Genomic DNA, 57,671 nt, shown 5'->3' on the forward strand with positions numbered 1-57,671 from the left:
GTCGCGACTACCAGAGCCTGGGTTTCGCCACGGGTGAACAGCGCCGAACCGTGAGTCTTCGGCAGAACGCCGACTTCGATGTTCAGCGGACGTACGGTGCGGGTGTCGCGGCCGTCGATACGTGGCTTGCCGTTAACGATGTTTTCGCGAACGGTGCGGTATTCGATTTCGCCGAAAGCGGCTTTGACGTCAGCAGCCGAAGGTTGGCCTTCTTCGCCGGACAGCTTGGCAACGACCTGGTCTTTCAGCTCGCCCAGACGTGCGTAGCGGTCAGCCTTGACGGTGATGGTGTAAGCCTGGGAGATCGCTTCGCCGAACTCGGCACGGATCGCGCCCAGCAGTTCGGTGGCTTCTGGAGCCGGAGCCCAGGTCCAGGTTGGCTTGGCAGCTTCAGCGGCCAGTTCTTTGACGGCGTTGATCACCACCTGGAACTCGTCGTGAGCAAACAGTACCGCGCCCAGCATCTGGTCTTCGGTCAGCTCTTTGGCTTCCGATTCAACCATCAGTACGGCGTCGGAAGTACCGGCAACCACCATGTCCAGGCTCGAGGCAGCTTGCTGCTCGTAGGTCGGGTTCAGCAGGTAGCCGGTGCTTTCGTGGAAAGCAACGCGAGCGGCGCCGATCGGGCCGTCGAACGGAATGCCCGAGATGGCCAGGGCAGCCGAGGTACCGATCATCGCAGCGATGTCCGGATCGGTCTTCTTGCTGGTGGAAACGACGGTGCAGACAACCTGCACTTCGTTCATGAAGCCTTCCGGGAACAGCGGACGGATCGGACGGTCGATCAGTCGGGAAGTCAGGGTTTCTTTCTCGGAAGGACGGCCTTCACGCTTGAAGAAACCGCCAGGGATCTTACCGGCAGCGTAAGTCTTTTCCTGGTAGTGAACGGACAGAGGGAAGAAGCCCTTGCCTGGATCGGCTTGCTTGGCACCGACTACGGTCACCAATACGCTGACGTCGTCGTCAACGGTGACCAATACTGCGCCGGAGGCCTGACGGGCGATACGGCCGGTCTCGAGGGTAACGGTCGACTGACCGAACTGGAATTTTTTGATTACCGGGTTCACGGTGTCCTACCTTCTTTGTGGCTCTTGGGGGAACTGGTTTCTTGCGAAATTCTTGGGCAATGTCGGGAATCGGCCCGCTGACTGTCCGGGTAAAACGGTAGTGCAGATAAAACTTGAGGCTGGGAGCCTGCCAGCCACCAGCGGAAAACCGCTGATGCCTGACAGACAACCAACCTCATAGCGCAATCGCTGATTAGCGACGCAGACCCAGGCGGCCGATCAGAGCGCTGTAACGGCTCAGATCCTTGCCTTTCAGGTAGTCCAGCAGCTTGCGACGCTGGTTTACCATGCGGATCAGACCACGACGGGAGTGGTGGTCTTTACCGTTGGCCTTGAAGTGACCTTGCAGTTTGTTGATGTTGGCGGTCAGCAGTGCAACTTGCACTTCTGGCGAACCAGTATCACCAACAGCTTGCTGGTAGTCGGCAACGATTTGAGCTTTTTCTTGAACGTCGAGAGCCATGAGGCAATCCTTTTATCAGGAAACTGTTTCAAAAACAGTTTCAACAGGCCAGGGACAAATCCCTGTATCTATAAATGAGTAGTGACCGTGCCTGTTAACAGCCACACTCGTTCGGTCATTCTGACCGAATCAGTCGACGCGGCGCGATGCGCCCGTCTTCGCTCACTTCACCGATACCGATGAAGCGACCATTGTGATCCTGTACCCGTACCATGCCGAACTTCGGAGCATCCGGGGCACGTACCGGCTGGCCGTTGAGCCAGTAGAACGCACTCGCTTCGGAGAAGTGCAGCAGCGGCCAATCCTGCAGGCCGCTGTCCGATGGCATCAGGAAGCGGTCGACCGCTTCGTTGCCGCCTTCGGCATGTACCGCTTCCAGCTCTTCGAGGGTCACGGTCTGCGCCAGGGTGAAAGGCCCGGCCTGGGTACGACGCAGTTCCGCGACGTACGCACCACAACCGAGTTGCTCACCGAGATCCTCCACCAGGGTGCGAATATAGGTGCCCTTGCTGCAATCCACCGCAAGACGCGCAGTATCGCCTTCGAAGGCCAGCAATTCCAAGCGCGCAATAGTAACAGAACGCGGTTCGCGCTCCACTACTTCGCCTGCACGGGCCAGCTTGTACAGCGGCTGCCCGTCACGCTTGAGTGCCGAGTACATCGGCGGTATCTGACTGATTTGCCCACGAAATTTCGGCAGAACCGCTTCGACATCGGCGCGACCAACGGTCACCGGACGCTCCTGCAAAACCTCACCCTCGGCGTCCGCCGTGGTAGTGGTCTTGCCCAGTTGCGCCAGGGTTTCGTAACCCTTGTCGGAATCGAGCAGGTATTGCGAGAACTTCGTTGCCTCGCCAAAGCACAGCGGCAAGACACCGGTGGCCAGCGGGTCGAGACTGCCGGTGTGACCGGCCTTCTCGGCGTTGAGCAACCAGCGAACCTTCTGCAACGCGGCGTTGGAGGTGAACCCCAGCGGCTTGTCGAGCAGGATGATACCGCTGACATTACGACGGATACGTTTGACCTGAGCCACCGAATTACTCCTTGGTGTCTTCAGGTGCAGCGGCCACGTGCTGATTGTCCTCAGCCACGGCGCGCTCGATCAGGGCCGACAGATGCGCGCCACGCACGACGCTTTCGTCGTAGTGGAAGTGCAATTGCGGCACGCTGCGCAGCTTCATTTCACGGGCCAGCTGCATGCGCAGGAAACCTGCGGCAGCGTTGAGCACCTTGATGCTTTGCGCGATGTCTTCGGCGTTGTCCTGCCCCATCACGGTGATGAAGATCTTCGCGTGACCGACGTCACGGCTGACTTCCACAGCGGTAATGGTGACCAGGCCGACGCGCGGGTCTTTGACTTCACGACGGATCAGTTGGGCCAGCTCACGCTGCATCTGATCGCCGATACGTTGGGTACGGCTGTATTCTTTTGCCATGATTTTGTTACCTGTTACTGCCCCGCGGTGAAACCCGCAAGGTCTGAAAGCGGCAAACGCCCGGCCTGACAAAAGCCAGACCGGGCGTTGCGTTTAGAGTCCTGACGCCGTGGCGCGCATCTGCATGCGGCGGCTCGGCGTGGCCCTTGAAGTGCGCGAGTCAGAGGCTGCGAGCAACCTGAACCTTCTCGAAGACTTCGATCTTGTCACCGACTTTGACGTCGTTGTAGCTCTTCACGCCGATACCGCATTCCATGCCGGCACGTACTTCGGAAGCGTCATCCTTGAAGCGGCGCAGGGATTCCAGCTCGCCTTCGAAGATAACGATGTCTTCACGCAGTACACGGATCGGACGGTTACGGTGAACAACACCTTCGATCACCATGCAACCGGCGATCGCGCCAAACTTCGGCGAACGGAACACATCACGCACTTCGGCCACACCTAGGATGTTCTCGCGAACATCGCTGCCGAGCATGCCGGTCAGGGCTTTCTTGACGTCTTCGATGATGTCGTAGATCACGTTGTAGTAACGCATGTCCAGACCTTCCTGCTCGACGATCTTCCGTGCGCCAGCATCGGCACGCACGTTGAAGCCGAACAGTACAGCGTTGGAAGCCAGTGCCAGGTTGGCGTCGGATTCGGTGATACCACCGACACCGCCACCGACTACGCGCACTTGCACTTCGTCGTTGCCCAGGCCGTTCAGAGCGCCCTGCAAAGCTTCCAGCGAACCACGGACGTCGGATTTGAGGACGATGTTGAGCGTCTTCTTCTCTTCCTGGCCCATGTTTTCGAAGATGTTTTCCAGCTTGCCGGCGTGAGCGCGAGCCAGTTTGACTTCGCGGAACTTGCCTTGACGGAACAGAGCCACTTCACGGGCTTTCTTCTCGTCGGCAACCACGCTCATCTCGTCGCCAGCGTCCGGGGTACCGTCAAGACCCAGGATCTCGACCGGAATGGCCGGGCCTGCTTCCTTGATCGGCTTGCCGTTCTCGTCGAGCATGGCGCGCACGCGGCCATAGTTCGAGCCGACCAGCACCATGTCGCCTTGACGCAGCGTACCGTCCTGAACCAGCACGGTGGCCACCGGGCCACGGCCCTTGTCCAGACGCGATTCAACGACAACACCACGGCCAGGAGCCGATGGCGTGGCGGTCAGTTCGAGCACTTCGGCCTGCAGCAGAACGGCTTCGAGCAGTTCGTCAACGCCGGTACCCATTTTCGCCGAGACCGGTACGAATGGAGTGTCGCCACCCCAGTCTTCGGAGGTCACGCCGTGAACCGACAGTTCGCTGCGGATGCGATCGAGGTCGGCACCCGGCTTGTCGATCTTGTTCACCGCAACCACCAGAGGAACGCCAGCCGCCTGAGCGTGCTGAACAGCCTCGATGGTTTGCGGCATCACGCCGTCGTCCGCCGCAACCACCAGGATCACGATGTCGGTCGCCTTGGCACCACGGGCACGCATTGCGGTAAACGCAGCGTGACCCGGGGTGTCGAGGAACGTCACCATGCCACGGTCGGTTTCAACGTGGTACGCACCGATGTGCTGAGTGATACCGCCGGCTTCGCCCGCGGCTACCTTGGCACGACGGATGTAGTCGAGCAGGGAAGTCTTACCGTGGTCAACGTGGCCCATTACGGTCACGACGGGGGCACGGGAAACTGCCTCACCTTCAAACTTCAGGGACTCGGCCAGGGAATCTTCCAGGGCGGTGTCGCTGACCAGGGTCACTTTGTGGCCCAGCTCTTCAGCTACCAGTTGAGCAGTTTCCTGATCGAGTACCTGGTTGATGGTCGCTGGAGTGCCCAGTTTGAACATGAACTTGATGATTTCAGCAGCCTTGACCGACATCTGCTGGGCGAGATCGCCAACAGTGATGGTCTCGCCGATCTTCACTTCACGCACGACAGGACCGGTAGGGTTCTGGAAACCGTGAGCGTTGCGTTTCTTCAGCTTGGCCTTACCGCGACCACCACGACGGAAGCCATCGCTTTCTTCGTCGGTAGTGCGTGGCGCCACACGTGGAGCCGGCGCTTTTTCTTTGACCGATGCGCGATGCGGAGCGTTTTTGCGCTCGCCATCGCCACCACCGCGACGATTGTTATCGTCGGCACGTGGTTTGTCCGGACGGCGCTGTTCGTCACGCTTGCGAGTGTCGGCAGCTGGCGCAGCAGCAACCGGCGCGGCGTCGCGCACAGGTTCCGCAACTGGCGCAGGTGCTGCAACAGCTTCGGCAGGAGCGGACGGCGCAGCAGCAGGCTGGCGACGCGCTTCTTCTTCAGCGCGCTGCTTGGCTTCTTCTTCAGCCTTCTGACGAGCAGCATTTTCTACTGCGCGACGCTCTTCCAGTTCACGCTTGCGCTCGGCTTCGATTTCTTCCGGGCTACGCTGTACGAAAACTTTCTTTTTGCGAACTTCAACGCTGATGCTCTTGCTACCAGCCACACGCAGGGTGCTGGTGGTTTTACGCTGCAGCGTGATCTTGCGTGGTTCTTCCACTTTCGCCTTGTGGCTGCTCTTCAAGTGAGTCAGCAGGGATTGCTTCTCACTGTCAGTCACATTTTCTTCGGCGGCGGTGTGCGGCAGACCTGCCTCACGCATCTGCTGCAACAGGCGCTCTACCGGTGTTTTGACCTCATCGGCCAGTTGTTTCACCGTGACTTGCGTCATGCACTTCTCTCCTCAGGCCGCGCCTAATTACTCGAACCAGTGGGCTCGGGCGGCCATGATCAACTTGCCGGCACGATCATCGTCAATGCCGTCGATGTCGAGCAGGTCGTCAATAGACTGCTCGGCCAGGTCTTCGCGGGTAATTACGCCGCGCACCGCCAGTTCCATCGCCAAATCCTTGTCCATACCCTCAAGCGAGAGCAGGTCTTCGGCCGGATGGGCGTCTGCCAGCTTTTCCTCAGTAGCGATGGCTTTGGTCAACAAACGATCCTTGGCACGAGCGCGAAGCTCGTTGACGATATCTTCGTCAAAGCCGTCGATGTTGAGCATTTCTTCCAACGGTACGTAGGCAATCTCTTCCAGGCTGGTAAAGCCTTCATCTACCAGCACCTGAGCCAGTTCTTCGTCGACTTCCAGCTCGTCGATGAAGTTGCGCAGGATGTCGCCGGTTTCTGCTTGCTGCTTAGCCTGGATGTCCGATTCGGTCATCACGTTCAGGGTCCAGCCAGTCAACTGGCTCGCCAGACGCACGTTCTGACCACCGCGACCGATGGCTTGAGCCAGATTGTCTGCGCCAACGGCGATGTCCATTGCATGGGCATCTTCGTCAACGATAATGGCCGCCACTTCTGCCGGCGACATGGCATTGATCACGAACTGCGCCGGGTTATCGTCCCACAGGACGATATCGACACGCTCGCCACCCAACTCGCCCGACACGGCCTGGACGCGCGAACCGCGCATACCGATGCACGCGCCCTGCGGGTCGATGCGTTTGTCCTTGGAACGGACAGCGATCTTGGCACGCGAACCCGGATCACGGGACGCCGCCATCACTTCGATCAGGCCTTCAGCGATTTCCGGCACTTCGATACGGAACAGCTCGATCAGCATTTCCGGCGCGGTACGCGACAGGATCAACTGCGGACCGCGGTTCTCGGTGCGGATTTCCTTGAGCAGTGCACGCAGGCGCACACCGACACGGAAGGTTTCGCGAGGAATGATGTCTTCACGGGCCAGCAACGCTTCCGCGTTGTTGCCCAGATCGACGATCACGTTGTCGCGAGTGACTTTCTTCACGGTGCCGGAGATGATTTCTCCCAGGCGCTCGCGATAGGCGTCGACCACTTGAGCGCGCTCGGCTTCACGCACTTTCTGCACGATGACCTGTTTGGCGGTCTGTGCAGCAATGCGGCCGAACTCGATGGATTCGATCTTTTCTTCGACGACGTCGCCGACCTTGGCGCCCGGATGCGTTTCGGCAACCTTGCTTGGCCAGGTTTCGATCGCAGGATCGTCGAGATCATTCTCTTCGACGACTGTCCAGCGACGGAAAGTCTCGTAGGAACCGGTGTGGCGGTTGATTTCCACACGCAGGTCAACTTCGTCTTCAAAACGCTTTTTGGTAGCAGTGGCCAGAGCCAGCTCCAGCGCTTCAAAAATCACGCTTGCCGGTACGCCCTTTTCATTGGATACCGACTCAACAACCAGCAGTACTTCTTTGCTCATCGTACGCCTCGCCTTTCGCAAGCCATTGGATCCGCGGGATCCGCGTCTCAGTCAAAACTGGGAATAATGTTGGCCTTGTCGATCATATCGATCGGCAACAGGAATTCATGGTCTTCTACCTGCACCACGACATCCTGTTCTTCTACACCGCGCAGAAGGCCCTGAAAGTTGCGTCGACCTTCAAAAGGCGAGCGCAGCTTGATCTTCACTTGTTCACCGGCAAATTTTGCAAACTGCTCAAGAGTGAACAGTGGGCGTTCCATGCCAGGCGAGGAAACTTCGAGGGTGTATTCAACGGAGATCGGATCTTCAACATCCAGAACACCGCTGATCTGACGGCTGACAATGGCGCAATCGTCCACCAGCACGCCACCCTCTTTATCGATATAAACGCGCAACATCGAGTGACGACCCTGAGCCGAAAACTCGATACCCCAGCATTCATAGCCTAGGGCCACGACCACCGGGGCCAACAAGGCCTGCAACTCTTCTAGCTTGCTCGACACCTGAACCCCCTCGTGCATGTAAATGCATGCGCTGCAAAATAAAAAAATGGGCGAAACGCCCATCCTTGAAACGCCGTCGAACATCGGCGTAGAAAGTGTCCAGCTAACAAAAAGCCCCTGAAAAGGGGCTCCTAAAACTGGTTGCGGGGGCCGGATTTGAACCGACGACCTTCGGGTTATGAGCCCGACGAGCTACCAGACTGCTCCACCCCGCGACAAAGCTGGGGCGGAAGTATACGACCGATCCCTTATAGGGTCAATGTAACCTTCCACCTGCAAGAAAGCCCGCAACAGCGGGCTCTCCTGACTAATTGGTACCGAGAAGGGGACTCGAACCCCTACACCCTATGGGCACAACCACCTCAAGGTTGCGTGTCTACCAATTCCACCACCTCGGCAAAACTACGTTTGAAACCCTTCTTACTTCTGCTCTTGAGCTGGAGGTACGTCAGTCGCTGGAGTAGCCGACTTTTGCTCTTGAAGCACCGGGACATCATCAGAAGCCGGTTGTTGTTGCTTAGGTACTTCCAACACTGCTGGATCTGGCAAACCTGCTTGAGTCAGCTGATGAGCCTTCTCTTTAGCAAAGTAACCTAACCCCAAGCTGGTTATGAAGAAACCGGCGGCAAGTATAGCAGTAAACTTACTAAGAAAGGTAGAGGAACCTTGGCTTCCGAACACAGTATTTGAAGCACCTGCTCCGAAAGACGCGCCAGCGTCCGCACCTTTACCCTGCTGCAGCAAAACCAGAGCAACTACGCCCAATGCACCCAGCAGATGAAAAACGACTACGACTGTTTCCAGCATTTTTTCAGTTTCCCGCGGCGCGACAAATCGCACCGAACTCATCTGCATTCAGGGAAGCTCCACCAATGAGCCCCCCATCGATATCCGGCATGCCGAACAGTTCGACCGCATTGGCCGCCTTCACGCTGCCGCCGTATAGAAGCCGCACACCTCGTGCGACTTCAGAATTCTCTGCCGCCAACTGCTCGCGAATGGCTTTATGCACATCCTGAGCCTGTTGCGGCGTTGCAGTCAGTCCGGTACCAATGGCCCAGACAGGCTCGTAAGCAATGACTGCCTTGGCAAAGGCACCAACACCCAGCTCCTCGATGATGCTGCCCAGCTGACGCCCGACAACTTCAAGAGTTTTTCCGGCTTCGCGCTGCTCGAGGGTTTCCCCTACACACAACACCGGAATCAAGCCGCATGCCTGTGCCGCTGCGAACTTGCGATTCAGCATCCCGTCTCGCTCGCCCATTATCTGGCGGCGTTCGGAGTGCCCGACAAGCACCAGGGAACAACCTGCATCCACCAACTGACTCGGTGCAATCTCACCGGTCAATGCACCTTGCATGGATTCCACCGCAGAATTCTGCGCACCGACCGAAATCGATTTGCCTTTCAAGCCTTCAATCACTTGATTGATATGCAAGCAAGGCGGGAATACCGCGACATCAACACCGCTTGGCAAGGCCAGGTGACGAAGGCCGTTGATCAGCTCAGCGACGCTGGCGCGGGTACCGTGCATCTTCCAGTTACCAGCTACCATAGGGCGACGCATGCTGTACCTCGTCGGTCAAAGTGGGCGCAGATGTTACCCAACACAATCATGGCTGGCAAGCCGAATCAGGCAGAAACTTCACTTACCAGTTTTGCCAGTTCCTCGGCATAGGTACGAACCTGAGTTTCATCCTCGCCTTCGACCATCACACGCACCAAAGGCTCTGTACCGGACTTGCGCAAAAGTACCCGGCCACGCCCGGCCATTGCCTGGGTGACACGCGCACTGGCTTCCTTGACAGCCGGATGCTCAAGCGGACTTTCACCGCCCCCAAAACGCACATTGATCAGCACCTGAGGGCACTTGCGCAAGGCCTGACGCGTTTGCGCCAACCCTTCGTTCCGGCTTTTAAGCGCCATCAGCACCTGCAGCGCTGCAATGATCGCATCACCCGTGGTGGTGTGATTGAAGCAGACGATATGCCCCGAGTTCTCACCACCGACCAGCCAGTTACGCTCGAGCAGCTCGGCAATCACGTAACGGTCGCCTACGTTGGCGCGAATGAACGGGATCGAGAGTTCTGCCAGAGCGAGCTCCAGACCGAGGTTACTCATCAGCGTGCCGACTACGCCGCCCTGCAATTTACCGCGCCCGTGCAGATCCCGGGCAATGATGAACAGCAACTCGTCGCCATCAACGATGGCCCCCGTATGATCAACCATCAGCACCCGATCACCGTCACCGTCAAAGGCGATGCCCAGATCAGCATGCTCGGCGAGAACGGCGGCTTGCAGCTGACCCATATGAGTCGAACCGCAATTATCATTAATGTTCAGCCCATTGGGCTGAGCCGACAGCACAACCACTTCCGCACCCAACTCACGAAAAACACTTGGAGCAACCTTGTAGGTAGCACCGTGCGCACAATCGATCACGATCTTCAAACCGGCAAAACTGGTACCGGTCGGCACGCTGCTTTTACAGAATTCGATGTAGCGACCGGAGGCGTCGTTGATGCGCGACACCTTGCCGATCTTGCTCGACTCGACCACTGTCATCGGGGTATCGAGCAGCTCTTCGATCATCAGCTCCAGCTCATCAGGCAACTTGGTGCCCTTGCCGGAGAAGAACTTGATGCCGTTATCGTCATGCGGGTTGTGCGAGGCACTGATCACGATCCCCGCCTCGGCCTGGAACGTGCGCGCCAGATAGGCGATCGCCGGCGTCGGCATCGGACCGAGCAACATCACATCGGCGCCCGCCGATGTCAGGCCTGCTTCAAGCGCCGATTCGAACATGTAGCCAGAGATGCGCGTGTCCTTGCCGACCAGCACCTTGCAGGCGCCCATCTTGCGAAAGGCCATACCCGCCGCCCAGCCGAGCTTGAGCATGAAGTCAGGAGTGATCGGGTATTCACCGACACGACCACGAATACCGTCAGTACCAAAGTATTTCTTGCTCATAAGTGCTCCATCATTCTTATTCGGCTGATTCCACGGCTGCGAGCATGCGCACCACGTCTACCGTTTCCGCCACATCATGGACACGCAAGATACGTGCGCCTTTAACCGATGCCAATGCCGCCAGTGCGAGACCGCCGTGCAGACGCTCGCCCACTGGGCGATTCAGCGCCTGGCCAATCATGCTTTTGCGTGAGACACCGACCAATAGCGGACGCCCCAACGCGTGCAGGGCATCCATATGCTTGAACAAGCTTAGATTGTGCTGCAGGGTTTTGGCGAAGCCGAAACCGGGATCAAGAATGATCCGCTCGGCAGGAATGCCCGCCGCCGCACATTGAGCCATTCGTTCCGCCAGAAACTCACCCACTTCCCGGGTAACGTCCTGATAATGCGGATTGTCCTGCATGTCACCCGGCTCACCGAGCATGTGCATCAGACAGACCGGCAATCCGGTCGCGGCTGCGGCATCCAAGGCGCCGTCGCGGCGCAGCGAACGCACATCATTGATCAACCCGGCACCCAGGCGCGCCGTTTCACGCATCACCGCAGGTGTCGAAGTATCAACCGAGATGACCACATCCAGCTCGCGATTGATGAGCTCCACGATCGGAGCTACGCGCTCCAACTCCTCCAGCGGTGAGACCGCGCGCGCGCCAGGCCGGGTCGATTCGCCACCGACGTCGATCAACGTCGCGCCCGCAACCACCATGGCTTCGGCGTGACGCAAGGCCACGTCGAGCTGGTTGTACCGGCCGCCGTCGGAAAAGGAATCGGGAGTGACATTGAGAATGCCCATGACATGCGTCCGGGCCAAATCAAGAACCCGGTTGCCGCAAGGCAACCGGGTCAGGGACTGTGCAGAAGTCATTTCAAACCTTAAACGTCAGCAGCCGGACCGCCGATCGGTGTTTCCGGACGCTCATCCTGAATCACTGGAGGCGGAGGCGTACCCGTGCCACCTGTCCAGTCACGCGGTTCGCGAGGCGTACGACCCGCCATGATGTCGTCGATCTGCTCGGCATCAATGGTTTCGTACTTCATCAGCGCATCGGCCATCGCATCCAGCTTGTCACGGTTGTCCGTGAGGATCTGCTTGGCGGTGCCGTAGCACTGATCGATGATGCTGCGCACCTCGGAGTCGATCAGTTTGGCCGTCTCACCGGAGAAGCTTGCAGCCTGACCACCGCCGCCGCGACCGAGGAACACTTCACCCTCTTCTTCGGCGTACATCAGCGGACCAAGTTTTTCCGACAGACCCCACTTGGTCACCATGTTCCGCGCTATCTGACTGGCACGCATGATGTCATTGGAAGCACCGGTGGTCACACCGTCGAAACCAAGGGTCATTTCTTCAGCGATACGGCCACCGTACAGCGAGCAGATCTGACTGATCAACGCACGCTTGGACAGACTGTAGCGATCCTCTTCCGGCAGGAACATGGTCACACCCAGCGCACGACCACGAGGAATGATCGAGACCTTGTAGACCGGATCATGCTCAGGTACGACGCGACCGACGATAGCGTGACCGGCCTCGTGATAAGCGGTGTTCTGCTTCTCTTTCTCGGACATGACCATGGATTTGCGCTCGGCGCCCATCATGATCTTGTCTTTTGCCAGCTCGAATTCTTTCATTTCGACGATGCGCTTGCCGCTGCGTGCAGCGAACAGCGACGCCTCGTTGACCAGGTTGGCCAGATCAGCACCGGAGAAGCCAGGAGTACCACGCGCGATAACGGCAGGAGCCACGTCATCACCCATTGGCACTTTGCGCATGTGGACCTTGAGGATCTGCTCGCGACCACGGATATCCGGCAAACCTACAACAACCTGGCGGTCGAAACGGCCCGGACGCAGAAGCGCAGGGTCGAGTACGTCAGGTCGGTTGGTGGCAGCGATCACGATGATGCCGTCATTCATTTCAAAGCCATCCATCTCTACCAGCAACTGGTTGAGAGTCTGTTCACGCTCGTCGTGACCGCCGCCCATGCCGGCACCACGGTGGCGACCGACGGCGTCGATTTCGTCGATGAAGATGATGCACGGCGCGTGCTTCTTGGCCTGCTCGAACATGTCGCGAACGCGGCTTGCACCAACACCCACGAACATTTCAACGAAGTCGGAACCGGAGATGGTGAAGAACGGCACTTTCGCTTCGCCGGCAATCGCCTTGGCCAGCAAGGTTTTACCGGTACCCGGAGGACCGACCATCAATACGCCGCGAGGAATACGACCACCCAGGCGCTGGAACTTGCCCGGATCACGCAGGAACTCAACCAGCTCACCGACCTCTTCCTTGGCTTCGTCGCAACCGGCAACGTCAGCCAAGGTGGTTTTCACCTGATCTTCGGAAAGCAGGCGTGCCTTGCTCTTGCCGAAGCTCATCGGTCCGCCCTTGCCGCCGGCACCGCCCTGCATCTGGCGCATGAAGAACATGAACACCGCGATGATCACCAGGATCGGGAAGCTGGCCACCAGGAGTTGAGTCCAGATGCTTTGCTGCTCAGGTTGCTTGCCTTCGACCACAACGTGGTTGTCGACCAGATCGCCGATCAGGCCATTGTCCTGGATCGCCGGACGAATGGTCTTGAAGCTGTCGCCATCATTGCGCTTGCCGGTAATTACATAGCCGTCAACGGCTACGCGCTCGACCTTGCCATCCTTGACCTGCTGGATGAAGTCGGAATAGTTGAGGGTCTGCGGCTCGTTAGGGCTGGAGAAGTTGTTCATCACCGTCACGAGGACTGCCGCGATGATCAACCACAGGATCAGATTCTTTGCCATATCGTTCAATTAACTACCCTCTGAAGCAAGCTCCGCTACTGGCGCGCGCTTCGCATGATATTCACCGGCCTAACTTACTACATTACCTACAACTCTGGCAGGCGCCGTCTGTAACCCTTTGTGAAACACTTTCTACACAATATTCGCTTATGCACGCGGGGCAAAATACGAAAAACCTATCACCCCGGCCAAAAAACTCGTTTTACTCGTTGCCGCCGCGGTAGCCCCAAGCCAGCATATATTGCTCGCGAGAGCTGCCACGGGACGAATCCGGCTTGATCATCTGGATCTTGTCGAATTTCTTGCGAGCATCCTTCAGGTAAACATCAAAACCTTCGCCCTGAAAAATCTTGATCACGAAATTACCGCCCGGCTTGAGTATCCGCTCCGCCAGATCAAGCGCCAGCTCACAAAGGAACATGGCTTTGGGCATGTCCACTTCAGGCGTACCACTCATATTGGGGGCCATATCGGAAATCACAAGGTCAACCTGCGAATTACCCACCGCTTCAAGGATCCGCGCGAGCACTTCGTCCTCGGTGAAGTCGCCCTGGATGAAAGTCACGTCCGGGATGCTGTCCATTTCCAGGATGTCCGAGGCGATCAGACGCCCCTGGCCTCCGATCAGCCGACTGGTGACCTGCGACCAGCCGCCGGGCGCCGCGCCCAGATCGACAACACTCATGCCGGAACGGATCAGCTTGTATTTCTCCTGGATCTCCAGAAGCTTGTAACTCGCACGCGAGCGGTAGCCATCCTTCTGCGCCTGCTTCACATAAGGATCGTTGACATGTCGTTTCAGCCAACCAAGGCTTGTCTTGGAACGCGCCATTGGGCACCTCGATGATAAGGGTCGTGATTAATTGGGCGGATCCACGAACCCTCGGGTAAAATGGCCGCCATTTTACAGAATCCAGACGAAAGGGTCAGATTATGCCGCTCACTCCAGAGCAGAAGAAACAGTACAAATCCATTGGCCACCACCTGAAGCCGGTTTTGACGGTGGCGGACAACGGTCTGACTGAAGGTGTATTAGCCGAACTCGAACGCGCACTGGCGGATCACGAGCTGATCAAGATCAAGCTCAATATCCTCGATCGCGAGTCGCGCCTGGCGCACATTGCAGAACTGTGCAAGGTCGGCAAAGCGGACCTGGTGCAGGTCATCGGCAAGATGGCACTGGTTTACCGCAAGAACTTCAGCGTCAACAAGCAGCTGTCGAACGTTCATCGCTTCAAGTGATGACAAGGGTCAAGGGTGTGCTTCGCGCACCCTGCCACTCCATCCCGGCAGCGGTTGCAACACCAGCACCAGCCCGGAGAAGCCCAACACCAGAAAACTGAATTCCTGCCAGCGCTGCGCTTGCGGCCAGCCGACACGCACGGCGACAAACATTGCACACGCATACAACGCCATCAGCAACACCTGCCCGCGAAAATCCCGCCATAGACTGGCAAGGCCATCGGCCTGTACCAGCACCAAAGCCTGAAAAATCACGCATGCGGCGGCGAAACCCACCACCGGCATTTCGAACGCATCGGCAATCTCATCGATCAGCAACGGGGCCAGGCCAATCTTGCCCAACACCGCTCGCAAACCGAGATGAATCAACCAGAAGCCGCCGACCCACAACATCTGGGTCAGCTGCCAAAGCATGGCGCCCGCACGTAGCGGGCGCCTGCCTTCAGATGTGACGGACTTCGACAATCTCGTACTCGATAACGCCACTCGGCGTTTTCACGGCGACCACATCACCCTCTTCCTTGCCGATCAAGGCACGGGCCAAAGGCGAGCCGACCGAAATCTTGCCGAGTTTGAAGTCAGCCTCATCCTCACCCACGATGTGGTAAGTGACGCTTTCATCCGTCTCGACGTTGGCGATTTCGACGGTGGTACCGAAGATCACTTTGCCGGTGTGCGGGATAGTCGTGACGTCGATGATGACCTGATTCTGGATCCGGCCTTCGATGTCACGAATCCGCGCCTCGACCATGCCTTGCTGTTCGCGGGCGGCATGGTACTCGGCGTTTTCCTTCAGGTCACCCAGCTCGCGAGCCGTACCGATGTCCTGGCTGAGCTTCGGACGAACGACCTTGGTCAGGTGAGCGTGTTCTTCTTCCAGGGCTTTCGCGCCCTGGACGGTCATTGGGTATTTGATCATGCCTTCAATCCTGCGTGTAGATCCTGCAAGCGGCGCACGGTCTTCTCGGGACCGAACTTCAGCGCTTCACAGATAGCTTCGCCCGCAGCAATGGTGGTGGTGCAGTAGATCTTGTGCTGCAGGGCATTACGACGAATGGAGTAGGAATCAGCGATCGACTGACGGCCTTCGGTGGTGTTGATGATCAGGGTGACTTCGTCATTCTTGATCATGTCGACCACGTGCGGACGACCCTCGGTCACCTTGTTCACACGGCGCACTTTCAGACCTGCGGCTTCGATCAGCTTGGCAGTGCCGGCAGTGGCGACCACTTCGAAGCCCAAGTTGATCAGATCACGGGCCACACCTGCAACCAGCGGCTTGTCATCGTCACGCACGCTGATGAACGCGGTACCGCCGGTCGGCAGCACTTCGCTCGCGCCCATCTGGGCCTTGGCGAACGCTTCACCGAAGGTGTCGCCGACGCCCATCACTTCACCGGTGGACTTCATCTCTGGGCCGAGAATTGGGTCAACGCCAGGGAATTTGGCGAACGGGAACACCGCCTCTTTCACGCTGTAGAAGTTCGGGATGATTTCCTTGGTGAAGCCGATTTCCTTCAGGGTCTTACCGGCCATGACGCGAGCAGCGATCATTGCCAGGGAAACACCGATGCACTTGGACACGAACGGCACGGTACGCGAAGCGCGCGGGTTGACTTCGATGACGTAGATGTCTTCGCCCTGCAGCGCCAGTTGCACGTTCATCAGGCCGACAACGCCCAGTTCCAGGGCCATTTTCTTGACCTGTTCGCGCATCTCGTCCTGGATGTGTGCCGGCAGCGAGTACGGCGGCAGCGAGCACGCGGAGTCACCGGAGTGAACGCCCGCCTGTTCGATATGTTGCATGATCGCGCCGATCACTACGTCCTTGCCATCGCAGACCGCATCCACGTCCATTTCGATGGCGCAGTTGAGGAAGTGGTCGAGCAGCACCGGGCTGTCGTTGGAGACTTGCACCGCATCACGCAGGTAGCGCTTGAGCTCGTCTTCCTTGTAAACGATTTCCATCGCGCGGCCGCCCAATACGTAGGACGGGCGCACCACCAGCGGATAACCGATTTTCGCGGCAGCGCGAACGGCTTCGTCTTCGCTGCGCACGGTGGCGTTTGGCGGCTGACGCAGGTTCAGGCGCTCAACCATTTGCTGGAAGCGCTCACGGTCTTCGGCACGATCGATGGCATCAGGGCTGGTACCGATGATCGGCACGCCAGCGGCTTCCAGGGCACGCGCCAGTTTCAGCGGCGTCTGGCCGCCGTACTGGACGATCACGCCTTTCGGCTTCTCGACGCGGCAGATTTCCAGCACGTCTTCCAGGGTTACTGGCTCGAAGTACAGACGGTCGGAGGTGTCGTAGTCGGTGGAAACGGTTTCCGGGTTGCAGTTGACCATGATGGTTTCGTAGCCATCTTCGCGCAGTGCGAGGGCGGCGTGTACGCAGCAGTAGTCGAACTCGATGCCCTGGCCGATACGGTTCGGACCGCCACCCAGAATCATGATCTTGTCGCGACCGGACGGCGCGGCTTCGCACTCTTCCTCGTACGTCGAGTAGAGGTAAGCAGTGTCGGTGGCGAACTCGGCAGCGCAGGTGTCAACGCGCTTGTAGACCGGGAACACTTCCAGTTTTTGACGGTGAGTACGCAGATTTTTCTCGGTCACACCCAGCAGTTTGGCCAGACGCTGATCGGAGAAACCTTTGCGCTTGAGCTTGAACATCAGGTCGCGGTCGATGGCGGACAGACCAAGGGTCTTGACCTTCTCTTCGTCCTTGATCAGATCTTCGATCTGCACCAGGAACCACGGGTCGATCATGTTCATGCCGAAGATGTCTTCGACGGTCATGCCGGCGCGGAATGCGTCCGCCACGTACCAGATACGCTCGGCGCCCGGCACGGTCAGCTCGCGCTTGAGGATGCTCATGCTTTCCGGATTGCTCAGGTCGAGCTTCTCGTCCAGACCGCAAACACCGACTTCCAGACCGCGCAGGGCTTTCTGCAGGGATTCCTGGAAGGTGCGACCGATGGCCATGACTTCACCCACCGACTTCATTTGAGTGGTCAGGCGTGCGTCAGCGTTGGCGAACTTCTCGAAAGCGAAACGTGGCAGCTTGGTCACGACGTAGTCGATCGACGGCTCGAAGGACGCCGGGGTCTTGCCGCCGGTGATGTCGTTCGACAGTTCGTCGAGGGTGTAGCCCACAGCCAGCTTGGCCGCGACCTTGGCGATCGGGAAACCGGTGGCTTTCGAAGCCAGTGCCGAGGAACGCGATACACGCGGGTTCATCTCGATCACGACCATGCGGCCGGTGTCCGGGCAGATACCGAACTGCACGTTGGAACCGCCGGTCTCGACGCCGATCTCGCGCAGTACCGCCAGCGAGGCGTTACGCAGGATCTGGTATTCCTTGTCGGTCAGGGTCTGTGCCGGAGCAACGGTGATCGAGTCACCGGTGTGCACGCCCATCGGGTCAAAGTTTTCGATCGAGCAGACGATGATGCAGTTGTCCTTTTTGTCGCGGACAACTTCCATTTCATATTCTTTCCAGCCGATCAGCGATTCGTCGATCAGCAGCTCTTTGGTCGGCGACAGGTCCAGACCGCGGGCGCAGATTTCTTCGAACTCTTCACGGTTGTAAGCGATACCGCCACCGGTGCCGCCCATGGTGAAGGACGGACGGATGATGCACGGGAAGCCGAGACGCTCGAGGACGGCGTTGGCTTCTTCCATGCTGTGGGCGATACCGGAACGCGGGCATTCCAGGCCGATCGACTTCATGGCCTTGTCGAAACGCGAACGGTCTTCAGCCTTGTCGATGGTGTCGGCGTTGGCGCCGATCATTTCCACGCCGAACTTTTCCAGGACACCTTCGCGCTCCAGGTCCAGGGCGCAGTTCAGTGCAGTCTGGCCGCCCATGGTTGGCAGCACCGCATCCGGACGCTCTTTTTCGATGATCTTGGCCACGGTCTGCCACTTGATCGGCTCGATGTACGTGGCGTCAGCCATGTCCGGGTCGGTCATGATGGTGGCCGGGTTGGAGTTCACCAGGATGACGCGGTAACCCTCTTCGCGCAGGGCTTTGCAGGCCTGGGCGCCGGAGTAGTCGAATTCGCAGGCCTGGCCGATAACGATCGGGCCAGCGCCGAGAATCAGGATGCTTTTAATGTCTGTACGTTTTGGCATGGGTTTGTCACTCAAATCCGCAGGTCAGTCGGCAAGCCGTCTTGATCGATTTCTGAAGTCCCGAGGGGGCCGCCGGTTCCAGGGCCGCCCTCGAGGGCTTCTCGCTACAGTCTCAAGGCGAGCGCTTAGCGTCGCTTGGCCATCTCGTTGATGAAGCGGTCAAACAGGGGCGCCACATCGTTCGGGCCCGGGCTCGCTTCAGGGTGGCCCTGGAAGCTGAACGCGCTCTTGTCAGTGCGCTCGATGCCTTGCAGGGTGCCGTCGAACAGCGATTTGTGGATCGCACGCACGTTGGCCGGCAGGGTCGCTTCGTCAACCGCGAAACCGTGGTTCTGACTGGTGATCATCACGACGCCAGTGTCCAGATCCTGTACCGGGTGGTTGGCACCGTGGTGGCCGTGGCCCATTTTCAGGGTCTTGGCGCCGGACGCCAGAGCCAGCAGCTGGTGACCGAGGCAGATGCCGAAGACCGGAATTTCGGTTTCCAGCACTTCCTTGATCGCCTTGATTGCGTAGTCGCAAGGTTCCGGGTCACCAGGGCCGTTGGACAGGAACACGCCGTCCGGCTTGAGCGCCAGCACGTCGGCCGCCGGGGTTTGCGCCGGCACCACGGTGACGCGGCAGCCGCGCTCGACCAGCATGCGCAGGATGTTCAGTTTGACGCCGTAGTCGTAGGCAACCACGTGGTACGGCAACTCGGACGCTTCGATGGTCGAGTGGCTGTCGGTCTTCAAGTCCCAGACAGTCGAGCGCCATTCGTACTTTTCCTTGGTGCTGACGACTTTCGCCAGATCCATGCCCTTCAGGCCCGGGAATCCCTGCGCGGCGGCAATTGCCGCTTCTTCGGAAATGTTGTCGCCCGCCATGATGCAGCCGTTCTGTGCGCCTTTTTCACGCAGGATGCGGGTCAGGCGACGGGTGTCGATACCGGCGATTGCCACAACATTGTTGGCTTTCAGGTAGTCGGACAGGGACATCGTGTTACGCCAGTTGCTCGCTACCAGCGGCAGGTCACGGATGACCAGGCCAGCGGACCATACGCGGTCGGACTCGGCATCTTCCGGCGTGGTGCCGGTGTTGCCGATGTGCGGGTAAGTCAGGGTAACGATCTGTTGGGCGTAGGAAGGATCGGTAAGGATTTCCTGATAGCCGGTCATTGCGGTGTTGAACACCACCTCACCAACGGTTTGACCGTCGGCTCCAATGGCTTCGCCGCGAAAAATGCTGCCATCAGCAAGGGCGAGTATGGCTGGCTTAGTCAAGAAGACCTCCCGTAAATAACGCATGAAAGGGCAATCGCAGGTTGTAAAAAAGCGGAGTGACGTATGGACACGTCACCCCGCTTCTTCACTGAATTATTCTGCGCGCTTTTAGTGGACACACTAAAGCTGTAGCTTACAGAAAAAGGCTTTTTTGGTCCACCGCTAAAGAGCCTAAAAGGCCGGAGAATGCGACAGGGCGTCGCGCGGTGCAGAAAAACCAGCGCAAACCGGGCGTTTGCGCTGGGTAAAACAGTCAATCAATGCAGGTCGAGCACATCCTGCATGTCATACAGACCCGGCTCGCGACCATCCAGCCACAACGCCGCACGCACCGCGCCCTTGGCAAAAGTCATGCGACTGGAAGCTTTATGCGTGATCTCCAGGCGCTCGCCTTCGCAGGCGAACAGCACGGTGTGATCACCAACCACATCACCGCCGCGAACGGTGGCGAAACCGATGGTTTCGCGCTCGCGCGCACCGGTGTGGCCTTCACGACCATAGACCGCGACTTTCTGCAGATCACGATCCAGCGCATCGGCAATCACCTCGCCCATGCGCAGCGCAGTACCCGAAGGCGCATCGATCTTGTGCCGGTGATGCGCTTCGATGATCTCGATGTCGGCATCATCGCCCAGCACCCGGGCGGTCATTTCGAGCAGCTTCAGCGACAGGTTGACCCCGACGCTGAAGTTGGCCGCGAACACGATCGGAATATCCTTGCCCGCCTCGGCCAGCAACTGCTTCTGCGCAGCGTCGAGCCCGGTGGTGCCGATAACCATGGCCTTGCCAGCCTTGCGACAGAACGCGAGGTTTTTCAGCATGACTTCCGGCAGGGTGAAATCGATCAGCACATCGAACTCTTCAGCCACCGACTCAAGATTGCCGGACAACGGCACACCGATGCGGCCCAGCGAAGCCAGCTCACCGGCGTCAACCCCGATCAGCGTACTGCCGGGACGAACGATCGCCGCGGTCAGGCCGGTCAGCGGCGCGCGCTGCTGCACGGCCTCGACCAGAATCTTGCCCATGCGCCCGGCGGCGCCCATCACAGCTATACGTCGCATGCCGACTCCTTACAGATCGCCGAAGAAGCGCTTCACACCATCGAACCAACCGGTGGTTTTTGGCGAGTGGCTGTTGTCATCCGCCAGCGAGCTGCGGAACTCTTCGAGCAATTCGCGCTGACGACGATTCAGATTGACCGGGGTCTCGACCGCTACACGGCACATCAAGTCGCCCGCCCCACCGCCCCGCACTGGCGCCACGCCTTTGCCACGCACGCGGAACTGCTTGCCGGTCTGTGTACCTTCAGGGATTTTCAGTTTGACGCGACCGTCGAGGGTCGGGATTTCCAGCTCGCCGCCGAGCGCCGCATCAACAAAGCTGATCGGCACTTCGCAGAACAGATGTTTGCCATCGCGCTGGAAAATGTCGTGCTCGCGCACGTTGATCACCACGTACAGGTCGCCGGTCGGGCCGCCCTGGGTGCCCGCCTCGCCCTCGCCAGACAGACGAATGCGGTCGCCGGTATCAACGCCAGCCGGCACTTTGACCGACAGTGTTTTGTACTCTTCGACGCGACCGTCGCCGTGGCAGGAATCGCACGGATCGGAAATGATCTTGCCCTGGCCATGGCAACGCGGGCAGGTCTGCTGCACCGAGAAGAAGCCCTGCTGCATGCGCACCTGACCAATGCCGCCGCAGGTCGGGCAGGTCGATGGCGACGAGCCTTTCTTCGCGCCGGAACCATCGCATGGCTTGCAATTGACCAGTGTCGGAACGCGAATATTCACGGTGGTACCGCGTACCGCTTCTTCCAGATTCAGCTCCAGGGTGTAGCGCAGATCGCTGCCACGCTGGGCGCCGCCACGGGAACCGCCGCGACCACCACCGAAGAAGTCACTGAAGACATCGCCAAAGATGTCCGAGAAATTCTGCCCGCCGAAACCGGCGCCACCGCCACCCATGCTTGGGTCGACGCCAGCATGACCGTACTGGTCGTACGCCGCGCGCTTGCTCGAATCGGACAATACTTCGTAGGCCTCGTTGGCCTCTTTGAACAGTTCTTCCGACGCTTTGTCATCGGGATTACGGTCCGGGTGATGCTTCATCGCCAGACGACGATAGGCCTTCTTCAGGTCTGCATCGCTTGAACCACGCTCTACACCCAATACTTCGTAATAGTCACGCTTTGCCATAAGTCTTTTGCACTCTTGAGGACGTTCGGCAAACCCCTCCTGAGGATGGCCAAACTCGTTGAGCCCCAATACAGGCCCGGACCCAACTCACGTCAATTCAACGATCCTGGTCTTTGTTTCATTTGGTACTTGCGGCGCGAAAAGCAGGAGCATTCCCGGCCATACCAGCAGCAGGCGAACCTTGTCGCATGCTGTAAAAATTCGTGTATTCCAGATACGCCAACGCGGGAGCAAGCTCCCGCGCGGCGACATCCTACCAGTCACCGCCGCAAGGCAGTCAACCGGCCGACCAACAACTTACTTGTGGTCTTTGACTTCTTCGAACTCGGCATCGACAACATCGTCAGCCTTTTCAGCTTTCTCGTCGTGCGGTGCCGCGCCTTCAGCAGGCTGAGCCTGTTCGGCGTACATCTTCTGAGCAACCGGAGCCGAGACTTTCGACAGCTCTTCGATCTTCGCTTCGATGGCAGCCTTGTCGTCGCCTTTCACAGCGGCTTCCAGTGCAACCACGGCAGCTTCGATCGCGGTCTTCTCTTCAGCGCTGACCTTGTCGCCCGCTTCGGTGACCATTTTGCGAGTCGAGTGAACCAGTGCGTCACCCTTGTTACGGGATTCAGCCAGCTCAGCGAACTTGCGGTCTTCCTCGGCGTTCAACTCGGCATCGCGAACCATCTTCTGAATTTCTTCATCCGACAGACCGGAGTTGGCCTTGATGGTGATCTTCTGCTCTTTACCGGTCGCCTTGTCTTTCGCACCAACGTGCAGGATGCCGTTAGCGTCGATGTCGAAGGTCACTTCGATCTGCGGCACGCCACGTGGAGCTGGTGGAATGTCGGCCAGGTCGAACTTGCCCAGCGATTTGTTCTGTGCAGCTTGCTTACGCTCACCTTGCAGGACGTGAATGGTCACGGCGCCCTGGTTGTCGTCGGCAGTCGAGAACACTTGCGATTTCTTGGTAGGAATCGTGGTGTTTTTCTCGATCAGCGCGGTCATCACGCCACCCATGGTTTCGATACCCAGGGTCAGCGGGCTGACGTCGAGCAGCAGAACATCTTTCACGTCACCAGCCAGAACGGCGCCCTGAATCGCAGCACCCATAGCAACCGCTTCGTCCGGGTTCACGTCTTTACGTGCTTCTTTACCGAAGAAATCAGTAACCAGCTTCTGTACCAGCGGCATACGAGTCTGACCGCCGACCAGAATCACGTCGTTGATCGCGCCAACGTCGATACCGGCGTCTTTCATGGCGATACGGCAAGGTTCGATGGTGCGCTGAACCAGGTCTTCAACCAGTGCTTCGAGCTTGGCACGCGAAATCTTCACGTTCAGGTGCTTAGGACCGGTAGCGTCTGCAGTGATGTACGGCAGGTTGACGTCGGTCGACTGAGCGGACGACAGCTCGATCTTGGCTTTCTCAGCGGCTTCTTTCAGGCGCTGCATGGCCAGCGGGTCACCTTTGAGGTTCATGCCGCTTTCTTTCTTGAATTCGTCAACGAGGTAGTCGATCAGACGAATGTCGAAGTCTTCACCGCCGAGGAAGGTGTCACCGTTGGTGGCCAACACTTCGAACTGGTGCTCGCCGTCAACTTCAGCGATCTCGATCACGGAAACGTCGAAAGTACCGCCACCCAGGTCATAAACGATCACGGTGTGATCGCCCTTGGCCTTGTCCATACCGTAAGCCAGAGCCGCTGCGGTTGGTTCGTTGATGATACGTTTAACGTCCAGACCGGCGATGCGGCCGGCGTCTTTGGTCGCCTGACGCTGGCTGTCGTTGAAGTAGGCCGGAACGGTGATCACCGCTTCGGTCACAGGCTCGCCGAGGTAGTCTTCGGCGGTCTTCTTCATCTTCTTCAGGATTTCAGCCGAGATTTGTGGCGGCGCCATTTTCTGGCCGTTCACTTCAACCCAAGCGTCGCCGTTGTCAGCCTTGGCGATTTTGTACGGGACCATCTTGATGTCTTTCTGTACGACTTCTTCGTCGAACTTGCGACCGATCAGACGCTTCACCGCGTACAGGGTGTTGTGCGGGTTGGTCACTGCCTGACGCTTGGCCGACTGACCAACGAGGATTTCACCATCGTTGGCGTAAGCGATGATCGACGGCGTGGTACGCGCGCCTTCGGCGTTTTCGATAACTTTGGCTACGCCGTTTTCCAGCACGGAGACGCAGGAGTTGGTAGTCCCCAGGTCGATACCGATAATTTTGCCCATGTTCACTCTCCCGAAACTTTGGATTTTGTTGCCGCAGCAGTGGTGGCTAACTGCGGTAATACTTAAACGCTTGACTTCTAAATGGGGGCCTTGCGGTTAATTTCAAGCCTTCTCGTCAATCGAAGGCGAAATTGGCGCCGGCGCCTTGCTGACCACGACCATGGCCGGACGCAACAGGCGACCGTTGAGCTGGTAGCCCTTCTGGAACACCTTCAGAACACTGTTCGGTTCGACGTCGGCGCTTTCCTGCATGGCCATCGCCTGATGGTGAACGGCGTTGAACGGTTCGCCATGCGGATCGATCGCTTCAAGCTGATAACGCTTGAGGGTGTCGTGGAACATTTTCAGGGTCAGCTCGATGCCTTCGCGCATCGGGCGGATGCTTTCGTCGTCCGGGCTCGACAGCTCGAGGCCGCGCTCCAGGCTGTCGACGATCGGCAGCAGGTCACCGGCGAATTTTTCCAGCGCAAACTTGTGCGCCTTCTCGACATCCTGCTCGGCACGGCGGCGGACGTTCTGCAGATCGGCAGCTACGCGCAGCGACTGATCCTGCGCGGCGGCCAACTGCTCTTCGAGCACTTGTACACGGGTCGCCAGGTCGTCACCCGAAGTCTCGGGCGCCTGATTGGCTTCTGGATTTTGCGTATCTACTGTCTGTTCGTCAGCCATAGAATTCTCCTTTCAATTACGTCCGCGAGCTGTACTCGCGCTTCTGCCCCGATATATGGGGCCGCAAAATCAGGCTTCAAGGGCCTGCAATGATTAACCCTACAAAAAAGTGCTGCATTGTCATTCCCGCTCGGACTAAGCATTTGATCGGATCAAGCAAATCGAGCTAAGCGAGGGCATTGTCAGGCCGAAACAAAACACTGTATAAATAACCAGACCTAAAGCCTGGGAGCGGCCTTTATGCTGGTGCACCTGTCCGTACACAACTACGCCATCGTTGAACATCTCGATCTCGAACTCGATCGCGGGATGAGCGTGATCACAGGGGAAACCGGCGCCGGCAAGTCGATCATGCTCGACGCCCTGGGCCTGACCCTCGGCGATCGCGCCGACAGCGGCGTGGTCCGCCCGGGCGCCGACAAGGCCGACATTCTGGCCACCTTCGACCTGGTCGACATCCCTGAAGCCCATGCCTGGCTGGCCGAGCGCGATCTTGAAAGCGATGGTCCGTGCATCCTGCGCCGGGTCATCACCGCCGAAGGCCGTTCACGCGGCTATATCAATGGCACGCCCTGCCCGCTCGGCGATCTCAAGGCCCTCGGCGAACTGCTGATCGATATCCACAGCCAGCACGAACATCAATCGCTGCTGAAAACCGATACCCATCGCCGCCTGCTCGACGAATACGCCGGCGCTACCGACCTGGCCCGTCAGGTCCAACTCGCCGCGCAGCGCTGGCGTCAAACCCGCCAGGAGCTGGAGCGCCTCTCCAATTCTGGCGACGAACAACGCGCGCGTCATCAATTGCTCAGCTACCAGCTCGAAGAACTGGAAAACCTCGGCCTCGGCGAAAACGAGCTGGAACAGCTGGAGCAGGAACACAAAAACCTGACCAACGCCGAAACCCTGCTCGGCATTTGCCGACAGGTGGTCGAGCAGTGCAGCGAAAGCGATTCCGGCAACGTACTGAACGCACTGACCGCCAGCCTCAATCGCCTGTCGAGCGTGAACAACTCGGTTGGCGCACTGGGCGAAGCCAGCAGCCTGCTGACCAGCGCGCAGATCCAGGTCGAAGAAGCCGTGGGCGAACTCAATCGCTTCCTCGACAACTTCGATGCCGACCCGGCGCGCCTGCAATATCTGGAGGAACGCCTCGACGCGATTTACACCCTGGCCCGCAAACACCGGATCCAGCCAACCGAAGTCGCCGAGATGCAGCAAAAGCTGCTGGATGAAATCGAAACCCTCAACGCCAATGACGAATCCATCGAGCGCCTGGGTGAAGAACTGGCGTCTTATGCGCGCCATTATCAAGAGAAGGCCCGCGAGCTGAGCGACTTGCGGCATCAGGCCGCCGGCAGCCTTGCCAGCGCCGTGGAACAGGAAATCCAGCGCCTGGGCATGCCGGGCGGGCGCTTCACCATCGAATTGCGCGCGAACAGCAGCGACGAGTTATTGCCCAACGGCCTGGAACAGGTCGAATTGCTGGTCAGTGCCAACCCCGGTCAGCCACTGAAGGCATTGGCCAAAGTGGCCTCCGGTGGCGAGCTGTCGCGGATCAGCCTGGCGATTCAGGTGATCACCGCGCAGACCTCACGGGTGCCGACGTTGGTATTCGACGAAGTAGACGTGGGCATCGGCGGGCCGACTGCCGAAATCGTCGGCCAGTTGTTGCGGCGACTTGGCGATCGCGGGCAGGTGCTGACCGTGACGCACTTGCCGCAAGTGGCGGCGCAGGGTCATCAGCATTTGTTCGTGCACAAGGTGCGTGGTGAACAGGCGACTCACACCGCCGTGTCCAAGCTGAGCAAGAACGACCGTATAGAGGAAGTAGCGCGGATGCTGGGCGGCATCGACCTGACCAAAGAGTCTTTGGCCCACGCGAAAAAAATGGTGGTCACCGCAAAAGTTTAAGAGCAGCAGAAAGCACGAAGGCGACCCTTGGGTCGCCTTCGTTCGTTTCGCGAACCTGAAATTCGCGCGACATGCTTACTTTTTCTTGCGTACGTACAGCACCAGATTGTGATCTACCAGATCAACACCGTGCTCCTCGGCAATTGCCTTCTGGAGCTTTTCGATTTCCGGACTGACGAATTCGACGACTTCACCGGTTTCCACGTTGACCATGTGGTCGTGGTGGCCACCGTCGGCCAGTTCGAATACCGCGTGGCCACCGTCGAAGTTGTGACGGACCACGAGGCCAGCGGCTTCGAACTGGGTCAGAACACGGTAAACCGTGGCCAGACCGACGTCCTCGCCCGCTTCCATCAACGCCTTGTAGACGTCTTCGGCACTCATGTGACGCTGCTCGGTAGAGTCGAGCATTTGCAGGATCTTGACCCGTGGCAGGGTCACTTTGAGGCCGGCTTTGCGTAGTTCGCTATTTTCAACCATGGTCAGCTTTCTCGCGATGCTGCTTCGCAGCTTCTCTTAATGCGGGTATGATCGGCGTTTACGTTGTCCCAGCCAAGATAGTGGAAGTCGCCCACCGATGCAAAACACCAAGCTCTTGCTAACCAGTTTCACCTTTGTGGGACTGCTCGCACTCGCCGGTTGTTCATTCCCCGGGGTTTACAAAATCGACATCCAGCAGGGCAATGTCGTCACGCAGGACATGATAGACCAGTTACGCCCGGGAATGACCCGTCGGCAAGTACGGTTTATCATGGGTAACCCTCTGCTGACCGACACGTTCCATGCCGATCGCTGGGATTATCTGTACAGCCTGCAACCTGGTGGCGGTGAACGCCAGCAGGAGCGCGTGAGTGTTAACTTCAACTCCAACGACCAGCTTGTCAGCCTGTCCGGTGACTTCATGCCGGGTGTAAGCCGTGACGAAGCCATTCTGGGCAAGGACAGTGGCACCAGCGTGACCGCCCCTGCTGAAAACGCCGAGAAGCCGAAGCCGGAAGAACCAGCCAAACCAGGCTCCTTGCTGGATTCGATCCAGAAGGACGTGGACGGTGTTGAAACCGTTCCGGTTCCGACGCCTGAGCCGCTGGACACCTCGCCGCAGTAATGTGCGAGGCAATAAAAAACCCGGAATTTCCGGGTTTTTTATTGCCTGCGACTTGCTCAGCCTACTGATTTCGCGCCTTAGCTTCGGCAGCCTTGGCCGCCCGCAAGCGCCGAACCTCTTTCGGATCCGCCAGTAACGGCCGGTAAATCTCGATGCGATCCCCCGCCTGAATCAAGCGAACCTGCGGATCAGCCACCACTTTGCCGAAAATCCCCAGCGGACAATCACTCAGATCCAGCTCAGGAAATTCATCGCTGATACCTGACTTGAGCAGCGCCTCGCGCACTGTCGTCCCTTGAGGGACGCGCAAAGTGCGCAGAACCTGGCGATCCACGGCGGCATACACCACCTCAATCTCGATCACCGGCTCAACCATTCATCTGCTTGGCACGCTGGCAGAACGCATCCACCAACGTATTCGCCGCCTGATTGAACAGCGGGCCGAGTGTCGCACGCACCAGTGGGCCGGCGTAGTCGAACGACAGGTCAAGACTGATCTTGCAGGCCTTTTCGTTCAACGCCTTGAACACCCAGACACCATGCAACTGATTGAACGGACCTTCCTCCAGGTTCATCTCGATCGATTGCCCCGGCACCAGCGTATTGCGCGTGACGAAGTGCTGACTCAGACCGCCCTTGGCCACGCCAACGCTGGCACGCATGTGCTCGGGCGAACTCTCCAGCACCTCGGCGGACGAGCACCATGGCAAGAATTCCGGGTAACGCGCGACGTCGTTGACCAGGTCGTAGAGGAATTGCGCCGGGTATGGCAGCAACGCCGAACGTTGAATATGTGTCGTCATGTAAGCGTTACTTCCAGAGCTGAGCGGCAAACACTACCAGAATGCCGATGGGCGCCACGTAGCGCATCAAGAACAGGGACAGGGCAAACAGCGCCGGGTTACGAATCGACAACTCGTCACGCACCGCCTCACGCCCCATTACCCAACCGGCAAACAGCACGAAGCACAGGCCACCGAGCGGCAACATGATCCGCGAGGTGAAGAAATCGATCACTCCGAAGAAGTCCAGACCGCCCGCCGCACCCCATTGGTAGAGGTGGAACAGGCCGCCATCGTTCACGAAAAATTTGGCTTCCTTCCAGATATTGAACGAGAAAACCGTACCCAGACCAACGAACCAGCATATGAAGGCAAGCCAGAAAGTCACCCAGCCACGGCTGATTTTCGTGCGTTCAACCAGATAAGCAACCATCGGCTCGAGCAGGGAAATCGCCGAGCTCCAGGCGGCAATCGCCACCAGCACAAAGAACACCACGCCCATCAACTGGCCAAAAACCACGTTACCGAAGGCAAATGGCAGACTGACGAACATCAGGCCCGGGCCTTCGCTAGGGTTCAAACCACCGGCGAACACAATCGGAAACAATGCCAGACCGGCTACCAGCGACACGAAGGTGTCGAGCAGTGCCACACCGACCACCGTGCCGGACAACGAGGCTTCCTTGGTCATGTAAGCGCCGTAGATCATGATCGAGCCGACGCCCACGCTCAGGGAAAAGAACGCATGGCCCATGGCGGGCAGCAAGCCGTCGAGGACTTTTTCCGGGTGGAAATCGAACATGAAATGCACGCCTTCCATGAAATGCCCGGTGGTCATGCTGTAACCCAGCAACACCAGCACCATCACGAACAGCAGCGGCATCATGATCCGCAGACTGCGCTCAAGCCCGGCGACCACGCCCTTGGCGATCACCACAGCCGACAACAGCATGAAAACCGTGTGCCAAAGTGTCAGGCGCCAAGGATCGGAGATGACATTGCCGAAATAAGCGCCGACCTGCTCCGCCGTAGCGCCCTGAAAGTCGCCGCGCCCCATGTCGATGATGTAATCCAGCGACCAGCCGCCGACCACACTATAGAAAGACAGGATCAGCAGCGCCGTGATCATCCCGGCAAATGCGCCCCACGACCACTTGCCCGAGTGCCCGGCTTCCAGCGCCAGCACCTTCAGGGCGTTCGCCGGACTCTGCCGTGCGCGGCGGCCGATCAGGGTTTCGGCCAGCATGACCGGGATTCCGATCAGGGCGATACAGGCCAGAAACATCAGCACGAAGGCACCGCCACCGTAGACCCCGACCATATAGGGGAATTTCCAGATGCTGCCCAGTCCCACGGCCGAACCGGTCGCGGCGAATATGAAAACCCAGCGGCTAGCCCAACTGCCGTGGACAGAAACCTTGTCTGTCGACATTGAATATCACGCCCAAGCGTTAGAAAAAGAGGCCGCATTGTCCGGGATTCACTCAACGTGCTCAAGCACGCAGCATCACCGTAGCCGAGGACCGTTTATCTCCATATAATGCCGCCCCTATGGCTAAACAGAAGAAACACCCAACAGGGACCATCGCGCAGAACAAAAAGGCGCGACACGATTACTTCATCGAACATCGGTTCGAGGCTGGTCTGGTCCTGGCCGGCTGGGAAGTAAAAAGTCTGCGGGCAAGCAAGCTGCAACTGGTCGACAGTTACGTGCTGCTCAAGGACGGCGAAGCCTGGCTCCTCGGCAGTCACATCACACCGTTGATGACCGCCAGCACCCACGTCATCGCCGACCCGACCCGCACCCGCAAACTGCTGCTCAACAAGCGCGAGCTGGAAAAACTCGCCGCTGCCGTGCAACAGAAAGGCTACGCCTGCGTGTGCCTGTCCTTCTACTGGAGCAAGCACATGGTCAAGTGCGAGATCGCTCTGGGCAAGGGCAAGAAGGAATACGACAAGCGTGACACCGAGCGCGAACGCGACGCCGGTCGTGAGTTGCAGCGCGCCGTGCGCAACAAGGGCAAGGAAGAGTAATTTCTTCTGCCTGACCCTGTGGCGAGGGAGCTTGCTCCCGCCGGGGCGCGAAGCGGCCCTCGCTTTACAGGTAGTGGCGAGAGCCAAGGCGCCTGCTGCGCATGCGAGCGGGAGCAAGCTCCCTCGCCACAATTAAACTGCCGTCACATTCCTTTACGCCGCTCCGCCCGAGCCATGCGCTGAACCTCCTGCCGCACCTCCTCCAGCACTTCCTGCACATACAGAATGTGCCGACTGGAAACCTCGCGCGCCTGCTCCGCCCGACCTTCGATAATCGCCAGATACAATTCCCGGTGCTGAGAGATCAGCATGTCGCGGGTTTCCGTGCGCTGCTTGTACATGCCGCCAATGTTGGTCACCACGTTGCGCTTGAGCAGATCGAACAGACCGCGAATGGTGTGCAGCAGCACCGCGTTGTGGCTGGCTTCGGCGATTGCCAGATGAAACTTCGCATCCGCCGCGCCCTCTTCCGCCCGGCTCACTTCGTCATGCCGCGTATAGCAATCCTGTAGCTCGTTGAACGCCACAGTGAGCCGCTCGCGATCCACATCGGTGGCGCGCAATGCTGCGTAATAGGCACACGATGCCTCCAAAGTGTGCCGAAACTCCAGCAAATCACGCTGGGCTTCGGGGTTGCTTTCCAGCAGCACTAGCAGCGGATCGCTGAAGGTCGAGCCGAGCGTATCCACCACATAGTTGCCGCCGCCCTGGCGACTGACCAGCAAGCCTTTGGCCGCCAGTTTCTGAATCGCTTCGCGCAACGACGGACGCGATACGCCGAACTGCTCGGCCAAGGCGCGCTCGGCCGGAAGCCGCTCGCCCGACTTCAGCGTGCCCTCGAGGATCATCCCCTCGAGTCGCTCGACAATATCGTCAGACAAACGGCGCTGACGAATCTGATCAAACCCCATAACTCATTTCTCCACGATCCCGACCGCGCGCCGGGCTCTCTATTCTGGCCTATCGGCGCCCCGCCGACACCTGTCAGCACACATTCGCCCGACCGGATCAGATGCGCTCTGCACCGCTTGCTCGACAAAAGTTTCAGGGCGACAAATTGACACACCGTCATCAAGGCTTTTACCCTAGCCAACAGCGATTGTAAATTGGTATTACCAATTATCCAAGAACGCTGACAGTGCCTGACCAACAACAATTAGGGGCCACCCCATATGCAAACCTGGCAACAGCTCTATACCCCGCTCGGCAGTCTCGGCGTCTCCGCACTTGCGGCCGTCATCCCCATCGTTTTCTTCTTCCTCGCGCTGGCGGTGTTCCGCCTCAAGGGGCATGTGGCCGGCAGCATCACGCTCGCGCTGTCGATTGCCGTGGCGATTTTCGCCTTCCACATGCCGGTGGACATGGCCTTCGCCGCCGCCGGATACGGTTTTGCCTATGGTCTGTGGCCGATTGCCTGGATCATTGTCGCGGCGGTGTTCCTCTACAAACTGACGGTCAAGAGCGGTCAGTTCGAGGTCATCCGCAGCTCAGTACTGTCGATCACTGACGACCAGCGCCTGCAGGTGTTGCTGATCGGTTTCTGCTTCGGCGCGTTTCTGGAAGGTGCCGCAGGTTTCGGCGCGCCCGTGGCGATCACCGCTGCGCTGCTGGTCGGTCTCGGCTTCAACCCGCTGTACGCCGCTGGCCTGTGCCTGATTGCCAATACCGCGCCAGTAGCGTTTGGCGCACTGGGCATTCCAATCATTGTTGCCGGGCAAGTGACGGGCATCGACGCGTTCAAGATCGGCGCCATGACCGGTCGCCAACTGCCGCTGCTGTCGCTGTTCGTGCCGTTCTGGCTGGTGTTCATGATGCACGGCCTGCGCGGTGTGCGTGAAACCTGGCCGGCAGCGCTGGTTGCAGGCCTGAGCTTCGCCGTGACCCAGTACTTCACTTCGAACTTCATCGGCCCGGAGCTGCCGGACATCACCTCGGCCCTGGCCAGCCTGATTTCCCTGACCCTGTTCCTCAAAGTCTGGCAGCCAAAACGCGCCGCCGGCCAACACATCGCCGGCGCCGTTTCGGCCTCGGTGGTAACCGCCAGCGCAGGAGGTTTCGGCCAGAAGCGCAGCACCGTGGCATCGCCTTACAGCCTCTGGGAAATTTTCATCGCCTGGTCTCCATTCCTGATCCTCACCGTGCTGGTCACCATCTGGACCCTCAAGCCGTTCAAAGCGATGTTCGCCGCCGGCGGCTCGATGTACGCCTGGGTGTTCAACTTTGCCATCCCGCACCTTGATCAACTGGTGATCAAGACTGCTCCGATCGTCGCCACCCCGACTGCGATTCCGGCAGTGTTCAAACTCGACCCTATTTCGGCGACAGGCACGGCGATTTTCTTCTCGGCGCTGATCTCGATGCTGGTGCTGAAGATCAACTTCAAAACTGGTCTGACCACTTTGAAAGAGACCTTCTACGAACTGCGCTGGCCGATTCTGTCGATCGGCATGGTGTTGGCGTTTGCCTTCGTCACCAACTACTCGGGCATGTCTTCGACCATGGCCCTGGTCTTGGCCGCGACCGGCGCAGCCTTCCCGTTCTTCTCGCCGTTCCTCGGCTGGCTGGGCGTGTTCCTCACTGGCTCGGATACCTCGTCCAACGCGCTGTTCAGTTCGCTGCAGGCGACTACCGCACACCAGATCGGCGTCAACGACACCTTGCTGGTGGCAGCCAACACCAGCGGCGGCGTGACCGGCAAAATGATTTCGCCACAATCGATTGCCGTGGCCTGCGCTGCGACCGGGTTGGTGGGCAAGGAATCGGATCTGTTCCGCTTCACCCTCAAGCACAGCCTATTCTTTGCCACGATTGTCGGCCTGATCACTCTGGCCCAGGCCTACTGGTTCACCGGCATGCTGGTGCACTAAACCAAGAAGAAGACTACAAGCGACATTGAAATAACCGACGCCGGTTCGTGATTCCGGCGTCAGCAATTCACACCCCGGTCTGTAAGGCTGCTGAAAGCAAGGCTCTTTATATTCAGCAGCCGCAACAGACGGATAACCGGGCCCACCCGGAGACACGCCTGATGAGCGAGCTTTTTTACAACGCTGTGCCCAACGCCACCCGCGTCGCACCGCCACTGCCCGAACCTCGGCAGTACCCCAGCGAGAAACCGTCGCGGGTCTACCTGTTCGGTACCTGCGTGGTCGATCTGTTCTACCCCGAAGCCGGAATGGACGCGATCCACTTGCTGGAGCGCGAAGGGATAACGGTCGAGTACCCGCAAGGGCAGAGCTGCTGCGGGCAACCGGCCTACACCTCGGGTTACACCGAGCAGGCGCGGACGGTCGCGCGCTCGCAACTGGCGTTGTTTGCCGGGGATTATCCAGTGGTGGTGCCGTCGGGTTCCTGCGCGGGCATGCTGCGCGAGCATTACGCCGACTTGTTCAAGGACGAGCCGGCGACGTTGAAACAGGTGCAGGCCCTCGCGGCCCGCACCTATGAACTGGCCGAGTTTCTGCTGTTTGTCTGCAAGATGCAGCTCAAGGACAGCGGCGAACCGGTCAAAGTGGCGCTGCACACTTCGTGTTCGGCACGCCGCGAAATGAATACCCACCTGCACGGCCGCGAGCTGTTGGCGCAGTTGAGCAACGTGGAGCGGGTCAACCACGATCACGAAAGCGAATGCTGTGGCTTCGGTGGGACATTCAGCGTCCGTATGCCAGACATTTCCGGCGCGATGGTGGCTGACAAGACCCGGGCGTTGAAGGATTCCGGCGCGCACAAGGTGTTGAGCGCCGACTGTGGTTGTTTGATGAACATCAACGGCGCATTGGAGAAACAAAAAGAAGCGCTGCGCGGGCAACATCTCGCCAGTTTTCTGTGGCAACGAACCGGAGGTGCGCAATGAGCACCTCGACGATTATTCCTACGGTTGCCGTAGAAGAAGATTTCCGCACCCGGGCACATAACGCCCTGGGCGATGCGCAGTTACGGAACAACTTCCGCACTGCCATGGATTCACTGATGACCAAGCGGGCAGCGGCTTTCAGCGATGCCCACGAAAGAGAACACTTGCGCGCCCTGGGCAACTCGATCAGGGCGCGTGCGCTCTCCAAGTTGCCCGACCTGCTCGAGCAACTGGAAAAAAACCTGACCCGCAACGGTGTGACAGTGCACTGGGCGGAAACGGTGGACGAGGCCAATGGCATCGTCCTTTCGATCATCCGCGCTCACGAGGCGCGGCAAGTGATCAAGGGCAAATCGATGGTCAGCGAAGAGATGGAGATGAACCATTTCCTCGAGGCTCAGGGTGTTGAATGCCTGGAGTCCGACATGGGGGAATACATCGTCCAGCTCGACCACGAGAAGCCTTCACACATAATCATGCCGGCGATCCACAAGAATGCCGGTCAGGTCGCGTCCTTGTTCCACGACAAACTTGGCGTGGAGTACACCAAGGACGTTGACCAACTCATTCAGATCGGTCGCAGAGTCCTGCGGCAGAAATTCTTCGAAGCGGACATCGGCGTTTCCGGCGTCAACTTCGCCGTCGCCGAAACCGGCACCTTGCTGCTGGTGGAAAACGAAGGCAACGGGCGCATGACCACCACCGTACCGCCGGTGCACATCGCCGTCACCGGTATCGAAAAGGTTGTGGAAAACCTGCGCGACGTGGTGCCGCTGTTGTCGCTGCTGACCCGCTCGGCGCTGGGTATTCCGATCACCACTTACGTCAACATGATCTCCGGCCCGCGCAAGGAACACGAACTCGACGGCCCACAGGAAGTACACCTGGTCCTGCTCGACAACGGTCGCAGCCAGGCCTTTGCCGACAGCGAACTGCGCCAGACCCTGAACTGCATCCGCTGTGGCGCCTGCATGAACCATTGCCCGGTCTACACCCGCGTCGGTGGTCACACCTATGGCGAGGTGTATCCGGGACCGATCGGCAAAATCATCACGCCGCACATGGTCGGTCTGGCGAAAGTCCCGGATCACCCGAGCGCTTCGTCGCTGTGCGGCGCCTGCGGTGAAGTATGCCCGGTGAAAATTCCGATCCCTGCCCTGCTGCGACGACTGCGCGAAGAAAACGTCAAAGCCCCGGACGCTCCACACCAAGTGATGCGCGGCCAGGGCAGCAAGTATTCGCGCAAAGAACGTTTTATCTGGAACGCCTGGGCGAAACTCAACAGCTCGCCGACGCTGTATCGGTTGTTCGGTTTCTTCGCCACGCGCCTGCGTGCTTTAACGCCGAGCAACGTCGGCCCGTGGACGCAAAACCACAGCGCACCAAAACCCGCCGCCCGCTCACTGCACGACATGGCCCGCGAGCATCTGGGCAAACAGGGAGACCGCTGATGAGCGCCAAGCAAAATATCCTCGCCAAGCTACGGAAAAGTCTGACTGGTGCCACACCGATTGCCGACGACTTCGATGTCGATCTGGTGACGCAGCCTTACACCTACAGCGCCGAGCAACGCATCCCGCAGCTGCGCAAACTGATGGAAGCCGTGCACACCGAGATCCATCTGACGACCGGCGCAGACTGGCCGGCGCTGCTCGCCCAATTGCTGCGCGATCGCCAACTGCCAAGTCTGTTGATCGCACCGACGACGCCTCATGGGCAGCGCATCTCACAACACTGGGCGAACAATCCTGATCTGCCGGCACTGAAGTCCTACGACCGGCCGATGGAAGAATGGAAAGCCGAGCTGTTCAACGACACCCCGGCCAGCGTTACCGGCACCCTTGGCGCCATCGCCGCGACCGGCAGCCTGATCCTCTGGCCAACTCGCGAAGAACCAAGGCTGATGAGTCTGGTGCCGCCGGTACATTTCGCGCTGCTCAAGGCCAGCGAAATCCGCGACAACTTCTATCAGGTGCAACAGGAATTCGAGTGGGCCCAAGGCATGCCGACCAATGCGCTGCTGGTGTCCGGCCCGTCGAAAACCGCCGACATCGAACAAGTGCTGGCCTATGGCGCCCACGGCCCGAAAGATCTGGTGGTACTGATCCTGGAGGACCAATGACGCTTCCGGTGAATTTCCTGCGTGATGCGCAGCAACTGATTCCAGCAGATCGCCGTTTCGACGATCCGCTGTCGACCTTGGCCTTCGGCACCGACGCCAGTTTTTATCGGCTGACTCCCAAACTGGTGATCCGCGTCGAGTCCGAAGACGAAGTGGTGGCGCTGTTGAAACTGGCGCAGCGCGATCAAGTCCCGGTGACCTTCCGCGCCGCCGGCACCAGTTTGTCCGGGCAGGCGATCAGCGATTCGGTGCTGATTGTGCTGGGGGATAACTGGAACGCTCGCGAGATTCGCGGCCAGGGCATGCAGATTCGCCTGCAACCGGGCGTGATCGGCGCGCAAGCCAACGCGTGGCTGGCACCGTTCGGGCGCAAGATCGGCCCGGACCCGGCGTCGATCAACGCCTGCAAGATCGGCGGCATCGTCGCCAACAACGCCAGCGGCATGTGCTGCGGCACCGCGCAAAACACCTATCACACCCTGGCCGGGATTCGTCTGGTTCTTGCCGACGGCACGCGCCTCGATACCGAAGACGCCGCCAGTGTCGCCGCGTTTCGCGCCAGCCACGGCGATCTGCTGGAACGTCTGGCGACATTGGGCCGCGAAACACGCGCCAATGCCGAACTGGCGGCGAGAATTCGCCACAAATACCGTCTGAAAAATACCACCGGCCTGTCACTCAACGCGTTGGTGGATTTCGATGAGCCTGTGGATATCTTGAGCCACTTGTTGGTCGGCTCCGAAGGCACCCTCGGCTTCATCAGCGCGGTGACGTATGACACGGTGATCGACCACCCGAACAAGGCCTCGGCGCTGATCGTTTTCCCCGATGTGGAAACTTGCTGCAACGCGGTCACCGTGCTGAAAAGCCAACCAGTGTCGGCGGTGGAATTGCTAGATCGACGCAGTCTGCGCTCGGTGCAGGACAAACCGGGCATGCCGGATTTCGTACAGCACCTGTCGAACAATGCCTGCGCGCTGCTGATCGAATCCCGCGCCGCCTCTTCCAATCTGCTGCAAGAACAACTGGCGCAGATCATGGCTTCGCTGGGCAGTTTCCCGGTGGAAAAACAGGTCGACTTCAGCGAAGACCCGGCCGAGAACGCCAAGCTCTGGGCGATCCGCAAGGACACCTTCCCCGCCGTCGGCGCTGTGCGCAAAACCGGCACCACGGTGATCATCGAAGACGTGACCTTCCCCGTCGAACAACTGGCTATCGGCGTCAATCGCCTGATCGAGCTGTTCGACAAACATGCCTACGACGAAGCGATCCTTTTCGGACACGCACTGGAAGGCAATCTGCACTTCGTCTTCACCCAAGGCTTCAACAGTCCGGAAGAAGTCGCACGCTATCAGGCGTTCATGGACGACGTCGCGCAACTGGTGGCGGTGGAGTTCGGCGGCTCGCTCAAGGCTGAACACGGCACCGGGCGCAACATGGCGCCGTTCGTTGAGCTGGAATGGGGTAGCGATGCCTATCAGTTGATGTGGCAGCTCAAACGTCTGCTCGATCCCAACGGCATCCTCAACCCGGACGTGGTGCTCAGCGAAGACCCGCAGATCCACCTCAAACACCTGAAGCCGCTGCCGGCAGCTGATGAGATCGTCGATAAATGCATCGAATGCGGCTTCTGCGAACCGGTCTGTCCGTCGAAAGGCCTGACCCTCAGCCCGCGCCAGCGCATCGTGATCTGGCGTGATATTCAGGCGAAAAAACGCGCCGGCTTTGACACCACCGAGCTGGAACAAGCCTACGACTACCAAGGCATCGAAACCTGCGCCGCGACCGGTTTGTGCGCTCAGCGTTGCCCTGTGGGCATCAATACCGGCGAACTGGTGAAAAAGCTCCGCGCCCGCAACGCCACGCATCAGAAAACCGCTGACTGGATCGAAGGAAATTTCGCCAAGACCCTGCAAGGCGCACGCTTCACCTTGCACGTGGCCAACGGCGCAGGGATGCTGCTTGGCGCACCACGCCTGGCGAAGCTGTCGGCGACGCTGACGCGTTTGTCCAAAGGCCAGGTGCCGCTGTGGACCAACGCGATGCCGCAGCCGGAAAAAGCCATTCGCTTCAGCCCGAGCGTGTCGGATCAACGCCCGCGCGTGGTGTATCTGGCGGCATGCGTCTCACGGGTGATGGGCCCGTCAGCCGGTGACAAGGAGCAGATGTCGCTGTACGACAAAACCCGAGGCTTACTGGAAAAGGCCGGTTACCAAGTGGTGTTCCCGGACAATCAGGACAACCTCTGCTGCGGTCAGCCCTTCGCTTCCAAAGGCTATGCCGAACAGGCTGAGCACAAGCGTCAGGAGTTGATCAGCGCGCTTCTGCACGCCAGTCGCGGTGGACTCGATCCGATCTATTGCGACACCAGCCCCTGCACCTTGCGCCTGGTGCAGGACGTGGGAAATGTTCGCCTGGATCTATACGACCCGGTGCGTTTCATCCGTACGCATCTTCTCGATCGACTGGAGTTCACCCCGCAAGAGTCACCGATTGCGGTGCACGTGACCTGCAGCACCCAGCATCTTGGCGAAAGCCAGGCGCTGATCGATCTGGCGCGCAAATGCAGCAAGACCGTGGTGATTCCGGAAGGCATTCATTGCTGCGGGTTTGCCGGCGACAAGGGCTTCACTACCCCGGAGCTGAACGGCCATTCGCTGCGCACCCTCAAGGATGCGGTGCAGCATTGCAGCGAAGGCATTTCCACCAGCCGCACCTGTGAGATCGGCCTGACGCAACACGGCGGCATCGACTATCACGGACTGGTCTATCTGGTGGATCGGGTGACCCGGGCCAAGGCCGGCTGAAGAAAAATAGAACCCTTGCGTGCGACCGTAGTCCACAGAACAGACCCCGAAAATCGGGGTTTTTCTTCCACTCGGTTGCCCGTCCTGACGGCCAGCGCAGTCTGGATCCCTCAGTTCAAGGAGATACACATGAAACGTTCTGTACTGTTAGGTCTGTTCGTTACTGCCTCGATGATGGCCTCCACCTCGTTCGCCGCCGACAAGCCTGCCGACCTGTGCGATGCCAATATCCAGACCATCAACAATGCCAAGGGGCAGTTGTCAGCGAACCCGGAACTCAGCCAGCGCGCTGAAGCCAGTGTCAGCAAGGCACAGGCGCTGAAAGCCCAGGGCAAGATTGATGACTGCGTAGCGGAAACCTCGCAAACCATCATAGAACTGCGTAAATCCACCGGCACCAACAACTGATTCAGGCCCCGGCCAACCTTCGGGTTGGCCTCGGGGGCCGTTTGGCGTACACTGCGCAGGCTTGTTGCCTCACCTGATGTAAGAGGCAATGAGTTCGGGGCCGATTAGGATTCGACGCCGGTGACGAAACTTTAGGTGCATGCCGACTTGGTAACAGAAGTCGTAAATCCACTGTTGCAACTTCTTATAGTTGCCAATGACGACCAATACGGTGCTGCTCTCGCTGCTTAATTGCAGCTGACATGCACTCCTGGTGCCTTCGGGCCCAGCAATCATCAGGGGATGTCTGTAAACCCGAAATGATTGTCATATAGAACAGAATCGCCGTGCAGTACGTTGTGGACGAAGCGGCTAAAACTTACACAACTCGCCCAAAGCACCCTGCCCGTCGGGTCGCTGAGGGTTAACTTAATAGACACGGCTACGCATGTAGTACCGACAGCGGAGCACTGGCGGACGGGGGTTCAAATCCCCCCGGCTCCACCAACTCTCAACGACAAGGCCCGCCAAGTGCGGGCCTTGTTGTATCTGGGGATTTGTATCCGGAAAGCTCATGCGCCAGGCACTGCTGATCATCGACGTACAACCCTGCTTTTCCCCGCCGCCTTGGCTTGTCGAAGGCTTCCGGTCGCTCATCGGCACGCTGCCCCAGCGTCGCCACGGTTGAACGTCATGACAAAAGCCGCACGCCTTTCCAGCGTCAGCTCGGCAGGCACCCAGCGCCGGACGATGACAGCCTCGTCGCTGCAGATCGCATTTTCATCAAATACGGTTATACGCCGTCGCCGAACACTATCGATTATCTGAAAAGCCTGAACCTGGATCACGTGCTGGTTTGTGGCCTGCAGACCGAGACTTGCTGCCTTGCCGACGGGTTTGCGTTGTTTGATGCCGGTTACAGCCGACTTCGCTCACGAATTTGATGGGAGGTTCGTAGCTGGATCGTTCGGGCAGGCTGGGTGTGCGGTTATGGGAGCATCACTTCAAGCGCGGCGCTGACGTCGAGTGAGCTTAGCTCCTGCCTGCAGGCGTCCCAGGAAACTTCCCGCAGCACGCATCGACTTTCATGATCTGGTTCAAGATGCATCCGAGCGCTAGTCTTCGCGCTCCAGCGACATCAAAGTTCGAACAGCATTCCGGCCCTTTTCAGAAAATCGATTCCGACGAGCATCGGCTTATATGCGAACCCTTTGAAATCATCTGCTGGTCCCGCCAATACTCCTCCATGCCCCTTTTCGAGCTTCTGAACCACTGCAATGGTCGTCACGAGCGAAACATCAATAACTTCCATGCTTGGTAATGTAAGCCACGCATGCAAGTTGGTTTCCCCCCCTAAAGCCACACTCGGCTTCTGCAGCCGATCTTGAATGAAATCCTCATCGAAGCGGAACATCCCTTTTTCCGACCCATCATCAACCCAACCGATGGTAAAAAAGACTGGGCACTCAAGTAGATCCTCGATTACGGGGAGAAGACGGTAGTGAATTGACATGCACTGAGCTACCACGTCTTCGTAGCCAAGATCGCCAAATGCGTCGCTGACCACATATGGAAAGCGATCGTATACCTCTTTTGTCAAATATCGCTGCTGCGTCACATCTGCTTGCATCGGAACGGCTAAACCGTAGCGCTCGGACCTCTCAACAGCTGCTTTCCACTCTTCGTTATATCCCATGCATATTCCCAAATTCACAGATTAGAAAGTTATGTCGCCCAACTTCAGCACTCAAGGTAGACGAGCAATTCGTTGCCATAAATATAAGCATCGCCGAGCTACAACCTCCCTGACGTAGCAGTACCTCGGCGGACCTCAAAGCTTGAAGTACTTATGCGCCTCACCTATTTGCTTATGCATATGCTCGGGGGCTCCCCCTCAGAATGCGCGAATAGGTATGGGAGAAAAACAAAACATCTGCCCAAACAGAGAAAACCCTTACAATCCAAAGCCGGATTTCCTACACATTTTTGCCTTCCCACTGATACCCAAGAGATAGCCCCGTGAGTGATTCAGACACCTCATCCGCGCCACTGGTTGACGTAGTGAAGCTTGCCGCCTCCCTTCAGCGTTTCGCAGATGATCGCGACTGGCAGCAGTTCCACTCCCCAAAAAATCTCATCTTGGCGCTCACTGGCGAGGTAGGAGAGTTGTGCGAGATTTTCCAATGGATGAACGATGCCGATTCGCTCTCCGTAGCTAATGATCCCGAAATTGGTCTAGCCGTAAAAGACGAATTGGCGGACGTACTGATGTATCTGGTTCGCCTGAGCAGCGTGCTCGGCATCGACCTCAACGAGGCGGTGACACGGAAACTCGCCTCGAACGGCCAGAAATACCCCGTGGATAAAGCCAAAAGCAGCAGCAAAAAGTACGACCGACTCTGAATAATTCCAATCTAAGGACAGCCCGTGATCGTCTACGCTGCGACCAAACAGCAATTTCTTAAAGACAACGATAACGATGACATTGAGGAAGTGATCCTCAGGCATTACAAGGAAGCTACCGGCAAGAACGTTGGCACCTCGGAAATCAGGTCGTGGCAAGGATCCCTAACGTATATGGCCAAGGTTCTTAGAGATGAGGGCCTGCCGAGCGACGCAGGCCTGGCCATTGAATTGCACATTCCGCAGTCGTCGAAGCGAATCGACTTTCTACTCACCGGTCGCGACGAAAACCAGGCAAAAAAGGCCGTACTGATAGAGCTGAAGCAATGGAGTAAGGCCAACGCCACAACCAAGGATGCCATCGTCAAAACGGCGTTGGGTGGCGGCCTCATCGAGACCATTCACCCGTCCTATCAGGTATGGTCCTATGCAGCGCTGCTGGAAGGCTTCAACGAGGCGGTGTATGACAAAAGCATCGAAATCCGTCCGTGTGCCTACCTCCATAACTACGTCAGCGACGGCGTCATAGATTCAGCTCACTATGAGCCCCACATCAGCAAGGCTCCGCTGTTTCTGAAAGGCCCGGAAGAGCTCAGTAAACTCAGAAGCTTTCTGAAAAAGCATATAAGTCATGGCGACAACAAAGAGGTTCTTTACGAGCTGTCTGAAGGAAAAATTCGCCCGTCCAAGGCGCTAGCCGAAGCGCTCGGTGGATTGATGAAAGGCAAACCCGAGTTCGTATTGATTGACGATCAGAAAGCAATTTTTGAGTCGGCGCTGGCGGCGGCAGGCGAGGCCTCGGACCAAGCCCCAAAGGTGATTATCATTGAAGGTGGACCGGGTACCGGGAAGACCGTTCTGGCTATCAATCTGCTGGTGAGGCTCACCGAATTGAAGCTGATGAGCAAATACGTCTCCAAGAACGCAGCCCCGCGCAAGGTCTACGAGAGCAAACTGGTTGGCACCATCAAGCGCAGCCATTTCTCGAATTTCTTTTCAGGCTCTGGGGCATTCATCGACACTGAGCCCAACACATTCGATGCGCTTATCGTGGACGAAGCTCACCGGCTGAATGAGAAAAGCGGGCTTTATGGAAACCTTGGGGAAAACCAGATCAAGGAGCTGATTGATTCAGCGAAATGCTCAATTTTCTTCATTGATGAAGACCAGCGTGTAACCTTGAGCGATATCGGCAGCAAGCAGGCGATACGCGCCTTTGCAAAAGCCAAGGGTGCTGTGGTTGAAGAATACGTGCTCTCTTCGCAGTTTCGCTGCAGTGGTTCTGACGGTTACCTGGCATGGCTGGATGACATGCTAGGCATTCGCTCGACGGCAAATCCGACGCTTGAGACTCAAGAGTACGAGTTTAAGGTGTTCGACTCACCTCAGGCGATGCATGAAGCAATCAACGAGAAAAACCACGGAAACAAAGCTCGTGTGGTCGCAGGCTATTGTTGGCCCTGGCTGAGCAAGAAAGACTCCACCGCTGCTGATATCGTCATTGGAGACTACAAACGCCAATGGAACCTGGATCAGGATGGCAGCCTATGGATCATCGCTGAGAACTCCATTGAGCAAGTTGGCTGCATTCATACCTGCCAAGGTCTGGAAGTCGACTACATCGGGGTGATCATCGGGCCAGACCTAGTCGTACGTGACGGTAAGGTATTGACATCCCCGGACGAGCGCGACAAGCACGATAAATCGATTCGTGGCTGGAAAAAAATGATGAAAGAGCAACCTACCCTCGCGAAAAAAGAAACAGACCTGATCATCAAAAATACATACCGAACTCTGATGACACGCGGGATGAAGGGCTGCTACCTGTACTGCACCGACAAAGAGACTGCGCAGTACTTCGAGAGTCGGCTCAGCCAACACGGCAATCATTGACGGTATCGTTTGCTAGGAACCCCTGTACCTGCGAGTGGGGACACCGTACGCGCAGGGGCAACAATCAACAGCGCGATGATTTGCTTGATAGACTCAATCCCGATTCGCTTTTTGGGCGGAGCTCAAAAAGCACCGTCCATCGAAATCCAGACTACGCAGCGTTCCAACTGGTATTCCACGCAAGTTGACCGATAAATTATTAATTAAAAAAAGTTAGATACCGACTTGTTTCAAATTACCCCAGCCCATCAACTCTCCACGATAAAGCCCGCCTTGTGCGGGCCTTATCGCATCTGACGTTCCCCCAACCGGAGCAACACCTTTAGCAAAGGCCGCACTCCAGCAAAATCCGACTGTCACAGTGACTGGAAGCTCCAAGCTACGGCTTGAACATCACGGAGATTACCCACCATGAACACCTGGATCGCCGCCGCCCTCGCCTCGTTGATGTCACTCCCCGCCATCGCCGCAGACGCCCCTCCCCCACGTGTGCAACAGGTCACGTTCAAAAGCGCAGTCGGCAGCGTGCAGTTCAAACAGAAGATCAAAGGCTATCAAACTGCCGAATACAAACTCGTCGCCAAGGCCGGTCAGACACTGACTGTCGATCTCAAATCATCCAACACGTCCGCCTATTTCAATATCACCGCGCAGGGTGCTGACGAAGCACTGTTCAATGGTTCGATCATGGGCGATCACTTTGCCGACGCCGTGCCTGCTGATGGCGAGTACACGGTTCAGGTGTATCTGATGCGCAACGCGGCGCGGCGGCAGGCGGTGGCCAGTTATTCGTTGTCGTTGTGGCTTTCCGACAACGCCCCGACGGACGCGAAAAAACCGGCAACAAAAAGTCCCTGACAGACATCAACGCCTTGCCAGATAAACCCCTAAATCCCCTTCTACACTCACAGCGCCCCTTCCCAGAGCGAGCGCTGATGACCACCCTCCAAACCCGCATGAAGCAAGGCAAGGACGCCCGCAAGCATTGCTCCCGCAGCGCCCACTCCACCACCGGCAAAATGAACCGCGATCCAATCCCGCTGATAAAGGCCTCCAGTCAGGGCCGCGTTGCCTCGCTGGTGGAACTGCGTTACGGACGCATGCTGGTGTCGCCCTTCACGTTCTTCCGTGGCAATGCATTGCTGCAGGCGCATGATCTGTCGAGCACCGAGAACATGGGGCTGGTCGGGCCGACCTGTGGGGATGCGCATTTGATGAATTTCGGCGGGTTTGCCACGCCGGAGCGCAATCTGCTGTTCAGCGTGAATGATTTCGACGAGGCGCATCCCGGTCCCTGGGAATGGGATGTGAAGCGGCTGGCGGCGAGTTTTGTGGTGGCGGCGCGGGATTTGCGCCATGGCGAGTCGGTTGAGGAAGATGTGTGTCGGCAAATGGTCGGCGCCTATCAGGCGACGATGCTGGAGTGCGCCGAACAGAGCGCGCTGGAAACCTGGTATGAATCGATCAAGTACGAAGACTTGCTCGATCAGGCGCGCAAGAGTGCGCTGGAGCATGTGCAGCGCGCCGTCGATAAGGCCGAACGGCGCACCCACGCCGAGTTGCTGCCGAAAATCAGTGAGCGCGATGCGAATGGGCGACTGATCATTCGTGACGATTTGCCGGAGATTTTCCACCTGCACAAGAACACCACGCTGCTCGACGCCGATGATGACTGGTTGCGGCTGGCGGATTGGCGGCCGTTGTTCGATACGTTCATGCGTGACTATCGCACCACGCTGCAGGCTGACCGGCGGGAGTTGCTCTCGCGGTTTCACGTGCAGGATCTTGCATTCAAAGTGGTCGGCGTGGGCAGTGTCGGCACCCGGTGTCTGGTGGCGCTGCTGACCGACGATCAGGAGTTTCCGTTGTTCCTGCAGTTCAAAGAGGCGCGGCGCTCGGTACTCGCCGACTATGTGAAGGCCAAGTCCCGCACGCGTCATGAGGGCCAACGGGTGGTCGAAGGGCAGCGCTTGATGCAGTCGGCCAGCGATCTGTTTCTCGGCTGGACCACTGGTCCCAACGGTCGGCATTTCTATGTGCGGCAGTTGCGCGACATGAAGATCTCGGCCGAGCTGGAAAACTTCGACGCCGAAACATTCGCCGCCTATGCCCGGGTCTGCGGCCGCGCACTGGCCCGCGCCCACGCCAAAGCCTCGGGCAATGCGGCGGTCATCAGCGGCTACATCGGCAAGGGCGATGCCTTGGCTGACGCTTTGTTCAAATACGCCCGCAGTTACACCGCGCAGAACGAGCGCGACTTCGAACGCTTTCAGCAGGCCTGTCGCAAGGGTCGGCTGCGGGCACGTTCGGAAGCCGATTTCGCTGCGGATCACTTGCCATGACGCGTTGCAGAACGGTCGCTATCGAGATGAATTTTTCTTCACTGCCCCCGTTCGATCAACACGGTACAGTCCGCTCGCTCATTCAAGAAACTACGGTTCGCCCGCGCTCTCCCGCGGGCTTTTTTTTGCCTGTCGTTTGCTGCCGAAGCGATACACCCGGTTTGTTTTTTTCCATTTCGTGGGCAATCCTGTCCCTCGACCCTGCCAACCGGAGCCGCCGATGTCACTGCTGAGCCTGCCCTGCCAACGCCTGACGCTCGCCATCCTCGCCCCGGAACAGGCCGGACTGGAAAGTGATTTCTATGCACGCAACCAGCGCCACCTCGCCCCGTGGTCGCCGATCCGCACCACGGAATATTTCTCCAGCGAACAGATTCGTCGACGCCTTGAGATTCAGGCCAGTGCCTACGAGGCCGGGCTGGCGATGCATTTCGCCCTGTTGACGCCGGACAGCCAGCAGATGATCGGTGCGTGCAATTTCAGCGGGATCATTCGCGGGGCGTTTCAGGCCTGTTATCTGGGTTATCACATCGACCACGCGCATCAGGGTCAGGGTTTGATGCAGGAGGGCCTGGAGGCTGGCATCGGCTACATGTTCGACACGCAGAACCTGCACCGAATCATGGCCAATTACATGCCCGGTAACGAGCGTAGTGCGCGGTTGCTGGAGCGTCTGGGTTTCGAGCGCGAAGGCTACGCCAAGGCTTATCTGAACATCGCCGGGCGCTGGCAGGACCATGTGCTGACGGCGCTGGTCAATTCGTTGTTCGAGACGCAGGAGAAGCGCTGGTCGCGACAACTGGCGTGAGTTTCACAATTTGTTAAGCATTGGCGAAGTATGCTCAAGGCTCCTGCCCTTTCCGGTTGCCTGAAATCCATGCCGCGTGCCGCCACTTCGCTGTTTCTACTCGCCGCCCTGCTGTTTTTTTTCGCTTTGGGTAACCACCAGTTGCAAGGCTCCACCGAGGCCCGCGTCGCCGGGATCGCCATGGAGATGCATCTGGACGATGACTGGGTGACGCCGCGCCTGTTCGGTGAACCGTTTCTGGAAAAACCGCCGCTGAGCCTGTGGCTGGACGCCGGCGCCATGCGCGTGTTCGGTGTTTCGCCGTGGGCGGTGCGGCTGGCGTCGGCGGTGGCCGGGTTGCTCAGTGTAATGGTGCTGTATGGCATGCTGCGCCGCTTCGGTCGGCCGAAAGCCGTCGCCTGGACGGCGGGGATTCTGCTGGCGACCATGGCCAGTTACTGGAGCAACGTGCGCGGGGTCGGCGAAGATGCGCTGCTGGCGCTTGGCGTAACCATGGCGCTGCTGGCGTTCTTTCAGGCGCAACGTGGACCGAACGCGGCTAACTCGCTGCTGTTTATCGTCGGCATCGCCATCGCCACGTTGAGCAAGGGCGTGCTGGGATTGGCGATGCCGGGGGTGGTGATTTTCGCTTATCTGCTGGCCGACAACCTGATCGACAAACGCCTGAAGATCGGCGCCTGGCTGCGTCCCGGTTTGCTCACGGTAGTGGGCCTGATTCCGTTGCTGATCTGGCTCGCCGTGCTCTATCAGCGCGGTGGTTCGCACGCCGTCGCTGAAGTGCTGCTGACCAACAGCGTCGGGCGCTTCAGCGGCTCGTTCGTCGAGGCCGGGCATTATGAGCCGTTCTATTACTATCTGGCCAAACTGCCGGAAGCGTTTCTGCCTTGGAACATTCTGGTGTACCTGGGCCTATGGCATTTCCGCAAGGAACTGAAGGCCAACCGTTATCTGCTGTTTTTCAGCCTGTGGATCGTTGCGCAGTTCATCATGCTGACCCTGGCCTCGAGCAAACGCACGGTGTACCTGATGTCGATGACCCCGGCTGCGGCGGTGATTGCTGCTGAGTACGCGCGCGTGTTGTTCGAGCGCTTGCAGGCGCGTGAAACCGCCGATCGGTTTATCGGAAAAGTCGCGCGCCATCGTCAGGCACTTGCCGCTGGCCTGCTCACGGTGGTGATCGCCAGCTACCTCGGCGCGGCCCAGTGGGCACTGCCCAACGCCGACAAGGAGTTGTCGTTCCTGCCTTTGACCGAACACATTCAGAGCTTGCAGGCCAATGGTCAGCAGGTCGCACTGTTCCAGGCCAATGAACGGGTCGGCGGCGCCAGCGTGTTCTACACGCAAAGTGTGCTCAAGGGTCTGGACACCGACGCGCAATTGCACGACTTCCTCAGTGCCTCGCCCTCCAATGTCGCGGTGATCTCGGCGGACAGCGAACCCGTCGCACCGCTCAAAGTGCTGAAGACCATGATGGTCGGGCGCCAGGCGTACTACTTCGTCGGCTACTGACAACCCTCACGCCAGACAATAAAAAACCCGCCGTCACCGGCGGGTTTTGTTTGCGCTGACGCTTGGCAAACGTCAGTTCATCGAGTGCTCACTGAGTGCCAGTCGGAGGCTTCGATGAAGCCAAGCACGCGCGGGTCCGCTTTGTTTGCGGCAGACACAAACAGTGAGGAACCGTAGCCAGGATCAGAAATCGGTGAATTCAAGTCCTTCTCCAGCTCCGCCATGCATTCGCTGTGGGTCACCAGAATCAGATTGCGCCCCGGAAGCTTGTGCGCCAGCGCTTCCTGCAGGATGTGGCCCTTGCAACTGATCAGCCAATCTTCACCCGTGGCCGCGCGGTTGAACATGTAACCGGCGGTCTGCACCGTGCGCAGCATCGGGCTGTTGTAGATGTCGGCGTTATTCAGGCCCAGATGCTCGAACTGTGCGCCGACACCAACCGCAACACTGCGCGAGCGGTCGGTGATGCCATCATCGCCACTCAGGCACGGCGCCGGCGAGTGATCGCAGCGCTCGACGTGACGCACCAGCACAATCATCTCGCCCTTGGCCCACCCGGCCGCCAGCGCCTTGGCACCGGACACATTGCCATGGGCCAGGTCCGGCACCGCCGCCGGGGCGAGCAGCCACAGGGTCAACGGGATCACCAGCAGCGATGCGCCAAGCACGGCCCAGGTATTGCGATAGCGGGCCAATCCGCTCAGGGATATCGAGCGTTTGACGCCGAACAGACTCAGTCTCAATTCCACATCGGGCCGCCTCGTCGGCATCCATCACAGTCAATTCGATGCGGCGAGGTTAGTGAAGCCGGCGTAAGCGGTCGGTGAAACGTATGTGAAAAAAGTCTTGAAGTGCCCTTGTTACAAATTCCGTCGGACAAAATCCTTTCAGCTCTCGTGTTTGCGGCCGATACAGACCTGCTAACACCCTTGCTGGCTCAAAAAAACAACAATCTTCCAGCCTGACCGACGATCAAGTAGCTCTACGTTCCTGGAGGAATTGTGATGAATAGCTGGTTCGGCAACATCAGCGTGAACATGAAATTGGGCCTGGGCTTCGGCCTGGTCCTGGCCCTGACCTGCGTACTGGCCCTGACGGGCTGGACCAGCCTCGGCGGCCTGATTGACCGCAGCAACTGGATGAGCGACATCACCCAGCTCAATGCCGGTCTGACCAAGCTGCGCGTGGTGCGCCTGCAATACATGCTGACAAACGGCGACGAAACCGCCGCGCAGAATGTACAGACCACCCTCGAAAGCTTCGCCGCGCAGCAACAGGCGCTGATCAACAAGTTCAAGAGCCCGGAAAACGTCAAACTGCTGAAAGAGCAGGCGGCAACAATCGCTGAATACCAGACTTCGCTGAACAAGATGCGCAACGCCTACCGCACCGGCAACAGTGCCCGCGACGTGATGGGCACTAACGCAGACACCGCTTACAACCTGATCGAAGCGATCAGCAAGCGCGTGCAGCAAATGGACATGAGCGAGCAGCGCTTCGAACAGTTCCAGGCGATCACCGAAGCCAAGGAAGCGTTCATCCTCGCGCGCTATGAAGTGCGCGGCTACACCGCCACCACCAATAACGAAACCGAGCAGAAAGCCGTCGGCCAACTGAACGTGGCCATCGACAGCCTCAAGCAGTTGAACACGCACTTCTCGGCGACTCAGCAAGACACGCTTCGTCAGCTGGAAACCGCCCTGAGCAACTACCGCAGTGCGTTGCAGGCGTATAAGAACGCCAACAGCGAAGCGGTGCAGGCGCGTAAAGAGATGACCGATCAGGGCGCTGCCATCGTCACCACCAGCGAGCAGCTGTATCAGATCCAGCTCGACCGCCGTGACATCGAAAGCGCCCAGGCCCGTACTTTCCAGCTGATCAGCACCCTGCTGGCGCTGCTGGTCGGTGTGATTGCCGCGGTGATCATCACCCGTCAGATCACCCGTCCGCTGCAAGACACCCTGGCCGTGGTCGAGCGCATTGCCAGCGGCGACCTGACCCAGAACGTCACCGTTACCCGCCGCGACGAACTCGGCGTGCTGCAACAAGGCATCGCGCGCATGGGCGTGACCCTGCGCGACCTGATCAGCGGTATCCGCGACGGCGTCACCCAGATCGCCAGCGCCGCCGAAGAACTCTCCGCCGTGACCGAGCAGACCAGCGCTGGTGTGAACAGCCAGAAGGTCGAGACCGATCAGGTCGCCACCGCCATGCACGAGATGACCGCCACCGTGCAGGAAGTCGCGCGCAACGCCGAAGAAGCCTCGCAAGCCGCTGCCGCCGCTGATGGCGAAGCCCGTGAAGGCGACAAGGTGGTCAACGAAGCCATCGCGCAGATCGAGCGTCTGGCCAGCGAAGTGGTGCGTTCCACCGAAGCCATGAGCGTGCTGCAGCAGGAAAGCGACAAGATCGGCAGCGTCATGGACGTGATCAAGGCCGTGGCCGAACAGACCAATCTGCTCGCGCTCAACGCCGCGATCGAAGCGGCGCGTGCCGGTGAAGCCGGGCGTGGGTTTGCCGTGGTCGCCGACGAAGTTCGTGGCCTGGCCCAGCGCACGCAGAAATCCACCGAAGAAATCGAAGGCCTGGTCGCCGGTCTGCAGAACGGCACCCAGCAAGTGGCCGCCGTGATGAACAACAGCCGCGCCCTGACCGACAGCAGCGTGGCCCTGACCCGCAAGGCTGGCGACTCCCTGGAAAACATCACCCGCACGGTGTCGAACATCCAGTCGATGAACCAGCAGATCGCCGCCGCAGCCGAACAGCAAAGCGCCGTGGCCGAAGAGATCAGCCGCAGCATCATCAACGTGCGTGACGTGTCGGAACAGACCGCCGCAGCCAGTGATGAAACTGCAGCGTCCAGCGTTGAACTGGCGCGCCTGGGCGGTCAGTTGCAGCAGATGGTCAGCCACTTCCGCGTCTGATCTTCAGTCAGCGCCAAAGCGTAAATCGAATCGCGGGCAAGCCCGCTCCCACAGGAAACGAGTCGAACACGGAATATGTGAACGACCGAAAAACCTGTGGGAGCGGGCTTGCCCGCGATTGCGTCAGACCAGTCAACCCAATGTCCCAGACAACCCGCCTTGTGTAGCAGCTGCCGCAGGCTGCGATCTTTTGATCTTGTTTTTAAAATCAAAGTCAAAAGATCGCAGCCTTCGGCAGCTCCTACAGGGGTTGCGTTCGATCAGCAGTCCGGTGCCCCTTAGCGCGTCCCGCGCTGGCGCAACGCCGACGGCATGAAATACGCGTCTTCCGGCACCGGTTGCGAGAAGTCGACGGTGGAAGCTTCTTCGTTGTCGAGGTTCTGCACGTAGTAACGCCGGGCCTGCAGGTCGTGGAACACGTCCAGTGCGCTCCAGGTGGTTGGCAGGTCGTAGAAGTTTTTCAGGTAGGCCATCGACACTCGCCACAACTCCCCTCGCCCATCGTATTGATCGACCAGCGCCGCGCCCCAGCTGTCCTCGTCGAGGAACAGCACGCGTTTGGAATAGACATGCCGTGCACCCGGTTTAAGGTTGCCCTCGACCACCCACACACGGTGCAGCTCGTAGCGGGTGAATTGCGGGTTGAGGTGGCCGGGGGTCAGCAGTTGAGCGTACTTCACGTCGGGGCTGCCGACCTTGTAGTTATTGTAGGGAATGTAGATTTCCTGCTTGCCCTTGAGCTTCCAGTCGTAGCGGTCCGGCGCGCCGTTGAACAGGTCGGTGTCGTCTGCCGTGCGCAGGCCATCGGATGAGGCAATCGGCGTGTCGTACGCCAGGTTCGGCGCACGGCGCACGCGGCGTTGGCCGGCGTCGTAGACCCAGGCCTGGCGCGGGTCCTTGAGTTGATCGAGCATCTCGTGGACCAGCGCCGCGCCACCGGCCAAGCGCGCCGGACTTTTCACGAAGGCGAGGTAATAGAACAGGATGTTTTTCAGGTCGGCGTACTGCCCGCCCGGGCGGTAGAAGTTGAACAGCGCTTCCTGCTGCGAAGTCACCAGCGCAAAGCTGCCGTTGCGCTGCACCGGAGCTTCGGACGCGCGGCGCACCACATAGATTCCGCGATAACGGGTGATGTGGTTCCACAGCACTTCGATACCGTCCTTGGGCACCGGGAACGGTACACCGCCGTAGGCATCGGCGAATCCGCTGCCGCCCTCCAGCAGCTTGGCCGAGGTCGCATTCTTCAGGGTGTTGTCATACAGCCATTGCGGCGCCGAACCGGAACGACGCGACGGATAGACCGGCATCTGGAACGTGTCGGGGTAGCTGTTGAACAGCGCGATCTGACCGGGGCTGAGGTGGGCCTTGTACTGGTCGAGATTAGCCTTGGTGATGGTGAACAGCGGCTTGTCCGCGGCGTATGGATCCGGGTGATGCTGGCCCGGTTTGTAGCCGGCGGGCGCCTGGGTGATGCCGCCGGTCCAGGCCGGAATGGTGCCGGCGGCGTTGCCGGCGCGCTCGGCGCCCATGGGTGTGAGGGTGATTTTCAGTTGTTCGGCTTGCTGAGGCGAGATGGCGGCCAGCGTGCTGCCGGTGACAAGGCCGAGAACGAGTGCCAGCGAGATCTTGGTCAGTCTTGAAGTGTGGAACATGATCTTCTCCGAAGTACAAAAACCTGTGGGAGCGAGCTTGCTCGCGAAAGCGGTTTGTCAGGCGACATCTGTGTTGAATATGCCGGCCTCTTCGCGAGCAAGCTCGCTCCCACAGGGGATGAGCTGCCGCAAAAATTGTGTTTGGTACTCACAAGAAATACTTGAGATTGAACCCGACGTTGTCGCGGTCGCGAATCCCGTTGTTCTGCCCGCCGCCCCAGAAATTGGTGTACTGCACCTCGGCTTCGAGCTTGTTCTGGTAGTTGGCTTTGATCCCCAATGTGTAGGCCTTGCGCCCGTCGATGGTGTTGCCGGCCTGATAGCTGTTGCCCTTGAAGTCGTCCTTGTAGACGACGTAGGGCGAGACGTTGACCCCGGCGTACACGTCGTTCCAGGTGCCGTTGAACATCACCGTGTAGCTGTAGGAATTGCGGTTGACCTGATCGTCACGATCACCGCCGGACACATAAGAGGTGTTGCCGGTACCGGCGTAATAGCGCGTGCTGCCGTCGTAGGCGGTGTATTGCAGACTGCTGCCGCGCAGGTGTTCGGAGGCCAGTTCGAAGATGCCGAACATCGAGTCGAACGACAGCGTCGGGCCGAAGTTGTAGATGCTGCCCAGTGAGGTGTTGAACGCCTCGACGCGTTCGGCGTTGTTGATCTCGCTGTCGAGGGTGACCATCTGCCCGCCGACGTTGACGGGCTTGCCGGTCACCGCCACAGCGGCGCCGTTGGCCAGGTCGCCGATCAGGTCGTTGGTGGCAGCGATGCCGATCGGCAGGTTCGGTCGATAGGCGATCTCGCCGAACACCGAGGCCTGACCCAAAGTCGTGTTGAAGCTGAACCCGTACATGCGAATGTCTTCGGCGTAACGCCGATGCGCCTGAATGTTGCCCATCACATCGGCCGTCGCCAGACCGCTGGCCAGCGCCCCGGCCTGACTGCCGGCGACACCGGCGAGCATGTTGGTCAGGGCATTCATGTCGATGCCTTTGTAGCCACCGAGGTCAGCGGCGATGGTCGGTTCCTTGGCGTGATAATTGACCAGGTACAGGCCGAACTCGGTGCTGTTCAGCTCCTCGGCGATGTAGCGAAACGCAAAGCCAAACTGACCATCGTTGCGCGCGTTGTAGTCCTTGCCGATCGATGCCACTTTCAGCGTATTGCCGTAGGCCGGGGTCACACCGTTGGCGTACAGGCCGGTGCTTTTCAGCGCCGGGCCGAGCAATGGGTTGTTGCCCAGTGCGCTGTACAGCCCAATGACGTTGCCAAACCCCGGCACCGGGGTATCAAGCGCGGTGCCGCTGAAGTTGTTGTAACCGGTGTTGCCGCCATCGGCGAACAGGTCGGTCTGCGAGTAGAACGTGCCGACCGGGTCGATGCGGGTTTCCTTCCAGTTGGTCTGGTAGAAGCTCTCCAGGGTCAGCGAATCGCTGAGACCGATGTTGAAGCTCACCGCCTCCACCGGCATCAGCACTTCCTTGACCTCGGCCCCCGGCAAACGGTATTTGGCCGCGTCCACCGGGTTGGTGGTGTTGACGCCGCCGCGATAGAAAATCCCCTCGCCCCAGTTGAACACCTGACGTCCGACCCGCGCGGTCACCGGCATCTGCGCCACGTCCCAGTTGCCGTAGACATAGGCGTCGAGCATCTCGATCCGGCTGCCGGCGATGTCGCGGGTCTGGCTGGTGAAACGGTCGTCCTGCGGGTAACTCTGGCTCGGCTGCGACGGGTTGTTGTTGCGGTAGTAATCGTTGCGCTTGTCCATCAACTGGGTGTCGTAGAACGCCGTGCCGCGCAGGAACATCCCGTAGTTCTGGTAGTTGGCCTCCAGCTCCGAAGTGATCTTGTACACCTCGGAAACCAATCCGGTGTCGAAGTTGCGATTGCCGTCGTTGGTGTTGACGTCATCGTTGTTCTTGTCGCGGCCCTGCACCCGCCACAAACGGCCATAGGACAGGGTCGTGTCGATCGAGCCGGTGACCTGATTGTCCAGCACGCTGAACTCGGCCGCCTGCAGCGCATCCACCGCGCAGAGTTGCAGCAGCCCTGCCAGGCCGACACCGGGAAGTGCCACGCCGGTGAGGCGCAATCGAGTGTTGATCATGGATTCCTCCTTGTTCTTATTGTTTTTTGCGTGGCCGCGATGGCTACGGTGCCAGCCCCGCACGGACATAAATCCGGCTGTGCGCGCCGAAATGCCCGAGCAGTTTGAACAGCTGCTGATTGAGTGCCGGATGCTCGAATGTCTCGCGCTGCAACTGATTGCCGCTGCTGAAATCACTGGTCACCGGCGCCGTTTCCAACCACTGGCCGATGGCTTCATCGAACGCTGCCGAGTCCTCGACCGACTCGGCGCTGACCACCTCGCGCAAGTAGTCCACCGAGTACGGCGGATACTGTTTGTCCTCGGCCACATCGGCATAGGCCGCGAGCATCGGATGCGCCTGACCGGCACGCAGCACGCGGCGCAGCCAGGTCGACTGGTACTTCTCGATTTCCATGTGGCGGGTGGCGACGCGCTCGATCGAGGCTTTTTTATCATCGGCAAAACCGGCCAGCGCCTTGCCTTCCAGCAGCAACAGGCTGGGCAGCTCGACCCCGGGCAGTGGCTTGGCGTGATACGGCTGGGTCAGGTCCTGCACGTGGTGCACGCCCCAACCGAGAAACCGATAGCCCCAGTAAGGATGACCAGAGGCGAATGCCAAACGCGCCAGCCCCAGGTACTGATAGGCGCGCCAGTCCGGCCAACTGCGCTGAAGAAATCCGGCAGCGGCATACACCACCGCGCTTTCATGGAAGAAGCCCATGTGAAACGGCGCCTGCGAGCTGTACTGAAAACGCGCATCGCCAAACGGCTGCGGGCCGAAGCCATACAACGCGCCAACCTCGCCGGGGTTGTCGCTGAACAGGTTGATGTCGTGACCGTAATCCGGCTCGTCGGCGGCGCTTGCCAGTACCGCCAACGGTGCAACTTTCTCGCCGTCGGCCACGCGAATGAAACGTTGACGATTCCACGGTGACAACGTCTGCTCGACCATCACCTGATCGGCGCTGAGATGTTCGCGTTCGGGCAGGTCTTTTCCCGGCAGCGGCTGAATGACCATCGCCAGATGAATGCGCGGATTGAGCCGCAGCGCGGTGAGAAAATCGTGGCGCAGATTGTCGCTCGGTACGGCGGGCAGCTTCAGGTTGTCGGAGCACGGCGGGTACTGGGTGAAGTGTTCACGGGCGAAGCGTTCCTGTTGTTCCAGCAGCGCGACCACCGCCGGATACTGCTCGGCGAGAAAACGCTCCAGCGGCTCGACCTCGACCGGCGGCGCATCGCGCAGCGTCGGCAATTCCTGCAACGCCAGATAGCTGCCCACCGTGTGGTTCGACCAGCCCCACGCCGTCGGGGCCGTTGCACAAAGCAGCAACAGGAGAAATGTCAGCTTCATTGCTTTTAATTCTTATTGGAGGTGCTGTGGGGGTTGAGCCTAACAACCGCCCCCGGCGCTGACACTGTCCGATCTCACCAGAAAAGTTCTCCGATAGCGCCACATAAGAGGATCCGACTCCACCGCATAACCTTGTGGGAGCGAGCTTGCTCGCGAAAGCGGTGGGTCAGACAAGACAATAGTGACTGACACTCCGCATTCGCGAGCAAGCTCGCTCCCACAGGGGACGGTGGTGGTCAGCTAGGCGGGGTAACCGGTGATTTTGCGGATGCTCTGATAGAGCGGTTTGAGCTGGCGATACATGCGCAGGTACACCTCGTTGTACAAACGCTCATAGACCTGCTGCGCCTCGGGTTGCGGGGTGAATACCGTCCCGACTCGCGTCATCGCAGCGATTGCCGTGGGGAAATCCGCATACAAGCCCAGCCCCACCGCACAACAGATCGCCGCGCCCAGCCCGGACGCTTCGTACACATGCGGGCGCTCCGCCGGCAGACCAAAAATATTCGCCGTGAGCTGCATCGCCGCATCACTCTGCGAACCGCCACCGGCCACCCGCAGA

49 protein-coding genes, 2 tRNA genes, 1 other RNA gene and 2 pseudogenes (2 of these 54 only partly in view) are annotated in these 57,671 nt (G+C 58.9%); 20 read left to right on the top strand and 34 right to left on the bottom strand.

Translation table 11 applies throughout. The features are described from left to right. From pnp to rlmE, 15 genes are all read right to left on the bottom strand, one after another. A protein-coding gene (gene pnp, locus PMI25_RS21305; protein ID WP_007961443.1) for a polyribonucleotide nucleotidyltransferase crosses the window boundary here: on the bottom strand, positions 1 to 1,067 show its 5' portion. Its footprint begins 1,039 nt before the window's first position; only the first 1,067 of its 2,106 coding nucleotides appear in the window; the start codon lies at positions 1,065 to 1,067; the stop codon falls past the left edge of the window. Between the two features lie 193 nt (positions 1,068 to 1,260). Next, entirely contained in the window at positions 1,261 to 1,530 is a 270-nt protein-coding gene (gene rpsO, locus PMI25_RS21310) for a 30S ribosomal protein S15 (protein WP_003221553.1), read from the bottom strand. Positions 1,531 to 1,645: 115 nt separating this feature from the next. Next, positions 1,646 to 2,563, bottom strand: coding sequence for a tRNA pseudouridine(55) synthase TruB (gene truB, locus PMI25_RS21315; RefSeq protein WP_007961441.1), 918 nt, complete (start codon positions 2,561 to 2,563; stop codon positions 1,646 to 1,648). A gap of 4 nt (positions 2,564 to 2,567) precedes the next feature. Continuing rightward, positions 2,568 to 2,966 carry a 30S ribosome-binding factor RbfA gene (rbfA, locus tag PMI25_RS21320; protein WP_007961438.1) on the bottom strand — a complete coding sequence of 133 codons (399 nt, stop codon included), beginning with the start codon at positions 2,964 to 2,966 and terminating at the stop codon, positions 2,568 to 2,570. Positions 2,967 to 3,126: 160 nt separating this feature from the next. Then, positions 3,127 to 5,643 (bottom strand): translation initiation factor IF-2, encoded by a 2,517-nt coding sequence (gene infB / locus PMI25_RS21325; protein WP_007961437.1) that lies wholly within the window; start codon positions 5,641 to 5,643, stop codon positions 3,127 to 3,129. A 27-nt stretch (positions 5,644 to 5,670) separates the two neighbouring features. Next, a complete protein-coding gene (nusA, locus tag PMI25_RS21330; RefSeq protein WP_007961436.1) occupies positions 5,671 to 7,152 on the bottom strand; it encodes a transcription termination factor NusA in 1,482 nt (493 codons plus the stop codon). Between the two features lie 47 nt (positions 7,153 to 7,199). Beyond that, positions 7,200 to 7,658 carry a ribosome maturation factor RimP gene (gene rimP, locus PMI25_RS21335; protein WP_007973115.1) on the bottom strand — a complete coding sequence of 153 codons (459 nt, stop codon included), beginning with the start codon at positions 7,656 to 7,658 and terminating at the stop codon, positions 7,200 to 7,202. A 138-nt stretch (positions 7,659 to 7,796) separates the two neighbouring features. Beyond that, positions 7,797 to 7,873 (bottom strand) — tRNA-Met (locus PMI25_RS21340). A 97-nt stretch (positions 7,874 to 7,970) separates the two neighbouring features. Next, positions 7,971 to 8,056: transfer RNA gene (locus PMI25_RS21345), tRNA-Leu, on the bottom strand. Between the two features lie 22 nt (positions 8,057 to 8,078). Next, complete coding sequence (gene secG / locus PMI25_RS21350; protein ID WP_027610782.1) at positions 8,079 to 8,465, bottom strand: preprotein translocase subunit SecG; 387 nt, start codon at positions 8,463 to 8,465, stop codon at positions 8,079 to 8,081. A gap of 4 nt (positions 8,466 to 8,469) precedes the next feature. Next, a complete protein-coding gene (gene tpiA, locus PMI25_RS21355) occupies positions 8,470 to 9,225 on the bottom strand; it encodes a triose-phosphate isomerase (protein ID WP_007961435.1) in 756 nt (251 codons plus the stop codon). Between the two features lie 65 nt (positions 9,226 to 9,290). Further along, positions 9,291 to 10,628: a phosphoglucosamine mutase gene (gene glmM / locus PMI25_RS21360; RefSeq protein ID WP_007961434.1), complete on the bottom strand. Its 1,338-nt coding sequence runs from the start codon at positions 10,626 to 10,628 to the stop codon at positions 9,291 to 9,293. Between the two features lie 16 nt (positions 10,629 to 10,644). After that, complete coding sequence (folP, locus tag PMI25_RS21365; protein ID WP_045122148.1) at positions 10,645 to 11,496, bottom strand: dihydropteroate synthase; 852 nt, start codon at positions 11,494 to 11,496, stop codon at positions 10,645 to 10,647. Positions 11,497 to 11,504: 8 nt separating this feature from the next. Beyond that, positions 11,505 to 13,412 (bottom strand): ATP-dependent zinc metalloprotease FtsH, encoded by a 1,908-nt coding sequence (gene ftsH / locus PMI25_RS21370; RefSeq protein ID WP_045122149.1) that lies wholly within the window; start codon positions 13,410 to 13,412, stop codon positions 11,505 to 11,507. A 202-nt stretch (positions 13,413 to 13,614) separates the two neighbouring features. Further along, positions 13,615 to 14,244, bottom strand: a complete 630-nt coding sequence (rlmE, locus tag PMI25_RS21375; protein ID WP_003221536.1) for a 23S rRNA (uridine(2552)-2'-O)-methyltransferase RlmE — start codon at positions 14,242 to 14,244, stop codon at positions 13,615 to 13,617. Positions 14,245 to 14,345: 101 nt separating this feature from the next. Here rlmE and PMI25_RS21380 point away from each other — a divergent pair, with 101 nt between their 5' ends. Then, the gene (locus tag PMI25_RS21380) at positions 14,346 to 14,654 is read left to right on the top strand and encodes a YhbY family RNA-binding protein (protein WP_003221534.1); all 309 of its coding nucleotides are present in this window, start codon (positions 14,346 to 14,348) and stop codon (positions 14,652 to 14,654) included. 9 nt (positions 14,655 to 14,663) lie between these two features. On the opposite strand, the gene PMI25_RS21385 is transcribed toward PMI25_RS21380, so the two are convergent. From PMI25_RS21385 to grpE, 8 genes are all read right to left on the bottom strand, one after another. Beyond that, positions 14,664 to 15,068 (bottom strand): hypothetical protein, encoded by a 405-nt coding sequence (locus tag PMI25_RS21385; protein WP_007961431.1) that lies wholly within the window; start codon positions 15,066 to 15,068, stop codon positions 14,664 to 14,666. 28 nt (positions 15,069 to 15,096) lie between these two features. Beyond that, the gene (gene greA, locus PMI25_RS21390) at positions 15,097 to 15,573 is read right to left on the bottom strand and encodes a transcription elongation factor GreA (protein ID WP_003221530.1); all 477 of its coding nucleotides are present in this window, start codon (positions 15,571 to 15,573) and stop codon (positions 15,097 to 15,099) included. Then, positions 15,570 to 18,791, bottom strand: a complete 3,222-nt coding sequence (gene carB / locus PMI25_RS21395; protein WP_007961429.1) for a carbamoyl-phosphate synthase large subunit — start codon at positions 18,789 to 18,791, stop codon at positions 15,570 to 15,572. Before carB ends, greA begins: the two co-directional genes overlap by 4 nt. Positions 18,792 to 18,916: 125 nt before the next feature. Next, on the bottom strand, positions 18,917 to 20,053 hold the full coding sequence (carA, locus tag PMI25_RS21400; RefSeq protein WP_007961427.1) for a glutamine-hydrolyzing carbamoyl-phosphate synthase small subunit: 1,137 nt from the start codon (positions 20,051 to 20,053) through the stop codon (positions 18,917 to 18,919). A gap of 257 nt (positions 20,054 to 20,310) precedes the next feature. Then, positions 20,311 to 21,117, bottom strand: coding sequence for a 4-hydroxy-tetrahydrodipicolinate reductase (gene dapB / locus PMI25_RS21405; protein WP_003221523.1), 807 nt, complete (start codon positions 21,115 to 21,117; stop codon positions 20,311 to 20,313). Between the two features lie 9 nt (positions 21,118 to 21,126). Then, positions 21,127 to 22,251: a molecular chaperone DnaJ gene (gene dnaJ, locus PMI25_RS21410; RefSeq protein WP_003221522.1), complete on the bottom strand. Its 1,125-nt coding sequence runs from the start codon at positions 22,249 to 22,251 to the stop codon at positions 21,127 to 21,129. Between the two features lie 297 nt (positions 22,252 to 22,548). Then, positions 22,549 to 24,465, bottom strand: coding sequence for a molecular chaperone DnaK (dnaK, locus tag PMI25_RS21415; protein WP_003221521.1), 1,917 nt, complete (start codon positions 24,463 to 24,465; stop codon positions 22,549 to 22,551). A 102-nt stretch (positions 24,466 to 24,567) separates the two neighbouring features. Then, a complete protein-coding gene (gene grpE, locus PMI25_RS21420) occupies positions 24,568 to 25,134 on the bottom strand; it encodes a nucleotide exchange factor GrpE (protein WP_007961425.1) in 567 nt (188 codons plus the stop codon). 240 nt (positions 25,135 to 25,374) lie between these two features. On the opposite strand from grpE, the gene recN reads away from it, so the two are divergent. Beyond that, positions 25,375 to 27,048: a DNA repair protein RecN gene (gene recN / locus PMI25_RS21425; RefSeq protein ID WP_007961422.1), complete on the top strand. Its 1,674-nt coding sequence runs from the start codon at positions 25,375 to 25,377 to the stop codon at positions 27,046 to 27,048. A 75-nt stretch (positions 27,049 to 27,123) separates the two neighbouring features. Here the strand turns inward: recN and fur are convergent, their stop codons facing one another. Then, on the bottom strand, positions 27,124 to 27,528 hold the full coding sequence (fur, locus tag PMI25_RS21430) for a ferric iron uptake transcriptional regulator (RefSeq protein ID WP_003221515.1): 405 nt from the start codon (positions 27,526 to 27,528) through the stop codon (positions 27,124 to 27,126). A gap of 97 nt (positions 27,529 to 27,625) precedes the next feature. Here fur and PMI25_RS21435 point away from each other — a divergent pair, with 97 nt between their 5' ends. Continuing rightward, a complete protein-coding gene (locus PMI25_RS21435) occupies positions 27,626 to 28,153 on the top strand; it encodes an outer membrane protein assembly factor BamE (protein ID WP_007961419.1) in 528 nt (175 codons plus the stop codon). A gap of 61 nt (positions 28,154 to 28,214) precedes the next feature. Here PMI25_RS21435 and PMI25_RS21440 read toward each other — a convergent pair whose 3' ends face one another. The 3 genes from PMI25_RS21440 to PMI25_RS21450 are packed head-to-tail and all read right to left on the bottom strand — an operon-like array spanning position 28,215 to position 30,367. Next, positions 28,215 to 28,529: an RnfH family protein gene (locus tag PMI25_RS21440; RefSeq protein WP_007961416.1), complete on the bottom strand. Its 315-nt coding sequence runs from the start codon at positions 28,527 to 28,529 to the stop codon at positions 28,215 to 28,217. Then, positions 28,522 to 28,956 (bottom strand): type II toxin-antitoxin system RatA family toxin, encoded by a 435-nt coding sequence (locus PMI25_RS21445; protein ID WP_007961414.1) that lies wholly within the window; start codon positions 28,954 to 28,956, stop codon positions 28,522 to 28,524. Before PMI25_RS21445 ends, PMI25_RS21440 begins: the two co-directional genes overlap by 8 nt. Before the next feature lie 7 nt (positions 28,957 to 28,963). Then, on the bottom strand, positions 28,964 to 30,367 hold the full coding sequence (locus PMI25_RS21450; RefSeq protein WP_007961408.1) for a sodium-dependent transporter: 1,404 nt from the start codon (positions 30,365 to 30,367) through the stop codon (positions 28,964 to 28,966). Between the two features lie 119 nt (positions 30,368 to 30,486). On the opposite strand from PMI25_RS21450, the gene smpB reads away from it, so the two are divergent. Further along, the gene (gene smpB / locus PMI25_RS21455) at positions 30,487 to 30,969 is read left to right on the top strand and encodes an SsrA-binding protein SmpB (RefSeq protein WP_003221505.1); all 483 of its coding nucleotides are present in this window, start codon (positions 30,487 to 30,489) and stop codon (positions 30,967 to 30,969) included. Between the two features lie 143 nt (positions 30,970 to 31,112). Here smpB and PMI25_RS21460 read toward each other — a convergent pair whose 3' ends face one another. Then, positions 31,113 to 31,880, bottom strand: a complete 768-nt coding sequence (locus PMI25_RS21460; protein WP_007961405.1) for a GntR family transcriptional regulator — start codon at positions 31,878 to 31,880, stop codon at positions 31,113 to 31,115. Between the two features lie 261 nt (positions 31,881 to 32,141). Here PMI25_RS21460 and PMI25_RS21465 point away from each other — a divergent pair, with 261 nt between their 5' ends. The 8 genes and pseudogenes from PMI25_RS21465 to PMI25_RS21500 form a co-directional block, all read left to right on the top strand. Continuing rightward, positions 32,142 to 33,836 carry a lactate permease LctP family transporter gene (locus tag PMI25_RS21465; protein ID WP_007961403.1) on the top strand — a complete coding sequence of 565 codons (1,695 nt, stop codon included), beginning with the start codon at positions 32,142 to 32,144 and terminating at the stop codon, positions 33,834 to 33,836. Positions 33,837 to 33,997: 161 nt separating this feature from the next. Further along, a complete protein-coding gene (locus PMI25_RS21470) occupies positions 33,998 to 34,822 on the top strand; it encodes a (Fe-S)-binding protein (protein ID WP_007961401.1) in 825 nt (274 codons plus the stop codon). Beyond that, positions 34,819 to 36,273: a LutB/LldF family L-lactate oxidation iron-sulfur protein gene (locus PMI25_RS21475; protein ID WP_007961399.1), complete on the top strand. Its 1,455-nt coding sequence runs from the start codon at positions 34,819 to 34,821 to the stop codon at positions 36,271 to 36,273. The genes PMI25_RS21470 and PMI25_RS21475 overlap by 4 nt, the downstream gene beginning before the upstream one ends. Beyond that, the gene (locus tag PMI25_RS21480; protein ID WP_007961397.1) at positions 36,273 to 36,944 is read left to right on the top strand and encodes a LutC/YkgG family protein; all 672 of its coding nucleotides are present in this window, start codon (positions 36,273 to 36,275) and stop codon (positions 36,942 to 36,944) included. The genes PMI25_RS21475 and PMI25_RS21480 overlap by 1 nt, the downstream gene beginning before the upstream one ends. Then, the gene (locus PMI25_RS21485; protein ID WP_007961395.1) at positions 36,941 to 39,751 is read left to right on the top strand and encodes an FAD-binding and (Fe-S)-binding domain-containing protein; all 2,811 of its coding nucleotides are present in this window, start codon (positions 36,941 to 36,943) and stop codon (positions 39,749 to 39,751) included. Before PMI25_RS21480 ends, PMI25_RS21485 begins: the two co-directional genes overlap by 4 nt. 129 nt (positions 39,752 to 39,880) lie before the next feature. Then, positions 39,881 to 40,159 carry a hypothetical protein gene (locus PMI25_RS21490; protein ID WP_007961392.1) on the top strand — a complete coding sequence of 93 codons (279 nt, stop codon included), beginning with the start codon at positions 39,881 to 39,883 and terminating at the stop codon, positions 40,157 to 40,159. 96 nt (positions 40,160 to 40,255) lie between these two features. After that, positions 40,256 to 40,645: a transfer-messenger RNA gene (gene ssrA, locus PMI25_RS28255) on the top strand. Between the two features lie 67 nt (positions 40,646 to 40,712). After that, positions 40,713 to 41,093: pseudogene (locus PMI25_RS21500) on the top strand (isochorismatase family protein); the annotation flags it as partial. Positions 41,094 to 41,276: 183 nt separating this feature from the next. Here PMI25_RS21500 and PMI25_RS21505 read toward each other — a convergent pair. Further along, a complete protein-coding gene (locus PMI25_RS21505; RefSeq protein ID WP_007961391.1) occupies positions 41,277 to 41,834 on the bottom strand; it encodes a hypothetical protein in 558 nt (185 codons plus the stop codon). A 323-nt stretch (positions 41,835 to 42,157) separates the two neighbouring features. Between PMI25_RS21505 and PMI25_RS21510 the strand changes: the two genes are divergently transcribed. From PMI25_RS21510 to PMI25_RS21535, 6 genes are all read left to right on the top strand, one after another. Then, entirely contained in the window at positions 42,158 to 42,541 is a 384-nt protein-coding gene (locus tag PMI25_RS21510; RefSeq protein WP_007961389.1) for a nucleotide pyrophosphohydrolase, read from the top strand. Positions 42,542 to 42,565: 24 nt separating this feature from the next. Then, a complete protein-coding gene (locus PMI25_RS21515; protein ID WP_007961387.1) occupies positions 42,566 to 44,434 on the top strand; it encodes a DUF2075 domain-containing protein in 1,869 nt (622 codons plus the stop codon). Positions 44,435 to 44,845: 411 nt separating this feature from the next. Next, on the top strand, positions 44,846 to 45,292 hold the full coding sequence (locus tag PMI25_RS21520; RefSeq protein WP_007961385.1) for a hypothetical protein: 447 nt from the start codon (positions 44,846 to 44,848) through the stop codon (positions 45,290 to 45,292). Positions 45,293 to 45,369: 77 nt separating this feature from the next. Beyond that, complete coding sequence (locus PMI25_RS21525) at positions 45,370 to 46,776, top strand: DUF2252 domain-containing protein (RefSeq protein WP_007961383.1); 1,407 nt, start codon at positions 45,370 to 45,372, stop codon at positions 46,774 to 46,776. 220 nt (positions 46,777 to 46,996) lie between these two features. Further along, positions 46,997 to 47,584: a ribosomal protein S5-alanine N-acetyltransferase gene (gene rimJ, locus PMI25_RS21530; protein WP_007961381.1), complete on the top strand. Its 588-nt coding sequence runs from the start codon at positions 46,997 to 46,999 to the stop codon at positions 47,582 to 47,584. Between the two features lie 30 nt (positions 47,585 to 47,614). Further along, positions 47,615 to 49,093, top strand: coding sequence for an ArnT family glycosyltransferase (locus PMI25_RS21535; protein ID WP_007961378.1), 1,479 nt, complete (start codon positions 47,615 to 47,617; stop codon positions 49,091 to 49,093). Positions 49,094 to 49,170: 77 nt separating this feature from the next. On the opposite strand, the gene PMI25_RS21540 is transcribed toward PMI25_RS21535, so the two are convergent. Beyond that, positions 49,171 to 49,842, bottom strand: a complete 672-nt coding sequence (locus tag PMI25_RS21540; RefSeq protein WP_007962144.1) for a histidine phosphatase family protein — start codon at positions 49,840 to 49,842, stop codon at positions 49,171 to 49,173. Between the two features lie 390 nt (positions 49,843 to 50,232). Between PMI25_RS21540 and PMI25_RS30010 the strand changes: the two are divergent. Both PMI25_RS30010 and PMI25_RS30015 read left to right on the top strand, forming a co-directional pair. After that, a pseudogene (locus PMI25_RS30010) lies at positions 50,233 to 51,159 on the top strand (methyl-accepting chemotaxis protein); the annotation flags it as partial. Between the two features lie 144 nt (positions 51,160 to 51,303). Continuing rightward, positions 51,304 to 52,017, top strand: a complete 714-nt coding sequence (locus tag PMI25_RS30015; RefSeq protein WP_411353453.1) for a methyl-accepting chemotaxis protein — start codon at positions 51,304 to 51,306, stop codon at positions 52,015 to 52,017. A gap of 278 nt (positions 52,018 to 52,295) precedes the next feature. Here the strand turns inward: PMI25_RS30015 and PMI25_RS21550 are convergent, their stop codons facing one another. From PMI25_RS21550 to PMI25_RS21565, 4 genes are all read right to left on the bottom strand, one after another. Then, on the bottom strand, positions 52,296 to 53,669 hold the full coding sequence (locus PMI25_RS21550) for a DUF1329 domain-containing protein (RefSeq protein WP_007962142.1): 1,374 nt from the start codon (positions 53,667 to 53,669) through the stop codon (positions 52,296 to 52,298). A 148-nt stretch (positions 53,670 to 53,817) separates the two neighbouring features. After that, a complete protein-coding gene (locus PMI25_RS21555; RefSeq protein WP_007962141.1) occupies positions 53,818 to 55,776 on the bottom strand; it encodes a DUF1302 domain-containing protein in 1,959 nt (652 codons plus the stop codon). Positions 55,777 to 55,819: 43 nt separating this feature from the next. Then, on the bottom strand, positions 55,820 to 57,109 hold the full coding sequence (locus PMI25_RS21560) for a hypothetical protein (RefSeq protein WP_007962140.1): 1,290 nt from the start codon (positions 57,107 to 57,109) through the stop codon (positions 55,820 to 55,822). A 240-nt stretch (positions 57,110 to 57,349) separates the two neighbouring features. Further along, positions 57,350 to 57,671, bottom strand: the final stretch of a protein-coding gene (locus tag PMI25_RS21565) for an FGGY-family carbohydrate kinase (protein ID WP_007962139.1). The gene runs 1,247 nt beyond the window's last position; the window shows 322 of its 1,569 coding nt (coding positions 1,248–1,569); the start codon falls outside the window, past its right edge; the stop codon is at positions 57,350 to 57,352.

This window comes from Pseudomonas sp. GM30 (assembly GCF_000282275.2).
GTDB lineage: Bacteria > Pseudomonadota > Gammaproteobacteria > Pseudomonadales > Pseudomonadaceae > Aquipseudomonas.

Excerpts from the sequence above, each read along its gene's own strand:
- rpsO (WP_003221553.1), bottom strand. The coding sequence starts at position 1,530 with ATGGCTCTCGACGTTCAAGAAAAAGCTCAAATCGTTGCCGACTACCAG.
- rbfA (WP_007961438.1), bottom strand. The coding sequence starts at position 2,966 with ATGGCAAAAGAATACAGCCGTACCCAACGTATCGGCGATCAGATGCAG.
- infB (WP_007961437.1), bottom strand. The coding sequence starts at position 5,643 with ATGACGCAAGTCACGGTGAAACAACTGGCCGATGAGGTCAAAACACCG.
- nusA (WP_007961436.1), bottom strand. The coding sequence starts at position 7,152 with ATGAGCAAAGAAGTACTGCTGGTTGTTGAGTCGGTATCCAATGAAAAG.
- secG (WP_027610782.1), bottom strand. The coding sequence starts at position 8,465 with ATGCTGGAAACAGTCGTAGTCGTTTTTCATCTGCTGGGTGCATTGGGC.
- tpiA (WP_007961435.1), bottom strand. The coding sequence starts at position 9,225 with ATGCGTCGCCCTATGGTAGCTGGTAACTGGAAGATGCACGGTACCCGC.
- glmM (WP_007961434.1), bottom strand. The coding sequence starts at position 10,628 with ATGAGCAAGAAATACTTTGGTACTGACGGTATTCGTGGTCGTGTCGGT.
- folP (WP_045122148.1), bottom strand. The coding sequence starts at position 11,496 with ATGACTTCTGCACAGTCCCTGACCCGGTTGCCTTGCGGCAACCGGGTT.
- ftsH (WP_045122149.1), bottom strand. The coding sequence starts at position 13,412 with ATGGCAAAGAATCTGATCCTGTGGTTGATCATCGCGGCAGTCCTCGTG.
- rlmE (WP_003221536.1), bottom strand. The coding sequence starts at position 14,244 with ATGGCGCGTTCCAAGACAAGCCTTGGTTGGCTGAAACGACATGTCAAC.
- PMI25_RS21380 (WP_003221534.1), top strand. The coding sequence starts at position 14,346 with ATGCCGCTCACTCCAGAGCAGAAGAAACAGTACAAATCCATTGGCCAC.
- PMI25_RS21385 (WP_007961431.1), bottom strand. The coding sequence starts at position 15,068 with ATGCTTTGGCAGCTGACCCAGATGTTGTGGGTCGGCGGCTTCTGGTTG.
- greA (WP_003221530.1), bottom strand. The coding sequence starts at position 15,573 with ATGATCAAATACCCAATGACCGTCCAGGGCGCGAAAGCCCTGGAAGAA.
- carB (WP_007961429.1), bottom strand. The coding sequence starts at position 18,791 with ATGCCAAAACGTACAGACATTAAAAGCATCCTGATTCTCGGCGCTGGC.
- dapB (WP_003221523.1), bottom strand. The coding sequence starts at position 21,117 with ATGCGACGTATAGCTGTGATGGGCGCCGCCGGGCGCATGGGCAAGATT.
- dnaJ (WP_003221522.1), bottom strand. The coding sequence starts at position 22,251 with ATGGCAAAGCGTGACTATTACGAAGTATTGGGTGTAGAGCGTGGTTCA.
- dnaK (WP_003221521.1), bottom strand. The coding sequence starts at position 24,465 with ATGGGCAAAATTATCGGTATCGACCTGGGGACTACCAACTCCTGCGTC.
- grpE (WP_007961425.1), bottom strand. The coding sequence starts at position 25,134 with ATGGCTGACGAACAGACAGTAGATACGCAAAATCCAGAAGCCAATCAG.
- recN (WP_007961422.1), top strand. The coding sequence starts at position 25,375 with ATGCTGGTGCACCTGTCCGTACACAACTACGCCATCGTTGAACATCTC.
- fur (WP_003221515.1), bottom strand. The coding sequence starts at position 27,528 with ATGGTTGAAAATAGCGAACTACGCAAAGCCGGCCTCAAAGTGACCCTG.
- PMI25_RS21435 (WP_007961419.1), top strand. The coding sequence starts at position 27,626 with ATGCAAAACACCAAGCTCTTGCTAACCAGTTTCACCTTTGTGGGACTG.
- PMI25_RS21440 (WP_007961416.1), bottom strand. The coding sequence starts at position 28,529 with ATGGTTGAGCCGGTGATCGAGATTGAGGTGGTGTATGCCGCCGTGGAT.
- PMI25_RS21445 (WP_007961414.1), bottom strand. The coding sequence starts at position 28,956 with ATGACGACACATATTCAACGTTCGGCGTTGCTGCCATACCCGGCGCAA.
- PMI25_RS21450 (WP_007961408.1), bottom strand. The coding sequence starts at position 30,367 with ATGTCGACAGACAAGGTTTCTGTCCACGGCAGTTGGGCTAGCCGCTGG.
- smpB (WP_003221505.1), top strand. The coding sequence starts at position 30,487 with ATGGCTAAACAGAAGAAACACCCAACAGGGACCATCGCGCAGAACAAA.
- PMI25_RS21460 (WP_007961405.1), bottom strand. The coding sequence starts at position 31,880 with ATGGGGTTTGATCAGATTCGTCAGCGCCGTTTGTCTGACGATATTGTC.
- PMI25_RS21465 (WP_007961403.1), top strand. The coding sequence starts at position 32,142 with ATGCAAACCTGGCAACAGCTCTATACCCCGCTCGGCAGTCTCGGCGTC.
- PMI25_RS21470 (WP_007961401.1), top strand. The coding sequence starts at position 33,998 with ATGAGCGAGCTTTTTTACAACGCTGTGCCCAACGCCACCCGCGTCGCA.
- PMI25_RS21475 (WP_007961399.1), top strand. The coding sequence starts at position 34,819 with ATGAGCACCTCGACGATTATTCCTACGGTTGCCGTAGAAGAAGATTTC.
- PMI25_RS21480 (WP_007961397.1), top strand. The coding sequence starts at position 36,273 with ATGAGCGCCAAGCAAAATATCCTCGCCAAGCTACGGAAAAGTCTGACT.
- PMI25_RS21485 (WP_007961395.1), top strand. The coding sequence starts at position 36,941 with ATGACGCTTCCGGTGAATTTCCTGCGTGATGCGCAGCAACTGATTCCA.
- PMI25_RS21490 (WP_007961392.1), top strand. The coding sequence starts at position 39,881 with ATGAAACGTTCTGTACTGTTAGGTCTGTTCGTTACTGCCTCGATGATG.
- PMI25_RS21505 (WP_007961391.1), bottom strand. The coding sequence starts at position 41,834 with ATGGGATATAACGAAGAGTGGAAAGCAGCTGTTGAGAGGTCCGAGCGC.
- PMI25_RS21520 (WP_007961385.1), top strand. The coding sequence starts at position 44,846 with ATGAACACCTGGATCGCCGCCGCCCTCGCCTCGTTGATGTCACTCCCC.
- PMI25_RS21525 (WP_007961383.1), top strand. The coding sequence starts at position 45,370 with ATGACCACCCTCCAAACCCGCATGAAGCAAGGCAAGGACGCCCGCAAG.
- rimJ (WP_007961381.1), top strand. The coding sequence starts at position 46,997 with ATGTCACTGCTGAGCCTGCCCTGCCAACGCCTGACGCTCGCCATCCTC.
- PMI25_RS21535 (WP_007961378.1), top strand. The coding sequence starts at position 47,615 with ATGCTCAAGGCTCCTGCCCTTTCCGGTTGCCTGAAATCCATGCCGCGT.
- PMI25_RS30015 (WP_411353453.1), top strand. The coding sequence starts at position 51,304 with ATGCACGAGATGACCGCCACCGTGCAGGAAGTCGCGCGCAACGCCGAA.
- PMI25_RS21550 (WP_007962142.1), bottom strand. The coding sequence starts at position 53,669 with ATGTTCCACACTTCAAGACTGACCAAGATCTCGCTGGCACTCGTTCTC.
- PMI25_RS21555 (WP_007962141.1), bottom strand. The coding sequence starts at position 55,776 with ATGATCAACACTCGATTGCGCCTCACCGGCGTGGCACTTCCCGGTGTC.
- PMI25_RS21560 (WP_007962140.1), bottom strand. The coding sequence starts at position 57,109 with ATGAAGCTGACATTTCTCCTGTTGCTGCTTTGTGCAACGGCCCCGACG.